The sequence below is a fragment of the Streptomyces sp. NPDC048172 genome, assembly GCF_043202595.1.
Classification (GTDB): domain Bacteria; phylum Actinomycetota; class Actinomycetes; order Streptomycetales; family Streptomycetaceae; genus Streptomyces.
Genome location: NZ_JBIDAT010000006.1, coordinates 541,707 through 596,868, shown reverse-complemented (window position 1 = coordinate 596,868; position 55,162 = coordinate 541,707). Strand labels below are relative to the sequence as shown.

Sequence of the window (55,162 nt, the reverse complement as noted above, 5' to 3'; positions counted from 1 at the left end):
GGCCAGGGACAGGCGGGTGGGCAGCAGGGCCTGTGTTCCCGCGAGAGCGAGGACGCTCCAGCGCGGTCGTTCGCCTCGCAGCACGGCATAGGCGATGGCGGCGAGAACCGCCGCCGCGAGCGCGAGTGCGGGCAAGGAGATCGCCGAGTCCGTCAGCGCGTCATGCAGCCCGGCGGCCAGGGCGCTGCCCGCGAGGGCATGACCGGCCGCGCGGGCGGCGGTGCCGTTCGCGGCGCGGGCACGGGCGAGGAAGACGGACATGTCCGGCCCAGTGTGGCTTACAACCAAACAGTGGGGGATGGTTCTCGGCCTGATGAGACGAGGCGGAGAGGCTGTCGCGCGCCGGGCCGGTCGGTCACGGGCGAGTTCGGGCAGGTTCGCCCCTCAGTCGCGGGTCAGCGGGACGACGTCCCGCGGCGGGGGAGCGCGGACGCGAGGGTGCGGAGAGGGCGCGCGTGGCGCTCCCGGGGCGCGCGGGGTCGAGGGCGCCGCCGTCGTTGACGGAAACTCAGCGCCCGTACGTACCGTCCGTACGCACGGGGCGCCGTGGTGGCGTGGCGTGGCGTGGCGGTGGCGTGGCGGTGGCGCAGCTTGCGCCGAGTCGGTCAGCGGTGCTCCGCGCCGTCGTGTCCGTGGTCCTCCGGCCTGCCGGGGCGTACGGGCGCCGGGGGCGGGGGCGGGGAGTCCCCGCTGTCCTTGCCCTCCCTCTTGAGGGCCTTGGCCTCGCTCTTGAGGATGCGCATCGACTGTCCCGCCGACCGTGCCAGGTCGGGGATCTTCCTGGCGCCGAGCAGAAGGATGACGACGATGACGAGGATCGCGCCCTCACCGATGCCGAACATGCGTGATCCCTTCTCCCGGAACTTCTCCCGGAACGGCTAGAGGTGTTCGGCGATGGTGGGCATCAGGTCCTGGAAGGTGCGTCCGGCCGAGGGTGCCCCGATCGCGGACATCTGCCAGCCGCCGCCGGGGGCGCGCTGGACCTTGGCCATGATCTGGGCGGTGTACGGGCCTCCGCCGGTCAGCGTGTAGCGGGCCAGCTCCTGGCCGTTGGTCTCGTCCAGGAGGCGGCAGAAGGCGTTCTCGACCTGCTCGAAGGTCTGGCCGGTGAACGAGTTCACGGTGAAGACGATCTGGTCGATGTGCGGCGGGACCCGTTCCAGGTCCACGAGGATCGACTCGTCGTCGCCGCCCTGTCCGGCGCCGCCGACGAGGTTGTCGCCGGTGTGCCGTACGGAGCCGTCGTCGCTGACGAGGTGCTGGAAGAAGACCACGTCCGAGGGCTGCCCCTCGGCGAAGAGGACGGCGGAGGCGTCCAGGTCGATCTCGCGCGCGGTGAGCTTGGCCAGGAACCCCTTGCGCGGCGCGGCCTTCCAGCCGAGCCCCATCCGTACGACGGTGAGGGACCCGCCGTCGGCTTTGGCGAGGCTGATCCGCTGTCCCTTGGACAGATTGACGCTCATGGGGGCCTTTCACGTGAGGGGACGTGGGGCAGGGCGACCACGGGGAAAGTAAAACTACAGCAATGTAGAAGTTAGCAGGCTCCGTGGATTCCCGCCGCGCCTTCCGCGGAGAGAGGACGCCCGGCCCTGTGGTCCCGTCGCGTACCGCAGCGAAGACCTAACCGGCGGTCGAGGCCGTATCCGTGCCCGGGACGGATGCTTGCGGGCTCTTGGGCAGGGGGGTCTCGTTCTCCTCAGGGCCCTGAGCCTCGAAAGGGTTCGTCGCCGGAGGCGGCGAGGCTGCGGTGGCGCGGCGGGGCGCCCCTTCCGGGGCGGAGAACATCAAGGTCGGGTCGATGGTGCGTCTCCCATTGGTGACATGGTTGCGAGAGGGCGGGCGTGCCCTGACGGGCACGGAAGTCCTACAGCTTGCTCATCTTGGTGTACGGACTCATGACCCGCCTCTGTTCCGAGGTGAAATCCACAAGCACCGCGAGACCGTTCTCGACGCCGATCACGCGACCGAGCCCGTAGATGTCGTGGGAGACCCGGTCGCCCACGGCGAACTGCTCGGGAGGCAGCGTGACCGGGGCCTTGAAGGGGCTGGTGGGCAAGTACCGCTTCGGTGCGGCTGGTTTTGTCATCTCCACCAGTATGCGTCCGCGCGCATCCGTCCGCCATGGCCTACGCGTCCGCGAAGCCTCCGGGCAGACGGGACTTTGAAGACACGGCCTAGCTTCCGGCGGGCGTCGCTCCCGTGGCCGCGTCGAGGGCCACCACGCCGTCAGCGGTGGCGACGTACACGAAGCCGTACGCCATGACCAGGTCCTCGCCCAGCTTGGCCTTGCGCCTGCCGGTCCCGGTCGAGGCGGACCAGCGCTCGGAGCCGTCCTCGGTGCCGAGGGCGTAGACGCTGCCTCGCCCGGGCTCGGTGTCGCCGATGCAGACCAGGCCGCCCGCCGCCGCGAGCCGGGTGGGAAATGACGGCGCGGTGTCCACCTCGTGGCTCCACTTCGAGGCCCCCGTCCGCGGGGCGTACGCGTGGACGAGTTCGAGTTCGCCCGTGGCGCCGCCGACATGGAGCGTGCCGCCCGCGAGGTGGACCTCCCTCCCGTGGGACGGGACCGACCACTTCTTGGTGCCCCGGTCGGTGCGGATCGCATAGAGCTTGTCGTGTCCGACGGCGTACACGAGCCCGCCGGAGGCGACGGGTGTCTGGGGGATGCTGTAGCCGGCGGGAAAGGTCCACTTCTTGGCGCCGCTGGCCGCGTCCAGCGCGTAGAGGGTGCCGCCCTTGCCGGAGGTGGCGAGGTACACGGTGCCGTCGGCCACCGTCGGAGAGGCGTACGTCTCGCCCTTGAAGGGAGCGCTCCACACCTTCCGCCCGCTGTTCGCGTGCACGGCGTACAGGCGTTTGTCGTTGCCCGCGAAGTAGACGATTCCGTCCCTCACGACCGGTCTGGTGTCGACCAGGTTCCCGGTGGGGAAGATCCACTTCTTCTTGCCGTCCTTGCCCAGCGCCCACAGGCCCTCGTGGCCGCCCAGGCCGCCCACGTACACCGTCCCGTGGGCGAACGCGGGCCGCTGCGGGGAGAAGTCGGAGGGACCGTCCCAGCGCTTGCGCCCGGTGCGCGCGTCCAGGGCGGTGACCGTGGACTCGCCGGAGAGGTACAGGACGCCGTCGGCCACCGTGAACTTGGCCGGGATCCCGATGCTGTCCGCGACGTCGTGGCGCCACGGGTGCACCTTGGGCCGAGGCGGGGTGTCGTCGCCGCCGCGCAGGGCGAGGGTGACCCCGGTGCCGCCGGCCGCCAGCGCCGCCGCCCCGCCCAGGCCGAGCAGCAGGGTACGGCGACGGCTGAGGGCCGGGGGCGTCGTCGCGGGCCCGTCCGCCGTGCCCGGTGGGTTTCCGGGTACGGACGGAGCGGGAGCGGCCGTCTGCGTTGGCAGCTGATGCACCCCGGGCGGAGGCGTGGGGGGAGCGGCGGGAGCGGCGGGAGCCGTGGGGGGAGCCGTGGCGGGCGCCGTCGAGGGCCTGGCGGCGGCGGGCGTCGTGACCTGGAGCGAAGCCAGGTCCAGAGCCCGCAGTTCGTCATGGACCAAGGACGCGGACTGCGGCCGGTCGGCCGGTTGTTTCGCGAGCAGCCGCCGGACCAGGTCGTCGAGAGCGGCGGGAGATCCGGGGCGCAGCGAACTCGGCGCGGCGGGGGCCCTGTTCAGATGGGCGCTCATCACGGACGCCGGGTCGCCCGCCTTGAACGGGGTCTCCCCGGTGAGCAGTTCGTGCAGAACGCAGCCGAAGGCGTACAGGTCGCTGCGGGCGTCGCCGGGGTGCTCCGCGAACCGCTCCGGCGCCATGTAGGCGAGCGTGCCCATGACCTGGCTCGCCTTGTCGGTGGCGGCCATGAAGCGGGCGATGCCGAAGTCGAGGACCTTCACCTCGCCGCCGGTGGTGAGCATGAGGTTGGCGGGCTTCAGGTCCCGGTGCACGACGCCCGCGTCATGCGCGGCGGCCAGCGCGGCCGCGGTCTGGGCGGCCCACTCGACACCCTGCGCGGGCGGCGGCGGGCCGTCCTCGTGCAGGGTGTCGGCCAGATCGCGCCCGGCCACGTACTCCATGACCAGGTAGAGCGTGCCGTCGCGCGGGTCGCGGCCCAGGTCATGGACGGTGACGACACCCCGGTGGTTCAGACCGCCCGCGGTACGGGCCTCGCGGAAGAACAGGTCGGCGGCCGGGCCGTGCTGGTGGTCCGGCAGCAGTTTGACCGCGACGCGGCGCCCGATGAGCCGGTCCCGGCCCTCCCAGACCTCCCCCATGCCGCCCCGGCCCACGAACTCGACCAGTTCGTACCTGTCCGCGATGACTCGCACAGCCGCACTCCTCCGTACCCCCTGGCACGACGCCCCGCATCACGCACGCACCGTGACGCCCTCGGTGACGCCGTCGCATTCCGCCGCGAGCCACGTTTCTACCCGAAGCGGCCGGGACCTTCGCCGACGGGGTCGCTGAGGGGCCCACGAGAGGGCGCGGCCCCCGCACTCCGACCGCACGAGGACCGTACACGGCGGGGCGGGGCGGGGATGGGCTCCGGGCGTCAGTGGTCCGGCAGTACGCCGCTGACCTCGCCCGGCTTGCGGTCGAAGGTGCCCGTCGCCGTCTTCTTCCCCGACGCGAGATCGACCGCGTGGATCTTCTTCTTCTCGGGGTCGGTGACATAGGCCGTGTCCCCACGGACCCACAGCTGCGGGCGGGCCTGCTGCCAGTCCATGGGCTCGCGCCACTTGCCCACGGCGGGGAGGGACTTGGTGACCTTGCCGTTGTCCGGGTCCAGGACGTGGATCCTGCCGTCCGTGCCCAGCACCAGGGCCTCGCCCTCCGGACCGCGTGCGAGCGACTGGAAGCTGTAGCTCGTGCCCAGGTCGACGAGCTTCATCGTGCGCTTCTCCGTGTCGATCAGGGAGACCTGCTCGGGGCGTTCGAGTTCGGCGTCCGGGTCCTTCTTGTAATCGCCCAGGACGATGGACGACTTCTCCGAGCCGCGCTGATTGCCGATCCGCCCGTACGCGGTCGGGCTGTCCACCTTGCTGATCCTGCCGTCCTTGTAGACCAGCGCCCCGTCCTCGCACCCGATGACGACGGCCTCGTCCTTCGCCGCCGCCTCGCCGTGGACCTCGGGGCACTTCTCGTTGCGCGTGATCTCCTTGCGCTCCTCGTCGAGGACGGCGATTCCCTTGCGCTTCTTGGCGGTTCCGAGGGTCGTCACCAGCTCGCCGTTCTCCAGCTCCACGGCGACCCCGTGGTGCGGTGAGGGAGACTTGTACGTATCGACCTCGGGCTTTCCCTTTCCGAGACCGGCGGGGTCGAAGATACGGACTTCGCCGGTGCCGTCCGTGAACAGCACCGTCTTTCCGGCGTGCTGCACCACGTGCCCGGGTTCCGCACCCTTGAACTCGATGTCCGTCATCTTCTGCTGAGCGGCGTCGAGCACCCGGAAGCCCTCGGACGTGGAGACCATGACGTGGTCGTCGTCACCGGCCGGATTGACCCGGTTGTATCCCTTGAGAGGCACCTTCTTGGCCACCTTCAGGGATTCGCCGTCCAGTACGTAGATCCCGCCGTCGTAGGTGACCGCGAGAGGCTTCTCCACGTGCGCGGCGCCCTTTCCGGCGCCGCTCCTCTCGGAGTTCGCCTTGGCGGAGTCCGCTTCCTTGTCCTCTCCGCCGCACGCGGCGATCAGCACGGAGGAGAGGAGAACGGCGGACGCCACCGACGCCTTTCGTATGCGGGGTCGATCGATCATGGGGTGCATTCCTTTCAGGAGGGGGCATCAGGGCATCAAGGCGTCAGGAACGGGTCAGTCCGCGTTCGAGGGTCGCCGTGTTGGACCGCATCATCTGGAGATAGGTGGCGGCGCCCTTGCCCTTTTCGGTGAGGGACTCGGAGAAGAGCGGGAGGACCGCGACATCCACGTCGCTCTCGCGTTTGAGCACGCGCGCCAGCCGGTCCGGCTGGGAGGAGTCCACGAAGACGGCCTTGACGCGGGATTTCTCGATGGCCCGCGTCAGCGACTTCAGATCGGCGGCGCTGGGGGAGGCGAGGGTGGTGCCGCTCGGAATCACCGCGCCCACGACGCGGAGGTCGAAGCGCTCGGCCAGATAGCCGAAGACATGGTGGTTGGTCACCAGGTTGCGCCGGTTCCGCGGAATCGCGTCGAAGGTCTCGCGCATCCGGTCACCGAGCCGTTCGATCTTCTTCCCGTAGGCCGTGGCCTGACCGTCGACCGCTTTCCTGTCGACTCCGTCGACTTCCTTCCTCACCTTGTCGCCGATGAGGCCGACCGCCTTCTTCACGCGGTAGGGGTCGGTCCAGAAGTGCGGGTCCTTCTGCCCCGCCGACTCGTCGGACGCGTAGGTGAGGGGATCGACGGCCGAGCCGACGCCGAGCGTCGGTACGCCCGCTTCTCTGGCGGCCTCCACATGCCGCAGCACGTTCTCCTCCAGGCCCAGGCCGTTGTAGACCACGAGGTCGGCGTCCTCGATCTCGGCGGCTTCGGCTGCCGAGACGCCGAACGAGTGCGGATCGGCGTTCGGCTTCATCAGCACCCGCACCTCGGCCTCGTCGCCGACGACATTGCGGGTGAGGTCCCCGAGGATGTTCGTGGTGACGACGACGGTGGGCCGTCCGTCCTCCTCGGAGGAGCAGCCGACCAGTCCGGCCAGGAGCGCGCAGCAGAGGGCGGCGACGGCGAGCGCGGCCGCCTTTCCCGTTCGTCTCATGTCCGCCGTCACCGGCCCGTCTCGACCATGCGGGCGGGGGAGAAGCCGAGCGGGAACGAACGGGCCTCACGCAGGTTGTCGTTGTAGTCGATCTCGTGGATCTTCTTGGCCGCCGCGTCATTGACGTAGGCCCGGCTCGCGTCCACCTCGATGACGGGCGCGGCGCCCTTTCCGTCGTGCGGTTCCGCCAGGACCTTCCGGGACGCGAGCCGCTTTCCGCCGGGCATCTCGTAGGAGGTGAGATTCCCGGACCGGTCGAGCGCGAGCAGCGGAGCCCCGTCGCCCGGGGCGTTCACGGCCGTCACGGGCCCCGTCTTCACGAGCTGCCAGCGGCGCTCGGCCACATCCAGGAGCCAGACACCCGAGTCACCGGCCCTGGCCGCGAGCGTGGTCCCCTGGGAACGGTGCTGGAAGGACTCCGGCCTCTCCTTGGCGGAGACCTTCCGGCCGAAGGGTATTTTCTCGGCCACGAGCTCGCCGGACTTCTCCTTCACGAACAGCGCGCCGTCCGCGCAGCCGAACACCGCACCGCGGCGCGTGACGGCGGATCCCCGCAGATCGGGGCAGGGTTCCTTGAGGGTGGTCACGGACTCGCCCTTCGCGTCGCGGACCTCGACCGCCGTCTTCCCTCCCGGTCCGGGGACGGGTATGAGCGCGTGCTCCTCGTACGGCACGACGGGGCCCCGCCGGGCATCGTCCAGCGTCGCCGTCGTACGCAGTTTCCCCTTCTCCAGACGCGCGTGGTCCAGGAGTTTCGCGGTGCCGTCGGCGAAGGTGACGGCCGTCAGCGAAGGGCTGCTGTAGACGTGTTCCGGCTTGCCGCCCGGAATCCGGCCGAGCGAGCGGGGCTTGGCGCGGTAGTAGTGCACGTGGTCGCCGTGGTCGACCATCCACGCCCCGCTGTCGAACACCTGCGTCCCGCCGCCGGAGTTCACGTAGGCGAACCGCCCGTCCGTGACCAGGCCGGACACTCCGTCGGCCCTGCCGAGGGTGCGGGTCTTTCCCTCGACGAGGTCCAGCAGCCGGACCTTTCCGCTCCCCCTCTCCGTGAGGACGAGGCGTGACTGCTGCTCCGCCGCCTCCTCCGCCCCCTTCACGTAGCCGTGCGGGGCGGGCGACGAAGCGGCCCGTGGCGACTTGTCGTCCTCGCCGCCGCCCCCGCACCCGGCGAGAACGGTGCCCAGGACGAGAGCGGCGGCGAGCACCGGCGTGGTCCTGTGTCGATTGCGCGTCATGCTGAGGTCTCGCGTTCCTTCCGGAGATCGGCGGGCAGATGCGGCGTGGTCTCCTCGCGAACGCGCACGCGAACGCGACCGCGCGCACGTATGCGTAGGCGGTCGCGTAGTCCGGCGGCGCCGAGGGAGACGAAGAAGAAGAGGACGGCGACGGCGGCGATCGTCGCCCCGGCCGCCGTGCCGAGGTGCCAGGACAGCAGCAGTCCGGTGAACGTCGCGCCCGTACCGCACACCGCCGCGCCCGCCATCACCGCAGGTACGCGCCGGGCCCAGGGCAGCGCGGCGGCGGGCGGCGCGATGAGCAGCCCGAAGACGAGCAGCGTGCCCACCACATGGAACGAGGTGACGATCGCCAGCGTGACCAGCCCCAGCAGGGCCCCGTGCGCCAGCCGCGGTCGCAGTCCCAGGGTGTGCGCCTTGCGCTCGTCGAAGGCCAGCGCCAGGAAGGAGCGGTGGCCGAGCGCCGAGACCGCCACCGTGATCACCAGCGCCACCGCGAGGTGGGCCACGTCCCGCTCCCGTACGGCCAGTACGTCGCCGAAGAGGAACCCGGTGAGATCGACCGCGAAGGACTGGGAGCGCGAGACGACGATCACGCCGAGCGACAGCATCCCCACGAACAGCAGCCCGATGCCGGTGTCCTGGGAGAGCCGGGGGACGCGGCCGAGCAGCGTCACCCCGCAGGCCATGACCCCCGCGCTCACCGCCGCGCCGACCAGCAGGTTCCCGCCGTGGAGGGAAGCGAGCGCGACGCCCGGCAGCATGCCGTGCGACATCGCGTCGCCGAGGAAGGTCATGCCGCGCAGCACGACCCACGTTCCGGTGAGCGCGCAGATCAGGGACACCAGGACCCCGCTCCACAGGGCCCGCTGGACGAAGGCCGCTTCGAACGGGCCGGTCAACCACGCCATGGCCGGGAGCTTATAGTGAAAACGATTTCCATTACAAGGAGAGCTGAGGAGAGGTGGATCATGTGGGCACACGACGCGCCGGCCGAGGTCGCGCTGCGGGACATCGACGCGGGCTACCGGCGACGCCCGGTGCTGCGCCAACTCACCGCCGCGATACCGCAGTCGGCGAACACCGTGGTCGTCGGCCCGAACGGATCGGGCAAGTCGACGCTCCTGGGGCTGCTGGCGGGAGTGCTGTCGCCCACAGCGGGCACCCTGGAGCGGGCCCGGCACTCGCGGCCCTCCCGGCCCGGCTTCGTCCCGCAGCGCAGCGCCGTCTCCGACGCGCTGCCCCTCACCGTCCGGGACACGGTCGCCATGGGCCGGTGGGCGCATCGGGCGCCCTGGCGGCGGTCCCGTGCCCATGACCGGTCCGTGGTGGAGGAGTGCATGCGCGCGCTCGGCATCCTCGACCTGGCCGGACGCCAGCTCGGCGAGCTGTCCGGCGGACAGCGCCAGCGGGCCCTGGTCGCGCAGGGGCTGGCCCAGGAGCCGGACCTCTTCCTCCTCGACGAACCGACCACGGGCCTCGACCAGCGGGCCAGGGCGGGCATCGGCACCGCGCTGGACGCGGCGGTGGCGGGCGGGGCCACGGTCGTACAGGCCACACACGACATGACGGCCGCCCGCGAGGCCCACCACTGCCTCCTGCTCCAGGACGGCCGCCTCATGGCCGAGGGCCCGCCGGAAGAGGTGCTCACGGGCGAGGTGCTGCGCCGGGTCTGGGGCCTGCCGGAGGCGGCCTGAGCGGCCCTGGTCGTGCGCCGCGGAGTCCGGGGGAGCCACCCGCCGGTGGCTCCCCCGGGGTGGCCCGTACTACTCGGTGACCCGTACCGCGCCCGACGGGCACAGCGCGGCGGCTTCCAGGGCCGCGGCCCCCGTCTCGCCGTCGGGCTCGGTGAGCAGCACCGTCACCACGCCGTCGTCGTCCTGGTCGAACACCTCGGGTGCCGTCAGCGCGCACAGGCCCGCGCCCACGCAGACGTCACGGTCCGCCGTCACCCGTACCGCCCTCACCATGTGACGGGGAGGGCGTCGACGCCCTGGATCGTCGTGCCCGGGCGCAGCGTCAGGTTCTCGACGGGGACCGCCAGGCGCAGGGTCGGCAGGCGGTCGAAGAGGGTGGTGAGGATGATCTCCAGTTCGAGCCGGGCGAGGTTCTGGCCGAGGCACTGGTGCACTCCGTAGCCGAAGGCCAGGTGATGGCGCGCCGCGCGCCGTACGTCCAGGGTGTCCGGGTCCTCGAAGGCCGAACTGTCCCGGTTGGCCATGGAGTTGGAGATGAGGACGCCCTCACCGGCCCGGATGAGGCGGCCGTCGATCTCGATGTCGCTCTTCGCGACGCGGCCCCCGGCGACGTCGGCTATCGCGAGATAGCGCAGCAACTCCTCCACGGCGCCGGGAACGAGTGAGGGATCGGCCATGAGCGCGGCGTGCTGCTCGGGATTTCCGAGCAGGGTGATGACGCTGAGCGAGGTCATGGAGGCCGTCGTCTCGTGTCCGGCGACGAGCAGCAGGATCGCGTTCGACACCAGCTCCGCCCGGCGGACCGTGCCCTGTGCGGCCTGCTCGGCGGCCATGGAGGCCAGCAGGCCCTCGCGTGGCTCGCGGCCCTCGTGCTGGACATCGGCGACCAGGTCGTCCAGATAGTCCGCCAGTTCGCTCCGCGCCGCGCGGGTCTCCGCCGCGTCCACCGACTGGACGAGCCGTCTGCTGGCGTCCTGGAAGAAGTCGTGGTCGGCGTACGGCACGCCGAGCAGCTGGCAGATCACCATGGAGGGCACCGGCAGCGCGAACCGGCTGACGAGGTCGGCGGGCGGCCCCGAGGCGATCATCTCGTCCAGGAAGCCGTGCACGATCTGCTCGATGCCGGGCCGCATGGCCTTGACCCGCCGCACCGTGAAGTCCTTGATGACCATGCGCCGCCGGGGCCCGTGCTCGGGCGGGTCCAGGCCGATGAAGGCCGGTTCGGCGTCCCGGAGGCCGTCCTGCCGGGGCGAGGTGGCGGGGAAGCCCTCGTGGTTCCGGTCAGAGGAGAGGCGGGGGTCGGCGAGCAGCGCTCGTGCTGTCTCGTAGCCGGTCACCACCCATGCTCTCCGGCCGTCGTAGAGAGTGACCTGGTGCAGCGAACCCGCCTTGTCGCGGAGGCGGTTGTACTGCTCGGGCAGGTGGTAGGGGCAGGTGCGGTCGCTGGGGAAGCCGGGGGGTTCCGGCTGGGGCGTCGTCATGGTCTCGGTCATGGACACCTCGAAGTCCTCGACGCTTAAAGAACGGTTAGTTCTCTAAATTCAGGCTAGAGTCGGCGCCCGAGCGGGACAACGGGTACTCGACGAATGGCTGGGAGTCATGCCTCCGACCCACACGGATCAGCCGGGCGGGCCGAGCGAGTCGGCTGCGCCGGTGGGACCGGTCGGACCGGTCGAGCCGGTCGAGCCGGTCGGTGACCATCGAAGGGGGCCGCGCCGCCGTGGCGCGACGCTGGAGAGCGCCATTCTGAACGCGGCCCTGGAGGAGCTCGCCGAGGTCGGCTACGCCGGGCTGACGATGGAGCGGGTGGCCTCCAGGGCGCGTACCGGCAAGGCCGCCCTGTACCGCCGGTGGTCCAGCCGCGCCGAACTCGCCGTCGACGCCTGGGCGGCGCTCCGCAGCCGCGAGGCCGACCCGCCCGACACGGGAGACCTGCGCGGCGACGTCGTCGCCGTGCTGCGCCACCTGTCCGAGAGCATGGCGGGGACGCACGGTGACATTCTCCGTGGGCTGCTCACCGAGATCGTGCGGGACCCGGAGTTCGCCCGGACCGTCAGGGAACGGACGTCCACCCTCGGCCCCGGAGCGATCCAGTGCGCCCTGGGGCGCGCGGCCGAGCGGGGCGAGATCCAGTCGTGGGTGCTCACCTCCCGGCGCGCCACCGTGGCCGTCGAACTGCTGCGCAGCCACTACCTGCTGCACGGGACCCCGGTCCCGGACGACGTCATCGCCGAGATCGTCGACGAGGTCTACCTGCCCCTCCTCCTCGCCCCGAAGGGGAACGCGGAACCGAAGGCCGAGTAGGACTCCCTTGCCACGGGCCACGGGCCCCGCGCTACGGCCGTACGGCGAACCGGTACCGGTAGACCCGCGAGTCCCGGAGCTCGAAGCCCAGGCGCTCGTAGAGCCGGTTCGCCGCCTGCCGGGACGGGCGGGAGGTGAGGTCGACGGTGCGGGCCCCGGCGGCTTCGGCGAGGCGCAGGGCCTCCTGGGTGAGGGCCGCGCCCACGCCGTGGCCCCGGGCCGCGTCGTCGACCACGACGTCCTCGATGCGGCTCCGCACCCCGGACAGCAGCGGGACCACGAGCAGCGTCAGCATGCCGACCGCCCGGCCGTCCCCGGTCCGGGCCAGCAGCAGCGTGCCGGCGTCGCCGCGCAGCAGCCGGTCCACCGACGCGCGGTCCGGTGTCCCAGCCGTGCCCGAGAGTTGCGGCAGCAGGCGCGCCACTGCTTCGACCACCTCGTCGGTCGCCTCGCGGACGACCTCCACCTCGACGCTCATGCCCGTGGACCCTACCGGCCCCGGGCGTTCGGGCCCTTCCGCCGCTGCCCGTACGGCGGCAGCATGGCGTGCCTGCGGGGGATGCCGAGAGCGGAGAGCCGACTGCCGGGCCGATCGGGGTGGGGCGGGGATGATGGAGAGTGGATCCGGGGGCGGAACCGGAGTGCCGCGGCTGCGGCTGGACGAGCTGCTGGAGGAGCTGGAGCGGCGGATCGGGGACGTGCGCGGGACGCAGGACCGGCTGCACGGGCTGCTGGAGGCGGTGCTGTCGATCGGGCGCGGGCTCGACGTCTCGCAGGTGCTCAAGCAGATCGTCGAGGCGGCCGTCGTCCTCGTGGACGCGCAGTACGGCGCGCTGGGCGTGGTCGACAAGGCGGGGGAGGACGACCGGGGGCTCTCGCAGTTCCTGACGGTGGGGCTGGGGCCCGGGCAGGTCGCGGAGATCGGCGAACTGCCGCGCGGCCACGGCATCCTGGGCGAGCTGATCCGGCACCCCGAGCCGCTGCGCCTGGAGGAGCTGTCGCAGCACCCGGCGTCGTACGGATTCCCGCCGGGGCATCCGCCGATGCACTCCTTCCTGGGCGTGCCGGTGCGGGTGCGGGACGAGGTGTTCGGGAACTTCTACCTGACCGAGAAGCGCTCGGCCAAGGAGTTCGACGCCGAGGACGAGGCCGTGCTCTCCACCCTCGCCGTCGCCGCCGGGGTCGCGATCGAGAACGCGCAGCTGTACGAGGAGGCCAGGCGGCGCGAGCAGTGGTCGGCGGCCGGGGCCGAGGTCATCGGCGCGCTGCTGTCGGGCGCGCCGCGCGGCGAGGTGCTGGATCTGATCGTGGAGCGCGCGAAGTCCGTGGTCTCCGCCGACCTGGCCGCCGTCGTGCTGCCGGTGGAGGGGGGCGAGGGACTCCGTACGGGGGTGGCCGAAGGGCTGGGCGCCGAGGCGTTCCGGGGACCGGCGCGGGGGTGGCACGACGGCTTCGTGGAGGAGGCGTTCACCGCCGGGGGACCGGTGGCGAGCACGGACGTACGGCGCGATCCGCGCGTGGGGGAAACGGGGGCGGCCTGGGAGGGGCTGGGGCCCGCCGTCGCCGTGCCGATGGGTACGGACACGGGTGCGGGCGTGGGGGAGGGCGCGCGCGGCGTGCTGGTGCTGGCGCGGGCGGCGCGCGGAGTGCCGTTCGCGGAGGCCGAGATCGCGCCCGCGCTGGGCTTCGCGGGCCAGGTCGCGCTGGCGATGGAGGTGGCCGAGCGGCGCCGGGACGCGGAGGCGATGGCGCTGCTGGAGGAGCGTGACCGGATCGCCAAGGACCTCCACGACCTGGCGATCCAGCGGCTGTTCGCCACCGGCATGACGCTGCAGAGCGCGCAGCGGCTCGCCGACCGCCCGGAGATGCGGGAGCGGCTGACGCGGGCGGTACGGGACCTGGACAGCACCATCAAGATCATCCGCTCGACGATCTTCGGCCTCCAGACGCTCGACCCGGAGGGCGAGCAGGCCGGGCTGCGGGCCCGTACGGCCGAGACGGTCGAGGAGGCGGCGCGGATGCTGGGCTTCACCCCGGCGCTGCGGATGGAGGGGCTGGTGGACACCTCCGTGCCGGTGCCGCTCGCGGACCAGGTGGTGGCGGTGCTGAAGGAAGGGCTGAGCAACGTCGCCCGGCACGCGGAGGCGAGCGCGGTGGACGTCCATCTGGCGGTCGGTGACGGCCAGTTGACGCTGTCCGTGACCGACAACGGGCGGGGCCTGCCGGAGCATCCCCGCCAGCCGCGCCGCAGCGGCCTGCGCAACCTCGCCGAGCGCGCCCAACGGCTCGGCGGCGCCCTGGAGCTGGAGCCCCCGGACGGCGGCGGGGCCCGGCTGCGCTGGCGGGTGCCGCTGCCGCGGGGAGCGGGAGCGGAGTCAGGGGCGGAGGCGGGGGCTTCGGACCAGGACGAGGGGGACGGCTCGTGAGGAGCCAGGTCACCTTCCTGGCCGGCCGGGCGTACCACCCCCGTCGTCCGGCGGGTCGTCCAGGCCGCTCGCGAGGACGGCTGCCTGGACGCGGCGCTGGACGCCGAGCTTGCTCAGGAGCCGCGAGATGTTGTTCTTGACGGTCTTCTCCGAGAGGTAGAGACGTTGGCCGATCTCCCGGTTGGTGAGGCCCTCGCCGATCAGCCGGAGGATGTCCTGCTCGCGGGGGGACAGTTCGGCGACCTTCGCGTCCCGCCCGGACCGCTCCGGCGGCCCGGACCCCGCACCCCCGCCCGCGCCCGTTCCCGCCGCACCCGTGCCCGCACCCGTCCCCGTACGCAGGGAGCGCATCAGCAGGCCCGTGGCGGTGGGGTCGAGCAGGGATCCGCCGGAGGCGACCGTACGGACGGCCTGGACGAGGTCGGCGCCCTCGATCTGCTTGAGCACGTAGCCCGAGGCCCCGGCCATGATCGAGTCGAGGAGCGCCTCCTCCTCGTCGAAGGAGGTGAGCATCAGGCAGGCGAGCTCGGGAAGCTGGGCGCGCAGCTCGCGGCAGACGGTGATGCCGTCGCTCTCGGGCAGCCGGACGTCGAGCACCGCGACGTGCGGGCGCAGCGCGGGGACCCGTACGAGGGCCTGCCCCGCCGTGGCCGCCTCGCCGACCACCTCGATGTCGTCCTCGACCCCGAGCAGGTCGGCCAGCCCGCGCCGGACCACCTCGTGGTCGTCGAGCAGGAAGACCCGTATCGGCTCGCTCCGCGAGAATTCTCGTGCGCCGCTCATGTGCCCCCTCCGGACGGCGGGTTCGCTCGGCCCCCACCAGCCTCCGCCGTGCGGCCCCGCGCCGCAACGAGCTGAACGGACCCCGTCGACGGGCGGAGGTCAGGCGTCGTCCGGGCCGACGAGGCGGCAGTCGGCCCGCACCACGCCCTCGACGCTCCGCACCAGATACGCCGCGAGCGGTACGAGCGCGGCGTCGCGCACCGTACCGGTGACCGTGACGACGCCGTCGGACGCGTCGACGCGCAGCGGCTCGACGGGTGCGGGGAAGAGGTCCGCGAGCTTCCCGCGTACCTCGTCCGCCAGCTCCTCGTCCGCGCGCAGGAAGACCTTCAGCAGGTCGCTGCGGCTGACGACGCCCTCCAGCATCCCGTCGGCGTGGGTGACCGGCAGCCGCTTGACCTGACGCCGCGCCATGATGCGGGCGGCCTCGGCGAGGGACGCGTCGGGGCGTACCGTCACCGCGGGCGTGCTCATCAGCTCCTCGGCGGTCGTGGCCCCGGCCTTCGCCAGCTCCGAGACGCGGCGCACCCGGCCCTCGGGGGAGGGCATGGTGTCGCGGAACTCCTCCTTGGGCAGCAGGTCCGCCTCGGAGACCACGCCCACGACGCGGCCTTCGCCCTCCAGGACGGGCAGGGCGCTGACCTTCCACTGCTCCATGATCTTGACGATCTCCTTGAAGCCTGCGTGGCGGCCGACGGCGACGACCGTATGGGTCATCACATCGCTGACGGTGCGCGGGACGTCGGACATCGGGTTCTCCAGTGTGTGTGCGCGTTCGTGTGTGCGCGTTCGTGTGTGCGCGTTCGTGTGTGCGCTGCGGTACGGGGCGATGCGGGGGCCGGGGTCTCACAACTTGCGCATCCACGCCTCGTCCACCCCGTCCGGCGACCGGGTGGTGACGGGCGGGAGGCGGGAGTCGTCGAGGCGATAGGTCAACTTGTCGACCACCGACACGACGCCGTCGATACGTTCCGTCATGTGCACGGCGATGCCGATCTCGCTGCGGCGCTCCACCTGGCCCTCCAGCGTCACGACGCCGTTCCGTACGTCGACGCCGAGTGCGTTCGGGGCCAGCCACAGGGTCCTGCCCAGCACCTCCTCGACGACCTCCGCGCGGATCTCCGGGTCCTCGCGGAGCAGGACCCGCAGCAGATCGTGCCGGGTGACGATGCCGGTCAGCAGGCCGTCCCCGTCGACGACGGGCAGCCGCTTCACCCCGTGCCGCGCCATCGTCCGCGCGGCGTCGGTGACGGTGTCCTCGGGGCGTACGGTCACGGCGGGTGCCGTCATGAGCCGTTCGGCCGTCGCGGCACGGGACTTGGCGGCATCGCGCCGTCCGGCGCGGCCCCGCGCCAGCCGCCGCAGCCAGGCCGGGGCGCTGTGCCGCTCCAGGTCGGCGCGGCGCAGGTCCTCCTGTTCGGACTGCCGGGTGAGCAGGTCGGCCTCGGAGACCACTCCGAGGACCCGCCCCGCCGCGTCCGTCACCGGCAGGCCGCTGACGCGGTGCTCGGCCAGCAGCTCCGCCACCCGCTTGAACGGCGCCCGGGCCTCCACCTGGACGACCTCGCGCGTCATCACGTTCTCGATCCTGCGGTGCTTCACGGGATCCACCTCACCGGGGTCGGAAACCGGTCTCTCCCCTCAGCCTCCGCCGCCGCAGTGCCCCGCCCCAGGGCCGGTCGGTGCCACCCGGGGGTCCACCCGGCCCCGCCCCGGAGGGCCGTTGCGACCGGGGGCGCCGAGCGGGTGCCGATCGGGCGTGTCGATCTTTCGTGACGTTTTCGGGACATTCTCCGTGAGAGTGACGGGGCAGGTCTCCTGTTGACCATGGTTCCGGCGGTGAACACCCGGCGGGGCCATCGAGCAAGGCAAGGAGTGTTCATGATGCGTATCCACCGGAAGATCGCCGCCGTGCTGGCCGTCACCGCGCTGGCGGGTGCCGCGGGTGGGGGAGTCGCGCAGGCTTCCTCGGGGACACCCGGCGACAGCGCGCCCTCCGCGTGCCGTCCCGCCAACCACCTGGCGAAGATCACCGACGGGGGCAACAGCGCGGGGCACCACCACTACCGCGTCACGCTCACCGCGCCGAAGGGGTACGCGCCGTGCGAGCTGGCCGGTGCGCCCACGGACGTACGGTTCTCGCACGACGGCAAGGACGTCGGCGTCACCCCCGAGCGGCGGGGCGGCAAGGGCGAGACGGTGACGTTCGGTCCCGGCCACCCGGTGCACTTCGACATCCAGGTACGGAACGGCGGACGCGGCGTTCCCGCTGACGAGGCGTCCTTCACGCTCCGCGCCCCGGACGGGGAGATCCCCGGCACCTCCGTGGCCGACGGCAAGTTCAAGGTGACCAGCGGCACCCAGGTCGGCCCGGTGCGGCCCGGAGCCTGACCCTCACGGGCGTGGCGGCGCTTCTCGGGAGCGGGAGGAGCGAGAGGAGCGGGAGGAGCGGGAGGAGCGGGAGGAGCGGGAGCGGGTGGCGGCAGCGGAGCCACCCGCTCCCTCGCGTCGTCGGGCAGCGCTCTCTGCGCATGACTTCACCGACCGGCCGACGTTCGCGAAGATTGCCATGGAGGCCCCGCTCGACCGCGCCTTGACCGTGCCTCGACCGCGACAGATTGGTGGAACAGTGAATCCGGAATCCACGGGAGCGATCGAACGGCCCGGACGCCTGGGCGACCCCGCCCTGAGCCTGGGCACCGACCCCCGGACCGATCCCCGGCTCGTCGACGCGCTGATCCCCGTGGGTCTCGGCGACAACACCGCGCCCGCCCCCCTCGGCCCCGGCGCTCCCCGGGAGCAGCTGCTCGAATTCGTCGCGGCGGCGGAGGCGGGCATCGAGGGACTCCTCGCCTCACTCGTCGACGGCCTGGAGCCGACAGCCGGGCTCGACCACACCACCGAGACCATCCGCGGCCCGGTCGGCAACGACATCCAGTTGTACGTGACGCGGCCCGCGGGCTCCTCCGCCCCCTTGCCCGGGATCCTGTACCTGCACGGCGGCGGCATGGTGATGCTGAAGGGCTCGGGCCCCGTCTACGCACGGTTCCATGACGGACTGGCCGCCAAGGGACTCGTCGTCATCGGCGTCGAGTTCCGCAACGGTGGCGGCGCGCTCGGTCCGCACCCGTTCCCGGCCGGTCTCGACGACTGCGCGGCGGCGCTCGACTGGGTGCACGGGCACCGCGCGACGCTGGGCGTCTCCACCCTCACCGTCGCGGGCGAGTCGGGAGGGGGCAACCTCGCGCTGGCCACAGCGCTCCGCGCCGGACGCGAGGGCAGGCTCGCGGCCGTCGACGGTGTCTACGCGCTGGCCCCGTACATCTCCGGTCTCTACGGTGCGAGCGTCGCGGAGCGCGAAGCGGCGCTGCCCTCGCTCGTCGAGAACGACGGGTACTTCATAGAGTGCGACGCCTCCGCGATCCAGGTCGAGGTCTACGACCCCGGCGCCAAGCACGCCACGGATCCGCTCTGCTGGCCCTACCACGCGACCGCCGAGGATCTGTCCGGACTGCCGCCCCACGCCCTCTCCGTCAACGAGCTCGACCTGCTGCGCGACGAAGGACTCGCCTACCACCGCAGTCTCGTCGAGGCGGGCGTCGAGGCCACCGTACGGACGGTGGACGGCACATGCCATGCGGGCGAGCTGATGTTCCAGACGGCCCTTCCGGAGCTGTACGAGGCGACCGTCGAAAGCGTGTACCAGTTCGCCGCCGGTCTGCCGCACCCCTGACCGAAGTGCATCCGGAGGGCGGCCGACGGCCGAAGGACAGGGCAGCACACGGTTCCAGGCAGCCCGGGAGCGCTCATGTCCACCGTCGTCGTCCTGTTCACCTCCGACCTGCGGGTGCACGACCATCCGCCGTTGTCCGCCGCGCTGCGCGCCGGACACCGGGTGGTGCCCCTGTTCGTGCACGACACGGGGGTGGCCGCCGCGGGCTTCGCGGTGCCCAACCGGCGCGCGTTCCTCGCGGACTGCCTCCACTCCCTCGACGCGGAACTCCGCGCCCGCGGCGGCCGCCTCGTCGTCCGCGCCGGGGACGTGGTCGCCCAGGTCCTCGCCGTCGCCAGGGAGGCCGAGGCCGTCGCCGTGCATGTGTCGGCGGGCGTCAGCCGTTACGCGCAGACCCGCGAGCGGAGGCTGCACGACGCGCTGCTCCGGGACGGCCGCTCCCTGCGGGTGTACGACGTCGTGACCGTGGTCCCGCCCGGGGCGATCGCCCCCTCCGGCTCCGACCACTTCGCCGTCTTCACCGCCTACCACCGCAACTGGGCACGCGTCGCCCCCCGGCTGGCCCTCCCCGCCCCGCCCCATGTGCCCGTACCGAGGGGGACGCGCTCCGATCCGCTGCCGTCCAGGGACCGTTCGGGCGCGGTCTCCCCGGGGCTGGCGGCGGGCGGCGAGGCGGAGGGCCGGGAGCGGCTCGACGCCTGGCTGAAGGACGGGATCGAGCGTTACGAGGAGCGGCACGACGACCTCGCGGGCGACGCGACCTCACGGCTCTCCCCGCACCTCCACTTCGGCACGCTCTCGCCGGTCGAATGCGTGCACCGGGCGCGCGCGACGGGCGGGGTCGGCGCCGAGGCGTTCGTACGGCAGCTGTGCTGGCGCGACTTCCACCACCAGGTGCTGGCCGCCCGCCCGGCAGCGGCCGTACGCGACTACCGGGGGCGGCACGACCCCTGGCGCACCGAGGTGAACGCCGCCGAGGACATCGCGGCGTGGCGCGCGGGCCGCACCGGCTACCCGCTGGTCGACGCCGCGATGCGCCAGCTCCGTCACGAGGGCTGGATGCACAACCGCGCCCGGCTGCTGACCGCGAGCTTCCTCACCAAGACCCTCTTCGTGGACTGGCGGATCGGCGCCCGGCACTTCCTGGACCTGCTCGTGGACGGGGACGTGGCCAACAACCAGCTCAACTGGCAGTGGATGGCGGGCACCGGGACCGACACGAGACCCCACCGGGTGCTCAACCCGGTACGGCAGGCCAGGCGCCACGACCCGGACGGCGCCTACGTACGCCGCTGGGTCCCCGAACTCGCCGAGCTGGCCGGGCCCGCCGTGCACGAGCCCTGGAGGCTCGCGGGCCTGGACCGTGCCCGTATCGACTACCCCGCACCGGTCGTCGAACTGGCCGACGGACTGAGCCGCTTCAGGGCGAGCCGGGGCCGATGACGGCCGGTCGGGAGAGCGGGGGTCGGGAGAGCGGAGGGTCGGAGAGCGCCCGGTCGGGAGAGCGGAGGGGCGGGCTGGCGGGCCGCCCGGCGCGTCAGGGTGCGCGCCGGGCCTCGCCCGCCGCGTCCTGCAGCACCGTGAGCGCCTCGCCGAGGCTCTTGGGGGAGGCCGTGCCGCTCACCCGCCGTCCGGCCCAGCCGGGACCGGCCGTCACCACCAGCGCGCGGCCGCGTGCGCCGCGCACGCCCCACACGAGGGAGCTCACCTGCCGGGCGAGCGGCTGGTTGACCGTGGCGCGGGACTGCGACCACAGCAGCACGGCCGCCGGGCCCGCGCGCCGTACCGCGTCCATCAGCGCCTCCACGGGCACCGCGCCGCCGAACATCAGCACCGGCACCGCGCGCTGCCCCAGCCCGGCGGCGAGCGCTTCGAGGGGCAGGGTGTGCAGCTCGCCCGGCACCCCGGCGAGCACGACCGGCGGCGCGTGCCGCTCGGCCCGGCGCAGGGGCACGCGGCGGAGGGCGGAGGAGATGTGCCAGGAGAGGAGGTGCTCGACCTCCACGTAACGCTCCCCGTACGTCTGCCACTTGCGGCCCACGGCCCGTAGCGCGGGCATCATCACGGCGTCCCACGCGGAGTGCAGACCGCGCGTGGCCAGGGTGGAGGCCAGCAGCTCGTCGAGGGTCGGCGCGTCCAGCCGCTTGGAGGCGCGCGCCAGACCACGGCACTCCTGCCGCCCGGGGGAGCCGGGAACGTCCGTACGGCCGGGAAGGGCGGGACGCGCATCGAGCCGGATGTCGGGGCGGGCGCCCGAGTGGGCGCCCGAGCGGGCGGCGCGGGCGGCCTCGGCGGGCGGGACGCCCCCGGAGGTGAGGCGGCACATCTCCTCGAGCACGGCGATGTCGGCGGGTCCCCAGCGGCGGTGCCGGTGGCCCTCCCGGTGGGCGGGGCCGATGCCGTAACGCTGGTCCCAGGAGCGGAGGGTGGTGGGCGCGACGCCCATGAGGCGCGCGACGGCGCCCGTGGCGAGACCCACGCCCGTGTCGGTGTACGGGGCTTCGGCGCCCCGTCCGTCGTCGGTCACGGGCTCACGATACGACGCACCAACGACGCGTGTTGGCCGCGTAGTCGGGCCGCGAGCAGATTCGGCTGACTCCCCCTCTGCACTAGGAGTCGCCATGACGGACGAGCCGTCGCCACCCTGTCCGACCCGCCCCGTCCGCACCCGTGCGGGGCTCCGTACGGAGGAGGAGCTGGGCGCGGCGCTGGCCGCCGGAGCGCCGGAGGCCATGGAGGCGCTGGAGGCCGTGCATCGCCGCTGGCGGAGCACGGTGCACGCGCGGGCGCTCCGCGCGCTGGGTGACACCGGCGAGGCCGAGGACGTCGCCCAGCAGGTCTTCCTCGCGCTCTGGCGGGGGCGGGCGGGCTACCGCCCCGAGCGCGGGCCGCTCGGGGCGTGGATCGCCGGGATCACCCGGAAGAAGACCGCCGACGCGTTGGAGGCCAGGGCGCGACGCGCCCGGGTGGCGCACGCCGTGGCGCGCTGTGCGGGCCCGGCGTGCGCACCCCGCCAGGAGGCGGAGGAACTCACCGACCGGGTCGTGCTGCGGCAGGCGCTGGCCGAACTGCCCGACCCCCAGCGCACCGTGCTCTCCCTCGCCTTCTACGCGGACCTGACGCAGGCGCAGATCGCCACGTCGACGGGGGTCCCGCTGGGCACCGTCAAGAGCCACGCCCGCAGGGGCCTGGCCCGGCTGCGCCGCGCGCTGGAACGGGGGCCTGCGAGGCCTGCGGGCGGGCGGCAGGGGCCGTGAGGACCGCGTCCGTGACGACGCCGAAGAGACGGTCCACGCGGGGTGCGAGCGCGGGCTGGTCGCCGAGCCACGCGAGGGCCCCGGCCAGCGCGAACAGGTCGGTGGCGTCGATGTCCCCGCGCGCCACGCCCTCGTCCTGCGCGCGGGTGAGGAGCCGCTTGCCGGAGGCGCGCGCCGCGCACGAGCGGGCCGCCCGGGGGCACATCCAGGGCAAGATCGTGCTCACGGTCGGCCCACGAGAGTGATCCACCGCCGATGAGTCCGGCCGGGCCCGGCGGTCCGTACCACCGAGAGGGAACCGACCGCACTCAACGACGAGGACGGCATCATGACCGCGACCTATACGTTCGACGTCTTCTCCAGCCTCGACGGCTACGGCACCGCAGGCGGGGACTGGACGGGCTACTGGGGCAAGCAGGGCCCCGAGCTCCTCGACCACCGCCTCTCCCTGTACGAGGCGGAGCAGCGGATGATCTTCGGGGCCACCACGTACCGGGACTTCGCACAGATGCTCGCCGAGAGCACCGAGGACTCCGACGTGCGCGACCCCTGGGTCACCCGGATGAGGAACCTCCCCGCGACGGTCGTGTCGAGCACCCTGGAGGAGCCGCTCGACTGGCCGGACGCGACCGTGGCGAGCGGCGACGCCGTCGACGTCGTCGCCCTGCTCAAGGAGAAGTCCGACGTGCCGCTGCGCTCGCACGGCAGCCTGTCGATGAACCGGGCACTGATGGCCGCCGGTCTCGTCGACTTCGTCCAGGTGACGCTCTTCCCGGTGATCACCGGCCGCACCGGCGCCGACCCGCTCTTCGCAGGCGGGGCCGACTTCGACCTCGAACTGATCGAGACCCGAACGCTCGACGGCCGCACCCAGGAACTGATCTACCGCCCCACCCTGCATCCCTGAACGACCCGTTCCAGGCCCTCCGCCTGTGCCGTACGGGCCGTCACCCCGCCCGGCACAGGCCACGCGCGAGCAGGGCCTTGTGAGGCAGCACCAGCACGCCGTCGGGGTCGTTGTCGCCGTCGGCGAACTCCTCAGCGAGGGAAGCGAAACGCTCCTTGATCTCCGCGACGACCGCGGGGGACTGCCCCGTCACCACCTGCCCGACCGTCGCGACTCCGGCGGCCGGACCGCTCCACCACTCCTCGCGGGTCGTCCGGTGGTCCCAGGCCAGGGTCTCGCCGACGACGTCCGTCAGCCCCGCCTCGGCCAGCAGCGCCACGAGGCCCTGCTCGGTGCGCGGAAAGTCCTCCTCGGGGGCGAGGGCCGGGAGATGGGCGGGGCGGCTCACGCCCGCCGCCTGGACGGCCCTGCCGAGCAGTGCCTGTCCGGCGGCCGGGGGCGCCGCCCACACCGTGACCGCGGCGCGCCCGCCGGGACGCAGCACCCGGCGCAGCTCCCGCACGGCCTCCCGGGGCCGCCCCACATGGTTGAGCACGAAATTGCCGATCACGGCGTCGAACGCCGCGTCGGGGAACGGGAGGTGGGGCAGCGCGGCGACATGAGCCTCGACTCCCGGCACCTCACGTGCTGTTCGCGCGACCATGTCCGGTGCCGCGTCCACCGCCGTCACCCTCGCTCCGCGCCCGTACGCGGCAGCGGCGGCGGTCCCGGTGCCCGTGCCCACGTCCAGGACCCGCGCCGGGTCCCGTACTCCGGCCCGTACACCTGCCGCGTCCAGGAGCAGCGGGACCGGGTACGCGCAGAGCTTGGCGAAGCTGTTCGCGTAGGCGTCGGCGCGTCCTGCCCACGTCCGGCGCTCGGACTCGTCGAAGGCCGTCCGCGTCATCCGGCCCTCCTCCCCTCGTCCAGGTCCTCTCGCCCCGACGCTAACGCCTCCACCGTCACCGGCAGTGTCGGGTCCAGGAGACGCACAGCGTGGCTCGGGTGTTCGTGTCGCGGAGTTCGCCGGTGAGGTGGGGGTGGGCGTCGGTGGTGCGGAGGCGCTTGTGGAGGGTCCGGCCGTGGGTTGTCGTCTCCGGGCCGCCGCGCAGGGCGAGGTCGGTGACGTCGCGGCTTCCGGCGGCCAGGACGTAGCGGTGGCCGGATCCGCTCTTCCATACGGTGCCCGCGACGAGGTGCTGGCCGAATCGGCCGCAGGCGGCCGTCGACCGGTCGCCGGCCACGAGCCGTGTGTTCCCGACCGGCTGCCGGAGCCGGACCTGGATCTCGCCGGGCCCCCGCCAGGTGGTGGCGCGGGTGCAGGACCACACCGCGTCGCCGCCGTTCTCGGGGAGGCGCTGCTCGGCGAAGTCCCAGACGTTGACCGCCCGTACGTCCTGCGCGTGCAACTCCGGCAGGCCGCAGGCCGTACGGGCCCAGGCGCGCAGCGCCTCGGGGCCCGTGGCCTCGCGCGGCTGGCGGGGCGGGGCGCCCTCGCCGGGCAGCGGGGTGTAGGAGAGGTGCGCGGGCGCGGCGCCGCCCAGGTCGGTCACGAGGAAGGCGTGCTTCTCCACGATGCGGGCGGAGGAGCGCAGTTGGAGCGCGGGCCAGGTGTCGCACGCCCCGCCGGAACGGGCGGCGGGGGTGGGGACGGGGGACGTGAGGCCTTCGCGCGTCCTCGTCAGGGGGCGGGCGGGCGTGTCCGGGCGCAGCAGGTCGCGGGTCCGCGCCTCCGCGATCCACGGCGCCGTCAGATACCACACCCGGCCGTCCTCGCGCCCCATGGCCACGGCGGCGGCGGTCGTCACGTCCGCGTCGTCGACGCGCGTGAAGCCGAGCGTCCGGGCACCGCCCGGGGAGCGCGGCTCGCTGTAGCGGATCAGCCGCTCGGGGGCGTGCAGCAGCACCACCGCCCGCTGCCCCACGTCCCCGGCGTACAGCAGGCGTACGCCCGCGCGCACCGGGTCCGTCCCGGTGCCGTCGGCGGCGGTGACGCGTACGTCGCGCGGCGGGTCCTCCCACGCCGCGAGCGCGCGCGTCAGCAGGTCCTTGTCGCCGGTACGCGCGCCCCGCGCGGGCCACGCGGTGAAGTCCACCCGGGCGGTGTCGGCCCACGCGTCGCGCGGCGTGCGCGCCAGCTCGTCCGGCGCCGCCACCACCCCCCGGAGGGTCGGGGACGGGTCGGAGCCCCCGGGGCCGGTCACGCCCAGGACCACCGCCCCCGCCGTGGCCGCCGCGCCGAGGAGCAGCGCGAGGCGGAAGCGACGGCGGCGGCGCCGCAGGTCGGTGGGGCGCGTGCGGAGGGAGCAGGCGTCGAACGCGCCGGCGGCCCAGGGGTGTTCGTGCCCGTCGGAGGAGGCGGTGGCCTCGGTGGGCGCCGCCTCTTCCAGGGCGTACGAGGCGGACAGTGCGGTGGCCGGGTCCGTCGCTCCGGCGGCGGCCAGCAGCGCCAGGGTCTCCTTGTCGTCCATCCCTTCGAGACGGCGCAGTACGAACGCCGCCCGCGCGGGCGCGGGGACCCCGGTGAGCGCCCGGTCGAGCGCTGCCTCGTCCGGCCCGCCCGGGTGGGGGAAGAGCCGCAGCCCCCAGACGCGGGGCAGCAGGGGCCGGAACGCCCCCGGGGACAGCAGGCGTTCGGGCCAGCCGCGCGGCTCCTCGTGGGCCAGCACGGCGCGCACCACGCGTTCGCGCAGCACGGCGGTCCCGGCCGCCGCCGCGGCCGGACTCCGCTGGGCGGGGACGCGCGCCGCGGGCTTCGGGGAGCGCACGCGGGGCAGCGCGCGCTGCACGAGGCCGTGCGCGATCAGTACGCGGCGGTGCTTGCCGAGGTCGGCGGGGAGGACGAGATAGGCCAGCCGGACCCAGCGGGCGTAGTGCCCGACGAGCGCCGATTCGGCCTGGTCGGGGGCGAGACGCCTGCTGGTGGTCCGGGGCTGGCGCGGGGGAGCGGGCATGGGCAACTGGCCTTCCCGAGGCGGATCCCGGCTGTCGACCGCCGACGGCCGTCGCCTTCGTCGCTCGGCCAAACGAGTGAATTTCCCCGGGGTCACCGCCTCGTACGCCCGTACACGGGTCCGTACACGGATCCGCGCACGGACCCGTGTACGGGTCGGCTCCGGCCTCGTCACCGATGAGGCCGGAGCCGGGAGCCGCCGGGTCACTTCCCTCCCGTCACTCCACCCCCGTCACTCCTCCCGTCACTCCACTCCCTTGTAGACGAGGTCCCAGTCGGCGGGCTGTTCGTCGCCCCCGTCGCCCAGGTAGATCTCGGCCTGCGGAATGAGGATCGGCTTGTTGGGCTGCATGTGGACCTCGAACTTGACCGTGCTGTGGAAGCACACGGGCGACTGGTCCGTGGCGAGGCAGGACTTGAAGTCCGCCGTCTGGCGCAGCGCGAAGAAGTGCGGCTGCGCCATGTCGTAGACGAGCTTGCCCTCCTTGCCCTCGACGCCCCACAGGAAGTCGCCCGCGGTGGTGTCCCTGAAGTCCATCTCCGTCTTGGAGCGCAGAGTCAGCCCCTTCGCGTCCCAGCACTCCGTGACGCCGAGCCGGAGCTTGCTGGCCGTGATGTTGCTGACCTTGTTCTCGATGTCGTACTTGTACGTCCACGTGCGGCACTGCTCGGCCGGGGCCGCCCGTCCCGGGGTCCACGGGATGCCGCCGGTGGGGGACATTGTGGGACGTCACCCCCGTTGAGCTGCGGGTACGTCCTCGGGCGTGGCACCTGGTGGGACGCCGTCGGCGTGGCCGTACGCCTCCGGGGCCCACAGGCGGGAGCGGTGCAGGGACTGGGCGCAGTGGCGGTAGATCTCCTCGATGTCGAGGAGGAGGGCGAGTTGCGGGCGGCGTCCCTTCTCGGCCATGGCGTCGAAGAAGGGGGCGTCGGTGAGGATCCGGGCCCGGCCGTTGATCCGCAGGACGTCGCGGCTGCCGGGGACGAGGTGGAGGAGCCCGGCGTGCGGGTTGTCGAGGATGTTGTGCAGGCTGTCGCCGCGCCGGTTGCCGGGGTGGTCGGGCAGGGCCAGCGTGCCCGCGTCCACGACGTGCGTGAAGCCGGGGACGCCGCCGCGCGGGGAGACGTCGCAGGCGCCCCGCGCGTCGGAGGTGGCGAGCAGGCAGAACGGCGAACGGGCGAGGAGGGCGAGGTCGTCCTCGGTGAGCCGGTCGTGCACCTTGTCGATCACGATCGGGTGCGGCTCGCCCAGCACCTCGCGCAGCTCGCTCCGGGAGCGCAGCGGGACGTAACCGTCCGGGGAGGTGCGGGACACGGGGAACTCCTTCGGGGGGAGGGGCTGTTGGGGGGTCACGTACGGACCTCGGCGTCGGCCGCCTCTTCGACTGCCGTCCCGGGCGAGGCCTCGCGCGGCAGCCGTACGTGGTGGCGGCCGATCGGCAGCATGAGCGGGCGGCCCGAGACGGGGTCCTCGATGATGCGGCTGTCGAGCCCGAAGACCGTACGGACCGTGTCCTCGGTCAGTACGTCCGCCGGGGGACCGGCGGCGTGCAGCGTGCCGTCCGCGAGGGCGAGGATGTGGTCCGCGTACCGCGCTGCGAGGTTGAGGTCGTGCAGGACCATGACGATGGTCGTGCCCCGCGCCTGGTTGAGGTCGGTCAGGAGGTCGAGGACCTCGACCTGGTGGCTGGCGTCCAGGAAGGTGGTGGGCTCGTCCAGCAGCAGGATGTCCGTGTGCTGGGCGAGGGCCATCGCGATCCAGACCCGCTGCCGCTGGCCCCCGGAGAGCTCGTCCACGCAGCGGTCGGCGAGCGCGCTCGTGGCCGTCGCGTCCAGGGCCGCCGCGACGGCCGCGTCGTCCTCCGCGCTCCAGCGGGAGAACATCCCCTGGTGCGGGTGGCGGCCCCTGCCGACCAGGTCGCCGACGACGATTCCCTCGGGGGCCACGGGCGACTGCGGCAGCAGCCCGAGCGTACGGGCGAGCTGGCGCGCGGGCATCCGGTGCACCTCCTTGCCGTCCAGGACGACGCGGCCCGTACGGGGGGCCAGGAGGCGGGACATCGAGCGCAGCAGCGTCGACTTGCCGCAGGCGTTGGCGCCGACGATCGCGGTGACCCGGCCGGGCGGGACCTCCAGGTCGAGCGCGTCGATGACGGTGCGGTCGCCGTACCCGAGGCTGAGCCCCTCGGCGGCGAGAGTGTGGTGCGTGGTCACAGGGACCCTCCCGTCCTGTTGCTGCGGACGATCAGATGGACGAGGTAGGGGGCGCCGAGCACGCCCGTGACGACGCCGACGGGCAGGCGGGTGCCGAAGGCGTTCTGGCCGGTGAGGTCGGCGACGAGGACGAGCAGGGCGCCGACCAGCCCCGCGGGCATCAGCACCGAGCCGCCGGGTCCGACGAGCCGGGCCGCGATGGGCCCGGAGAGGAACGCGACGAACGCGATCGGCCCGGCCGCCGCCGTGGCGAAGGCGATCAGCCCGACGGCGGCGACGATGACCGTGATCCGGGTGCGTTCGGTACGTACGCCGAGGGCGGCGGCCGTGTCGTCGCCCAGCTGCATCGCGGACAGGTGGCGCGCCCGGCTCAGCAGCACCGGGCCGAGCACGGCCAGCGCGACGAGCACGGGCACCGTCTCGGTCCAGGCGGCGTTGTTGAGGCTGCCGGTGAGCCAGCGCGAGGCCTCCTGGAGGTCCCACTCGGCGGCCTGCGAGAGGACGTAGGAGATGACGCTGTCGAGCATCGCGGAGATCCCGATGCCGATCAGGATGAGGCGGGTGCCGACCACGCCGTCCCGGAACGCGAGGACGTACACGAGCAGGGCCACCGCGAGCGCGGCGACGACCGCGAGGACGGACACCTGCGTCTCGTCCAGCGAGAGCGTGACGATCGCGAGGGCCGCGGCGGCGCTCGCGCCCGAACTGATGCCGATGACGTCCGGGCTGGCGAGCGGGTTGCGCAGCATCGTCTGGAAGGTCGCCCCGGCCAGGCCGAAGCTGAAGCCCGCCACGACGGCGAGCACCGCGCGCGGCAGCCGCAGCCGTCCGACGGTGAACGAGGCCCCCGGGACCTGCTCGCCGAAGACCACGCGGATCACGTCGCCGAACGGATAGTAGGTGTCGCCGACCATCAGGTACGCGACGAACGTGACGGCCACCAGCAGGGCCAGCACGGTCGCGACCGTACGCCGCCGCAGCGCCCGCCGGACACGGCCGCGGGCCACGTCCCGGACGGAGGACGGCGGATGAGTGGCAGTCACAGGGCACGAACTTTCTGCTTGCGGACGATCCAGATGAAGAAGGGGGCGCCGAGCAGCGCGGTGACGATGCCCACGTCGACCTCCGCCGGGCGGGCCACCACCCGGCCGACCACGTCGGCGGCCGTGAGCAGCGAGGCGCCCAGCAGCGCGGCGAACGGCAGCAGCCACCGGTGGTCCACGCCGATCAGCAGGCGGCAGGTGTGCGGGACGACGAGGCCGACGAAGCCGATCGGACCGGCCACCGCCGTCGCCGCGCCGCACAGCACCACCGCGCCCAGCGCGGCGACGCCCCGCACCACGGCGACGCGTTCGCCGATCCCGGCGGCGACCTCGTCGCCGAGGGCGAGCGAGTTCAGCCCCCGCGCCGAGAGCAGGCAGAGCACGAAGCCCACGGCGAGGAACGGCGCGACCTGCCCCGTACGTTCGAAGGAGGCCCCGCCCACCCCGCCGATCTGCCAGAGCCGGAAGCCGCCCGCGATGTCGTTGCGGGGCAGCACCACGGCGGTCACGAGCGAGGCGAACGCGGCGGAGATGGCGGCGCCCGCGAGCGCGAGCTTCAGCGGGGTGGCGCCGCCGCGGCCGAGGCTGCCGACCGCGTAGACGAACCCCGCCGCGAGCGCGGCGCCCGTCATCGCCGTCCAGATGTAGCCGGCGGGGGAGGTGAGCCCGAAGTACGCGACGGCCGTGACGACCGCGAGCGAGGCCCCCATGTTGACCCCGAGGATGCCCGGGTCGGCGAGCGGATTGCGGGTGACCCCCTGCATCACGGCCCCCGCCAGGCCGAGCGCCGCGCCGATGAGCACCGCGAGGACCGTACGCGGGATCCGCTTGCTCGCCGCCGCCTCCCCGAGGGAGGAGTCGGCCCCGCCGAGCGCGGCCCACACGTCCCCCCAGGGCACGTCCCGGGCCCCGAACGCGAGCGAGGCCAGCGCGAGGACGCCGAGCACCACGAGCGCGGCGGCCAGCCACAGCACCCTGGCCCGCGCCCGTTCCCGCACCGGACGCCGCGACGGTGCGGCGGCGTCCGGGGGCGGGGCGGCGTCCGGTGCGGCGTCCGGTGTCCGTTCGCGGGTGCGGGACGGCGTCACTTGACCTTGTCCGCGGCCTTCGCGAGGCCCTTGACGTAGTCGTCGAGGACCCACGAGAGGGAGAGCGGGGTGGGGTTGGCGGCGGTGGCCAGGGGGGTGGTGTTGCCGGGGAGGAGGAACGCCGAGTCGCGCTCGATGGCGGGCATCTTCGAGAGCAGCGGGTCCTTGCGGAGCGTCTTGAGGAGCTTGCCCTTCTTGTCCCCGTAGCCGGTGACGATGTCCACGTCGTCGAACGCGTCGATCTTCTCGGCGCTCTGCGTCAGCGCGAACTTCTTCGTGCCCTTGGACGCCTTCGCGATGCTGCCCGGCGTCTTCAGCCCGAGGTCGTTGAGGAACTGGACCCGGGTGTCGTGGGCCGTGTAGTAGCCGACCTTGCTGACGTCTCCGGCGTCGACGTGCGTCATGAACATCGCCGACTTGCCCTTGAGCTGGGGGTACTTGGCGACCGTCCGCTTGATCTCGCCGTCGAGCTTGTCGACCAGCTTGTCGCCCTTCTCCTCCAGGCCGATGGCCTTGCTGTTCATCCGGATCACGTCGCGCCAGGGGGTCGACCAGGGGGCGTCCGGATAGGCGACCACGGGGGCTATCTCGCTGAGCGTGTCGTAGTCCTTCTTCGTCAGCCCGGAGTAGGCGGCCAGGATGACGTCGGGCTTGGTGTCGGCGACGGCCTCGAAGTCGATGCCGTCGGTCTCGTCGAAGAGCTTGGGGGTCTTCGCGTCGAGCTGGCCGAGCCGCTTCTCGACCCAGGGCAGGACGCCGTCGCCGTCATCGTCTCCGAAGTCGGCGGACGCCATGCCGACGGGGACGACGCCGAGGGCGAGCGGCACCTCCTGGTTGGCCCAGTTCACCGTGGCGACGCGCTGCGGCTTCTTCTCGATGGTCGTCTTGCCGAGCGCGTGCTCGATCGTGATCGGGAAGCCCCCCGAAGAACTTCCCGATCCCTTGCCGCCGTCCTCGTCCTTGTCGTCGGCGGACGTACTGCCGCACGCCGCGAGCGTGAGGAGAGCGGCGGTCGCCGCGCACAGCCGGAGACGGCGCGACCTGAGGCGATGTGAACGCATGAAACTCGTAACTCCACTTGTCCGGGGGCGGGAGGTGCCGGTCCTCGCACGTCTGGGTCCCGGGAATGCCGCCGTGGAGTGCGCACCACACTGCACAAGCACTTAGGTAAGGCTTGCCTTGCCATCCTAAGGAGAGGGGTGGCCGTGTCGCAATCGGCCTTATGAGACAGCGGATGTAGCGAATGGGACACCGACCCCGCCGTACGGGGGCTGCCGGGCGGTCCCAGGGCTCTTTCAGGAGGTGCGGAACGTGCCCGGCGTCAGCCCGGTCGTCCGGCGGAATGCCGCGCCGAAGGCGCTCGCGGACCGGTACCCCACCTGCTCCGCGACGGCCTCCACGTCCCAGCCGCGCGTGAGCAGCGCCACGGCGTGCTGGGCCCGGACGGACGCGACCCAGCGCGCGAAGCTGGTGCCGGTCTCCGCGTTGAAGGCCCGGGTGACCGTACGGGTGCTCACGCCCAGCTCCGCCGCCCAGTCCGCGAGGGTGCGCTGATCGCCCGGGTGCTCGCGGAGCGCCTCGGCTATCGGCCGGAGGAACGCCGAGGTGGGCGCCTGGACGAGCAGTTCGCGGGGCGACGGTTCGAGCGCGTCCAGGACCATCGCCTCGGTCGTCGTCCGGGAGGCGGGCGACAGCTCCGGCTCACCGAGCCGTTCGAGCAGCAGCCGCAGCAGCGGGGTGATCTCGACGGTCACCGGCACGTCCGAGAGGAACGGCGTCGTGTGGAACCCGAAGAACCCCGCCCGCAGCCACGTCCCCGCCACCGCCGAGGCGGAGTGCAGCGTGCCCGCGGGCATCCACAGCCCCAGCGACGGCGTGATCGTCCACACCCGCGCCCCGACCACGGCGGTCGAGGCCCCGCGCTCGTTCCAGAGCAGCTCATGGAACGCGTGCGAGTGCTCGCCCCAGGTCGTGTCGCACGCGACGACCTCCTCGTACCCCACGATCCCGAACGGCGTGTCCACCGCACCGGCGGCGACGACGGGCAGATCACGGACCTCTTTCGCCATGCCGCACCCGCCTCCGCTCCTCCCACTCCGACGCCGCCCACGGTACGGGGCTGGATCACCAGGTCAGCGTCCGGACCCGGGTGGGACCCCGCGAGCACGAGAGGGGAAGAGTGCAAGGGCCGGTCTGGGGTGGGACATCGCGCGGTCGAGGTCGCGGCGCGCGCCTTCCGTATAGGGGTGGCCCGGCCCCAGGACGCGCTCGTAGTCGGCGAGGAGCGGACGCAGACAGGTGACCGCGCGCGAAGGCCTGCCCGTGGCGAGGTGGGCGAGCCCCAGATTGCGGCGTGCGTTGAGGGTGCGCCTGTTGTCCGGCCCGAGGACGCGTTCCCGGTCGGTCACGCACTGCCGGAAGAGGGCGAGGGCGGCGGAGGGCCTTCCGGCTGCGAGCTGGGCGCGCGCCAGGAAGAGGCGCACGCATATCGTCTCCGGGTGATGTGCGCCGAGGCTTCGCACGCCGCCCTCCAGTAGCGATTCCAGTTGTTCCACGGCTTCGCGGGTACGACCCGCGCCCTGCACGGCGAGTGCCTGATACCGCCCCCACCAGAGGAGTTCGTGCCCTTGGGGACTGCCGTGCCGGTGGTGCAGATCCCGTAGGACGACTTCATACAGGGCGAGGGATTCGGCGTGACGGCCTACTCGTTCGTACATGCGGGCCAGTTCGCCCCGTGCGTTGAGCGTCGAATCGTGATCGGGGCCCAAGGTGCGCTCGTTGTCGGCCAGGTTCTTCTCGAACAGGGGGAGCGCTTGTCGGTCATTGCCCATGGACCTCAATGTGCTGGCGATATTGATCTGCGCCATCAGGGCAATCTTGTCGAAATCACCGTTCACTCGCAGGCAATCGGCCAGATTCTGCGCATGGAGCGACAGCGCCTCGTCGAGTCGGCCCACTTTTTCGAGCGAATATCCCAGTGCGTTGACGGCGGCGAGGGTGTGAAGGCTGTCCGGGCCGTTCACGCTCCGAAGTCGCTCGACTTTCAGACCGCTCAGTTCGACCGCCTGTTGGTCCTGATCAGCTATGAGACATGCGTCTCGAAGAGCCGACAACGCTTGGAGCGCATCGTCTGACAGGGGCGAGAGGAGGCGTTCGTGATCTGCCAGGATCTCCCTGCCCACACCGCAAGCGCGGTTCAGCTCTCCGTGCCTGACGAGCAGCCCCACCACGGCGCGGCGTGGACTCAGCAGTCCGCGCCGGGCGTCGTCATCGAGTGGCTCCGCTGCTCCCCACAGGGCGAGGACGTGGTCGACGATGCGCTGGTCCGTCTCGTCGCGCAGTGGGTCGCCGCCGCGCGGGTCGGGCATCAGACGGCCAAGGGCAGTGGCGGCCTCGTCCACCCGGACTCCGAGTCGGCCCTCATGGAGCAGCCGGTCGCGGACGATGCGCTGCACCAGCCGGTGCATGACGATGGCGTCCCCGTTCAGAGTGAGGGTGACCACCGACGATTCCGTGAGGCGGCCGATCGAAGCGTCGATCTCGGAGGATTCGCGGTCCGTGATCATGGCGTGGAGATGGGCACGGTGCACGCCGGAGGGGGACAGGAGCGAGACGAGTTCGACCACGCGGCGGGTGGTCGGCGCGCCCTCACCTGTCTCGGCGTGAGCGGCGGCGAGAAGCAGTGCCTCGGCCGCCCCGGCCGGATACGGTTCGCCGGGCACCCGCGGCATGACCTGACTCGCCCGGAACCGGTGGAAGCGTTCCCGGTACGCCGCCACGCTCAGCCCCTGGATTCGGATCAGCCATGCGGCCTGGCCGAGGGCCAGCGGCAAGTGCCCCAGTTCGGCGGCCAGTTCCTCGGACTCCGCGCCGCCGTCCACGCCCCCGCGCGAGCGCAGGAAGGCGTCCGCCTCACCAGGTGAGAACACCCCGACGTCCACCGTGGCCGCGAGGTGACCCACGGAGCGCGATGTGCTCGTCATCAGTGTGTGGGCCGACCCGGTGCGCGGCAGCCAGTTCCCCACCTCGTCGGGGCTGGTGACGTTGTCGAGGACCAGGAGAGCCGGTTCCCGTAGCCGCTCCAGCCATCGACGGGCCGCGAGAGCGGAGAGGTGGGCGTCCTGGATGCCGTCCTTGACTCCGACTGCCTCGGCCAGCGCGTCGAGGCCCGCGACGATCTGGCCGTGATCCTCCGCGACGATCCAGACGACGACCTGCCACCCGGCGGCGAGCCGCGCACGCGCGTACGCTCCGGCGAGCTGAGTCTTACCGACGCCGCGACCTCCGACCAGGGCGCAGACAGGCGTGGGGCCGCGGAGCCGCATTGTGCTCTCGATGCCTTTGAGGAGATGCTCGCGCTTCTGGAAGGCGAGTGGTTCCCGGGGCAGGGTGCCCTGAATCAGTGGGCGGTCCGGTAACGGAGTCGGTGCGGGGCCCGGTCGTTGGGGATCGCGTGCCGCGTACCAGCCTCCTGCGCTGAGGATGGCTGCGCTCGCCGTCGAAGCCAGCGCGAGGGCGGCCTCGTCGCCTGCGGCGGCGAGCTCGGTGATCCCGATCCACAGCGCGCCGAAGGTGGCCAAGGTGGCCAGCACTGTCAGCGCCCAGCGGGAGCCGTGCCCCATGGCGAGCCTCCGGTGCGGAGGGGATCGGGGAATCTCATGGTGCCCCGCGCGTGCGCGCCCCGCCATGTCGCGGATGACCCCGCAACCGGCCACTCCGGCCGCTGACGTATTAGTCCGTATTAGCCCGTGAAGACCCTTGACCAGCACTGTCGCACGGCGGCACAGTGCTGGCTAATTCGCATTAGCACCCCACCCCTTCCTCGATGTCGGGGACTAATGCGTATTAGTGGAGGAGTCGATCATGGCCGAGAATCGTCCGCAGCGCGTCGTCACGAGCACGGGGCGGCGGGGGCGGCCGCGGCAGGCCGAGGTCGCGCGGCTCGCCGGGGTCTCGCAGACGACGGTCTCGCTCGTGCTCGGCGGCAACAAGCAGGGGATCGCGCTGCACGCCGAGACCCGTGAACGGGTCCTGGAGGCGGCGCGGGAGCTGGGGTACGTGCCCGACCCCGCGGCACGGCGGCTGGCCGCCGCCCGGAACAACCTGCTGGGCGTCTTCAGCTTCACCGGCACCTTCCCGACGGCGGTGGAGCACTCGTACTACCCGTTCCTCGTCGGCGTGGAGCAGGAGGCCGCGGCGCGCGGCTTCGACCTGGTGCTCTTCACCGGGTCCAGCCCCGGCGGCGCGCTGGAGCGGGTGCGGCTCGCCGACGGCTGTCTCTTCCTCGGGCGCCACGTCCCCGCCGACGCGCTGCGCCGCCTCGTCGACGACGGCTACCCGGCCGTGCACATCGGCCGCCGCGACGAACTCTCGGGCCTGGCCTGGGTCGGCGCGGACTACGTGGACGCCAGCGCGGAGGTCGTACGGCGCCTCGCCGCGTTCGGCCACCGCCGGGTCGTCCTCGTCCGCGAGGACGACGACGCGCCCGCCTCCACCGACCGCGAGCGCGGCTTCCGTACCGCGCTCGCGGAGGCGGGTCTCGCCGGTCCGCCGGGCGGTGCCGAGCCCGTCGTGCGGGTGGCGGAACCGGCGTCCGGGATCACCCCGGAGTGGGTGCGCGCGCGGCGCGACGAGGGCGTCACCGCCTTCGTCGCGGAGGAGACGGACACCGGCGCCGCCTGGCGGGCCCTGCTCACCGCCGTGGAAGGGGCCGGGCTCTCGGCGCCCGCCGACGTCTCGCTCGCGCTCCTCGGCTCGCCGCCCGCCGACCTCGCCGGACGGCCCGAACCCACCGGCTTCGAGATCCCCCGTGCCGAACTGGGCGCCGCCGCCGTACGCACGCTCACCGCCCTGCTGACGGAGGGCGAGCCGGACGCGCGGCCGTTGGTCGCCTGCGCTTTCCGCGCCGGGCGCACGGCGGGACCTCCGCCCGGCATGTGAGCACGCCTGATCGACCCACCCCATCCGCCCGTACGACACCCAGCAAGGAGCACGCACCCTCATGTCCCACCCCTCTGTCCTCCCCGCCGAGTGCGACGTCCTCATCGTGGGCGGCGGCCTCGGCGGCGTGGCCGCGGCGCTCAGCGTCTGCCGCGCCGGACGTACGGCCGTCCTCACCGAGGAGACCGACTGGATCGGCGGTCAGCTCACCGCCCAGGCCGTGCCGCCCGACGAGCACCCCTGGGTCGAGGAGTTCGGCGTGACCGCCTCGTACCGGGCGTTGCGCGAGGAGATCCGCGACCACTACCGCCGCTGGTATCCGCTGCGTTCCGAGGCCGCCGGGCTGTCGCGGCTCAACCCGGGCGCCGGGCGCGTCAGCAAGCTGTGCCACGAGCCGCGCGTCGCGCTCGCCGTGCTGGAGGCGATGCTCGCCCCGCACCGCGCCGCCGGACGGCTCACCGTGCTCACCGAGCACCGGCCCGTCGGCGCCGAGACCGACGGGGACGCCGTACGCGCCGTCACCGTCGAGGACGTACGCGACGGCGCCCGGCGCACCCTCACCGCGCCGTACGTCATCGACGCCACCGAGACCGGCGAGCTGCTCGAACTCGCCGGTGTCGAGTACGGGCTGGGCGCCGAGGCCCGCGCCGAGTACGACGAGCCGCACGCACCCGAGGCCGCCGACCCGCTCAACCAGCAGGGCATCACCGTCTGCTTCGCGCTCTCCCACCACGAGGGCGAGGACCACACCGCCGACCGGCCGGACGACTACGCCTTCTGGCGCTCGTACCGCCCCGCCTTCTGGCCCGGCCCGCTGCTCGGATTCCTCGCCCCCGACCCGCGCTCCCTCGCGCCCGTCGAGCGCACCTTCGCGCCCAACCCGGACGTGGACCCGCTCGATGTGACCGCCGACCAGAGCGCCGACGCGGGCGACAAGGAGCTGTGGGGGTTCCGCCGCATCCTCGCCCGCAGGCTCTTCAGGCCCGGCGCCTTCGACTCCGACGTCACGCTCGTCAACTGGCCGCTCAACGACTACTGGCTCAAGCCCCTCGTCGGCGCGGGCGAGGAGACAGGGCGTGCCGCGCTCGCCGGGGCCCGGGAGCTGTCGCGGTCCGTCCTGTACTGGCTGCAGACCGAGGCCCCGCGCCCCGACGGCGGCACCGGCTTCCCCGGGCTGCGGCTCCGCCCCGAGGTCACGGGCACCGCCGACGGCCTCGCCAAGTCCGCGTACGTACGCGAGGCCCGCCGCGTCAAGGCCGTCACCACCGTCACCGAGCACGACGTCGCCATCGACCTCGTCGGGCCGTACGGCGGGACCCGGCACCGCGACTCGGTGGGCGTCGGCGGCTACCGCATCGACCTGCACCCGTCGACCGGCGGGGACAACTACGTCGACATCGGCTCGGTGCCGTTCGAGATCCCCCTCGGCGCGCTCGTGCCGCGCCGGGTGCGCAATCTGCTGCCCGGCGGCAAGAACCTCGGCACCACCCACATCACCAACGGCTGCTACCGCCTCCACCCCGTGGAGTGGAACGTCGGCGAGGCCGCCGGCGCCCTCGCCGCGCACTGCCTGGACGAGGGCGTCCAGCCGCACCAGGTGCAGGCGGAGGAGAAGCGGTTCGAGGAGTTCGCCCGCGTGCTCGACCGGGCGGGCGTGCAGCGTCACTGGCCCGACGTACGCGGCTACTAGCGCCACCGGCGCCACCGGCGCCACCGGCGCCATTCCGCAGAACACAAGGAGGTGTTCCCCTATGGCACCGCACCGCATCCGCGTCGGCATCGACGTGGGCGGGACCTTCACCGACGCCGTGGCGGTCGACTCGGCCACGCTGGAGCTCGTCGCCCAGGTGAAGGTCCCCACCAGCCACCACCACGCCGACGGCGTCGCGCACGGCATCGTCGAGGCGCTGGACCGGCTGCTGCAGCACGTCGGGTGCGACCCCGACGACGTCGCGTTCCTCGCGCACGGCACCACCCAGGCGACCAACGCGCTGCTGGAGGGCGACGTGGCGCCCGTCGGCCTCCTCGGCATCGGCACGGGCCCCGGCGCCCTGCCGACCAGGCGCCTCGCGGGGCTCGCCCGCCTCGAACTCGTCCCCGGCAAACGGTTCCCGCTGCACTACGCGCACATCGAGGACCCCGGCGACTCCGCCGCCGTCCGCGCCGCCGTCGAACAGGTCGCCGCCGCCGGGGCCGAAGTGCTCGTCGCCAGCGAGCCGTTCAGCGTCGACCTGCCGGACGGCGAGGAGGCGGTGATCGAGACGGCACGCCCGTACGGGCTGCCGATGACCGCCGCGCACGAGATCACCTCGCTCTACGGACTGCGCAAGCGCACCCGTACCGCCGTCGTCAACGCCGCGATCCTGCCGAAGATGCTGGCCACCGCCGACCTGGTGGACTCCAGCATCGCCGCCGCCGGGGTGACCGCGCCGCTGATGGTGATGCGCTGCGACGGCGGCGTGATGTCGCTGGCCGAGATGCGGCGGCGCCCGCTGCTGACCGTGCTGTCGGGACCGGCCGCCGGAGTGGCCGGGGCGCTGATGCGCGAACGGGTCAGCGAGGGCGTGTTCCTGGAGACCGGCGGCACCTCGACCGACATCAGCGTCATCCGGCGCGGCAAGGTCGCCGTCCGGCACGCCACGATCCTCGGCAAGCCCTCCTACCTCTCCGCGCTCGACGTCCGTACGGTCGGCGTCGGCGGCGGCTCGATGGTGCGGCTGGGCGGTGCGGGCGGTGCGGGCGGCGCGGGCGGTGGTCCGCGCCGCACGGTGCACGCCGTCGGACCGCGCAGCGCGCACATCGCCGGACTGCCGTACGCCTGCTACGCCAAGCCCGAGGATCTGGAGGGCGCGCGGCTCGCCACCGCGAGCCCGCTCGACGGCGACCCCGGGGACTACGCGGTCCTGGACGCCGACGGCGGGCGCTTCGCGCTCACCATGACCTGCGCGGCCAACGCGCTGGGCCGGGTCCCCGAGGGCGACTTCGCCGCCTGCGACCCGGCCGTGGCCCGTACGGCGCTGGCGCCGCTGGCGGAGGCGCTGGGCACGGACGTCGAGGGGGCGGCGACGCGGATCCTGGACGCGGGCGTGCGGCAGGTGCGCGAGGTCGTCGACGCGATGGTCCGCGACTACCGGCTCGACCGCGACGCGGCCGTCCTCGTCGGCGGCGGAGGCGGCGCCGCGTCCGTCACCCCGCACCTGGCCGCCGCCATGGGGCTCACCGGCCGGATCGCCGAACACAGCGAGGTCATCAGCCCCATCGGCGTCGCGATGGCGCTCGTACGGGAGCAGATCGAACGGATCATCCCCGGCGCCACGCAGGAGCAGATCCTCGGCGTACGGGGTGACGCGGAGGCCGCCGTCGTCGCCCAGGGCGCGGCGCCCGCGGCGGTCGAGGTCGAGGTCACCGTCGACCCGCAGACCAACACCGTACGGGCCATCGCCACCGGCGCCACCGAGCTGCGCACCCAGGACCGCGCCCACCGCGCCGACGACGCCGAGCGCCTCTCGGCCGCCGCGGCCAGCCTCAAGACCGACCCCGCCGCCGTCGATGTCCTGGCCGCGACCCCCGCGCACACCGTCTACGGCACCGAACTGCGCCGCCGCTTCCGCCGCTCCCGCCACCCGGTCCGGGTCCTCGACGCCGACGGCGTCGTACGGCTGCACGCCGCCGACGCCCGCATCGCGACCACCACGGCGGCCCAGGCCCCGGAGGTGCTGGCGGAGCTGATCCGCGAGTCCACCACGTACGGCGACGGCGGCGTCCGCGCCCCCGCGCTGCGGCTGCTCCTCGGCTCGCGCATCGCCGACCTCTCCGGGGTGCTCGACGCCGAGCCGCTGCTGGCCCTCGCCCGCAGCGAACTGCGCTCCCGCGCCGGGGACGAACCGGTGGTCGCGGTCCTGGAGGCCCGCGCATGAGCCCGGCGACCGGGGAGTTGGCGCTTTCCCCCGCCCGCCGCACCGCGTTCCGCGCGGCGTGTGCGGAGCTGGCGGCCCTGGACGACGCCGAGTTCGGCGCCCGCCTGCTGGCCCGCACCCCCACCCACGAGAACCGCGACCCGGCGCGGCTGCTGCGCTGGGCGGAGGCGGCGACCGCGTTCGGGACCGAACTGGCCGCCGCCGAGGGGCCGTACGAGGGGCCCGCGGGCCCGTACGCGGAGCCGCGCGCGGGGCACGGCACGCCTCGGGTCGTCGAACGCGAGGGCGGGGTCGAGCGGTTGCTGCTCGCCCGCTACGTGTCGCGGCCCGCGCCCGCCGTCGAGCTGTACGCCGACACCCTCGCGCTCGGCGAGGAGGTCGTCGGACTGCTGGGGTGGCGGGAGTGGTTCCCTGTGGGCGCGGTGCGCCGCGCGGCGCTCGCGCACGAGGAGGCGCACTGCCTGCTGCACGGCGACCGGACGCTGCGCCGCGCGCTGCGCGAGCGCCTCGGGCACACGGCGCTCCGCCTCGGGCGGCACCGGATGACCGGCCACGTCGCGGGCGCCGACGAACTCGCCGCGCACGGCTACGCCGCGGCCCGCTGCGGCCTGGGCCGCACCCCCCTCCTGCTCACCGCCGCGCTCGCGCGCGCGGTCCGTGCCCTCGAAGAGGACTGAGGCCCGCCATGGGAATCGTCATCATCCTGATCATGCTGGCGGGCGTCGGGCTGATGCTCGCCCGCAAGCTGCCCACCGCCTTCGCGCTCGTACTGCTGGGCGTGGCCGTCGCGCTCGTCGCCGGGGCGCCGCTCACCGGCAAGAACAGCCTCCTCGACACGGTGCTCGAAGAGGGCTCGGTGGCGCTGGCCTCGACCATGCTCGCCGTGCTGATCGGCTCCTGGCTCGGGAAGCTGATGGAGGAGACCGGCATCGCCAGCACCCTCGTACGGAAGATCGTGGAGTTCGGCGGCGACCGGCCCACCGTCGTCGCGCTCGGCGTGCTCGCCGTCTCCGCGCTCGTCGGCACCGTCACGGGCTCCGCGCCCGCCGCCATGATGGCGGGCATCATCGGCATCCCCGCGATGATCGCCGTCGGCGTGCCGAAGACGACGGCGGCCGGGACCATCCTGATGGGCATCGCGGCGGGCATGCCGTTCGAGCTGCCGGTGTGGCAGTTCTTCTCCACCGCGCTCGAACTGCCGCTGGACACGGTGAAGTCGTTCATGCTGCGGCTCTTCCCGTTCGCCGCCGTCTTCGCCGTCCTCTACGTCCTCGTCGAGACCCGCCGCCGGGGCGTCGAGCACACCTGGTCGCTGGCCGACCTCGACAAGCGGCCCGCCGACGACGGCGACGGCGACCGGCGGCGCGGGCGCTCCCGGCGGCTGGGCGACGCACCCTGGTACGCGCTGCTCGCGCCCGCCGTCCCGCTCGTCCTCGCGCTCGGCTTCGAACTGGCGATCATCCCCTCGATGCTGGCCGGTGTCCTCTACGCGCTGGTGGCCACCACCCGCCCGCGCGAGATGAACAAGCGGCTGCTGCGCACCCTGTACTCCGGGTTCGAGGTCGCGGCCCCGCCCATCACGCTCTTCGTGGCGATCGGCATCCTGCTGGCCGCCGTCAAGCTGCCCGGCGCGGTCGAGGCGCTCGACCCGCTGGTCAAGGCCGTCAGCCCGGGGCACCCCGCCGCGTTCGTCGTCGTCTTCACGCTGCTGGCGCCGCTGTGCCTGTACCGCGGGCCGCTCAACGTCTACGGACTGGGCGCGGGCATCGCGGGCGTCCTCATCTCCGCCGGTGTCTACCCGGCCGCCGCCGTGCTGGGGCTGACCGCCTCGTACAACCAGATCTTCGGCGTCGCCGACCCGACCAGCACCCAGACCGTATGGGCGGCGCAGTACGCCGGGGTCAGCCCGCAGCAGGTCATGCTGCGCACCCTGCCGTACGTGTGGTGCGTCGCGCTCGGCGGACTGGTCGTCACCGCGGCCACCCGGCTCTGAACCCATCCGGTCCCGATCCCACGGCTCCACCGATCCGGAACACCCCCTGGAAGGGAGCACGTTCATGACACTCGACCGCCGCCGCTTCCTGCGCAACGCCACGGCCACGGCCACCGCCGCCGCCGGGGGCACCCTCCTCGGCCTCGGCACGCCGGGCACGGCATCGGCTTCGACTTCGGCCTCGGCCCCCGGAGGCTTCCCCGACTACCGGCACGTGCGCACCCTGCTGAAGCCGGGCGACCTCAAGTACAACCCCACCGGAGAGATCATCTTCCCCTGCGTACGCGGGGTCTACGACAGACTCCCGGAGCCGCTGGGCCGCTACTACCTCTACTACGCCCCGCACGACAAGCCCGGCGGCATCTGCCTCGCCTACGGCGACTCGCTGGAGGGGCCGTTCACCGAGTATCCGCGCAACCCGGTCGTCGGCAACGTCTGGAAGCCGCACTACTCCGTCAGCCACGTCTCGTCCCCGCACGTGATGTGGCACGCCGAACGGCGCGAGATGTGGCTGTACTTCCACGGCGAGAACACCACGACCCGCCTCGCCCGCTCCAAGGACGGCGTCCACTTCACGTACGACCGCGCCGTGCTCACCACCGCGATGCTGCCCAAGGGGACCACCGAGGCCTCGTACGCCCGCGTCTTCCCGTACGCGCTGCCCGGCCGGGACGCCCGCTACGTCATGCTCTTCATGCGCAACGACGCCTCCAACCACCGTGACATCGGCTGGGGCTGGTCGGCGGACGGCCGCACGTGGAAGTTCGACCCCGAGCCGCTGATCGACCACGCCGAGGTCGGCGCCTCCGACGTCTCCGGGGCGCATCTGCTGACGCGTGACGGCCGTACGTACGTCGTCTACCACACCGACAAGGGCAGCGGCGGCAACGTCCTGATCACCGAGGTCGGCACCGACTTCGCGCGCCGCGAGCACCTCGGCGTCTTCTACGACTCGCGGAGCCCGGCACCGGAGAACGGCCGCTCCGCCGCGCCGTCCTTCGGCACCGACAGGGGAGTGCCGTACATGATCTACGAGGCGGGGGAGCGGCTGGAGGGCGTGATCGCCATGGCACGCGGCTGAGTTCGCCTGCTGAGGAGCTTCGAGGGACTCAGGGGACGAGGACCAGGCGCCCGCGCACGCCGGGAGCGGCCAGGTGGGCGTGGGCCGCTGCGGCTTCCCCGAGCGGGTACGTGCGCGCGACGCGGGGCAGCAGCACGCCCTGGTCGGCCAGCCGGGCCAGCTCGTTGAGCTGCGCGCCGTCCGCGCGTACGTCCAGTGCCGCGACCCGGATCCCGCGCTCGGCCCCGGGCTCCTGGCCGGGCCATACGCCGACGTAGGCGCCGTCGTCCGCGACCGCGGCGAGCGCGTCGTCGCCGAGGACGGCGGCGTCGAGCACCCCGTCGAACGCGGCAGGCTCCGGAGCCGAGGTGCGGGGGAGGAAGCGGTCGGCGCCCCGGGAGGCGAGGAACTCCTCGTCCCCCGGGGAGGCGAGCGCCGTGACCCGCAGCCCGTGCAGCCGCGCCAGCTCCACCGTGTGGGTGCCGACGCCGCCCGCCGCGCCGGTGACCAGGAGGCTCTGCCCGGCGCGCAGGCCCAGGAGGCCCAGCGCCTGGAGGGCCGAGAGTGTGTTGAGGGGGAGCGTCGCGGCCTGCACGTCGTCCAGCTCGGTGGGCGCGGGGGCGAGGGCTTCCGCGTCGAGCACCGCGTACTCGGCGTGGGTGCCCAGGGGCCTGTGGTGGCCGGTGGCCAGCCCGATGACGCGGTCGCCGGCCGACCAGAGCGCTTCGGCCCCGTCCCCGACGGCGTCCACGGTCCCCGCGACGTCCCAGCCGAGGCCGATCCATTCCCCGTCGCCGCCGAAGGCGCCCGCCCGCATCGCGGCGTCCACCGGGTTGAGCGCGGCGGCGGCCACCTTGACCCTCGCCTGCCCCGGACCCGGCTCGGGCACCGGGAGCTCGACGACGTCGACGGCCTCGGGACCACCGAAGCTGGATACCGTTGCGGCGCGCATGGCGGTCTCTCTTCCTGGGGAGGGCCGTGGGAGCTGTGACGTGGCTTCCTACCGTTGGTTCGTGAGGCCATGGTGGGTCAGCGTGGGGGCGCGTGCAAGAGGCACACGCGCGTGCGTGACGTCGAGCGCGCCGGGGACACAGCCGGGGACACAGGGGCGGTGCTCATCATCACGGGCGAGGAAGATGACCGCGACGCTGTCGAGGTGGGGCCCGTAGCGCGGGGGCGGGGTGAACTCGACACGCTGGGCGACGGGGGCGGCGTGCCCACCGTTTCGCGGCACGGGGCTCAGGTCCGCGGAGGACCAGCCGAAGCCGTGCCGGTCGAGGGCCGTCAGCACGGCTTCCTGCGCGGGCAGCGGCCGGACGCTCACGAGCACCCGCGCGCTCGTCCTGTCGGCCCCCGCCGTCCGCACCCGTGCCCGTACCCCCACGGTCACGCCCACCGGCTGCCCGTACCACTCGGTGAACGGCGTCCCGTGCGGCACGGTGAACGCGAAGGGCACCACGTGGGGCTCTCCGGCGCCCAGCTCGAAGGGACCGCCGACGGCGAGGTGGTGGAGGACCGCCGTGCTGTTCCGGGCCGGGGCGTCGGCGGTGAGTTCGAGAGCCACGAGGTCGACGGTGCGGTGGGTGCCCTCGCTGACGAGGGTCACCTCTCCGGTCAGGGCTCCGCCCGGCACGGTCGAGCCCGGGGTCATGACTGTGTGCACGGAGAGGCGGTCGGTTTCCACGTCGGTGTCGTTCCTTGTCCTGTCGCTGTTCGGCCGCTGCTGTGGCGCTGTTCTGCCGCTGTTCCGTCGCTCGGGTGAGGCGGTGACGGCGGTCGCTCAGGCCGTGGCCATGGCCTGGCGGGTGATCTGGTCGATCTGGGCACGGGCCCGTTCGGCCTCGGCGCGGGCGGCTTCGAGCTCGGTGGTGAGCGCGGCCAGCGCCGCCTGCCTCTCGCTGATCGTCCGCTGGAGCTCCTGACCGTGCGTCCGCTCCTCCTGGAGGAGCTGCCGTGCCTCGGTCCCGGCGGTGGCGGCGTCCTCGGCGGCCACCAGGGCCTGGTTCAGCTCGCCGCGCACCTGTGCGTGGGCCTGGCGGAGCTGGGCCGCGTCCGATTCGAGCTGCTTACGGGCGCTCTCGGTCCCGCGTGCGGTGTCCCTCGCCTCCTGCGCGGCGGCCTCGTGGAGCCGGGACTCCTCCTGGGCCGCCGCCAACTGCTCCCGGGTGTGGGCGAGTTCACCCTGCGCGGCCGTGGCCTCGCCCTGGCTCACCTGTACGGCGGTCTGCAGCTCGCCGACCCGTGAGCGGGCGGCGGCCGCCTCGACGCGTGCCTCTTCGAGCGCGGTGCCCAGGCTCTGCACCTGCTGGACGAGATGGTCACGCTCGGAGAGCGCCTGTGCCGCGCGTGCCGACGCCTCCTGGGCGGTCCGGGCGGCCTCCTCCTGCCGCTCCGTCAGATGCGTGTGGTCCGCGCGCAGTTGCTCGTTGCTCTCGGTCAGCAGGTCGTTGGCCTGCTCCTGGTCGTGCGCGTGCCGGGTGGCCTCCGCCGCCTGCTCCCATGCCCGCGCGGTCTCCTCGCGCGCCGCCTCGCGGTCCGCGTGGGCCGAGGCGACCTCGGCGGCGGACTCCGCGCGCTGTCGTGCGAGAGCCTGCTCGACCCCGGCCGCGCTGAGCCCCGAGGTGAGGGAGACCGCGAGGTTCTCGCCCGCGTGCTGCAACTGCTCGACGATGTCCCAGACGAGCGCGACCTGGCCCGTCAGGCCGGGGGCGTGGCGGTTCCGGTCGCGCTGCGCGGCGGACGCGCGTTCGCAGGCGCCCCCGTTGTCGGTGCAGAACGCCTGCCAGCCCCAGCCCGTCGGCTGGGAGATCTGCCGCCCGCAGTATCCGCACGCGCTCACCTCCGAGACGCCGCCGCCCGGGGGAATGCGCATCACCTCGGCCCCGCCGTCGGCGTCCACTTCTGCTTGGCGCATCGCGCTGTTCACTTTTCTCTCCTGTGCCGCGTGGTTCTGTCCGGTGCTCGAAATCCTAATGCGCGCAACCTGGTTGGCCCCTGAAACAAGATGCTGACCAGGAATCTTTAAGGGATGACTGAGCCTCCCTTAAGAATCCCGCTGACTAAACTCCCGACGGTAGGCACAATTTCTCTCCCGGAAGGAAGAACATGACAGCAATGCGCCGAAGGTGGCAGCGGTCGACGGCGATCGTGGCGACGGGGGCGGCGGCTTTCCTCGGCACGGCGATAGCCGCGACTCCCGCCCAGGCCCACAGCAAGGACTGGTCGGTGGACTGCTCCGCGGTCTCGGTCGATCTGACGGGCTACAGCGCCGAGCACGACAACTCGCTGAGCGTCACGGCGGGTGACGAGTCCTTGGTGGACACGTCCTTCAAGGGCGAGTTCCACAAGAAGATCGACCTGCCGGAGCACAGCAAGGAGCTTCCGGTCAGCGTCAAGGTGACGGCCGGGGACGACGACAAGTTCTCGTGGGAGGACGCGAAGAGCTCGCCGGTGTGCGAGGGCGAGTCGCCCTCGCCGTCGCCGAGCGAGTCGGAGACTTCCGAACCCTCCGAGCCCGCTGAGCCCTCTGAGCCCTCCGAGACCCCGCCGAGTGCGCCCACCAGCGCCGCGCCGAGCTCGCCGGAGACCTCCAGCAGCGCCCCGGCCGCCGAGCCGCGGCCGGGCGGCGGTGCGGACCTGGCCGAGACCGGTTCCTCCAGCAACACCCCGACGCTCGTCGGGATCGCGGCCGCCGTGGTCGTCCTGGGCGGTGGCCTCGTGGCCTTCGCCCGCAAGCGCCGCTCCGCGTAGAGCGACGAGGCCGGTCGCCTCCCGGGGCGACCGGCCGTGCGACGCCAGCTGTGCGCTGCCCCCTGTGTGCTTACTCGCTGTAGGTCTCGATGCGGGGCGCGGAGTCGTCCCAGCGGCAGAAGACCGTCGCGGAGGAGCCGCCCTTGGTGAAGGTCACCCGGATCCACGTGGCGGAATCCCAGACGCGCATTTTCCAGCCCGCCTCTGGCGTCGCCGAGACGAGGGTCGCGGAATTCCTCCCCATGTCGAAGACGGCCCGTCCGCCCGGCACCGTCGCGCCCTTCACCGCGCCGTCCGCGGGTTTCGGATTCCGGGTGGGGCGCCGCGTGGGCGAGGGTGCGGAATGCGCGTCCGGGGCAGGGGAATTGAGGCGTCGCTCGGGATTCCCGGCCCGCTCCGACTTCTTCGGGGAAGGAGAGGGCGACGACGGGACGGGGGAGGGGGAGGCGGGGGATCCGGGGCGGTGCGTGGAAGACGTGCGCGGGCCGTGAGGCGGTGCGGCATTCGGCGTCGGCTCTTCCACGGGAAGGGCGACCGGGGGGTCGTATCCCGTGTTCAGGAGTACGCCGTAGACGCCGAAACAGGAGAGGGCCACGGCCGCGCCGGTGGCCAGAATCCAGGCTCCGACGGACACCAGTCGCGGACGTGGTTCTCGTGGCATTCGAGCATCCTAGAGGATCATTCGGGCGCCCTTTCGCGAGGGCGGGAGAGAGAATTGACGGCAGGGGAGAGGGCTCCTGAGGAACTCTTTCCTCTTTCTTAAGCGGTCCATGAGCAGTTCATGAGCGGCGCGGAGGGAGAGGGGCGCGGTCAGTCGGACTCCCTTTCCAGCACGGCTCGCGTGGTCGGACCGTAGGTGCCCGTCGCGCTGATGCTCCGCGCACTCTGGAATCTCCGGACGGCCACCTCGACGGCCGCGGAATAGGTGCCGTCGATCCGCCCCGGGTAGAACCGCACCTGCCGCAACCGCCGTTGCAGCTCCGCCACCGCGTGGCCCCGGTCACCGGGCGACAGCGCCTTCTCGTCGACGGGGGACGAGCGAGGCGGCGGGGCCTTCGCGGGGGCGGACGGCGCCGGGCGCGCGGGCGCCGTGGTCGACGGCAACGGCTCGGCGGGGGTGGGCGACGGGCCGTCGACGTGCGAGGACGCGTGCGTGGCCGCGTACACCACCGCCGAGGCGGCGACGCCCACGACCATGATTGTCACGAACAGCCCCAGCGGATGCGGGACACGGAAGCGGGTGCGGGGACGGGTGCGGGCCGCGGGATCCGCGTGGGTCGCCGTTGGGGTCGGCGTCGGGGTCGGCGTCGGCGTCGGTGACGGCGGCGCCGACGATCCGGTGCGTGTCCCGTCGAAGAGGGTCACGTCCTCCTGGCGGACGCCCGCGCCGGTCTCATCGGCGCCCCATGTCACCTTTCCGAACACCGGATTCGGCGGCTGGGCGACCATCTCCCCCGCCCCCCTTCTTCTTCTGGAATTGCTTTCTGGAGAGTCGATCACGTGGAAGCTCAGGGAAGCCTGATGAACTCCTTAAGGAATCCCTAAGAAGCCCGCTCACACGCTCTGGATGGCGTCACCACTCACCTCTCCTGGATAGGCTCCTGGTCGTCGCCGAGTTGTGAAAGGAAGTGTCGCGGTGAACGGGGGAACTCTCCGAGAAGCGGGCCCTCTTCCCGCCTTGTGGGACGCGCTGGTGGAGGGCGTCCTGCTCGTCGACGCCAACGGCACGATCGTCAGCGCCAATGCGCCGGCGTTGGCCATGTTCGAGGGGTCGGACGCGCCGCTTCCCGGGCGTGAACTCCTCGACGTGCTCCCCGGGTTCGACGCGGGGCGGGTTCCGCGTCCGCCCCGGGGAGGCGGGGGACACCGGCGGGCGACGCCGGTGCGCATGGCGGCGCGGCGGACGGACGGCGCCGAGTTCACCGCCGAGGTGGCGAGCACGTACCTCGAAGACGGTCAGCTCCCGGGCGCGGGCGACGGGACCCTGGTCCTCGCCGTGCACGAGAGCACCGCGGCCCGGGCGGCCGAGGCGGAGCTGGCACGCTGGAGGCGGCAGACCGAGACGATCCTCCGCGCCACCACCGAGGGCGTCATCGGCACGGACACCGCCGGACGGTGCGTCATGGTCAACCCGGCCGCCGCGCGGCTTCTCGGCCACCGCGCCCCCGACCTCGACCGGCAGGACCTGCACGAACTGATCCTGCACTCACGCCAGGACGGGCATCCGCTGCCCCGCCAGGAGTCCGCGCTCGCCGACACGCTTGCCTCCGGCCGCAAGCACCGGGTGCGCGGGCAGACCCTGTGGACGCGGAACGGCACGCGTCTCCCCGTCGACCTGACCACCGCGCCCGTACGCGAAGGGCAGCACATCATCGGGGCGGTGATGACCTTCAGCGCCCTCCGCCCGACCGCACGGCGCACCGAGGAGGCCGACCGGCCCGACCGGGCGAACGACCGCCTGGCCGCGCGGCACGCGCAACTCCTGGCCGCCCTCGACCACCTCGTCCTGCACGGCCCGCTGGCGCGGACGCTCGCCGAACTGGACGCCACCGGGCAGGCGGCGCCGTCCGCCGGGAGCGGCTCCTCGCCGCTGCGCAGGATCGCCGACGGGCACGCGGCGATGACCCGCGCCGTGCGGGACGTGCTCGACTGCCAGCGCCTCGGCGACCCCGGCGCGGCGGACCTGCGCAAGGACGTCGCCCCGCTCGACCGTGTCCTGCGCACGGCGCTGGACCGCGCGGTCGCCCTCTCCGGCGCCGACCGGTTCCGTTTCACCCTCGGCGTGCCCCCGATCGAGGCCGAGGTGGACGCCGGGCGGCTCACCGTGGCCCTCGCCCATCTGCTGACGGACCTGGCCACGAGGCCGGGGCCGGACGGCCGTTCCGAGCAGCCCGTCACCGTTCTCGCCTCCCGCCACGGCGATGTCGTGCGGATCGAGGCCCACGGCCCGTACGGGGACGACCATCCCCTGCACACCTCCCTCCTGCGCGGAATCGTCGAAGCGCACGGAGGCGAGGTCCGCACCCGGCGGACGTCCAAGGCGGCGGGCGGCAGCGCGTACATCGTCGAACTGCCGCTCGGCGCACGGCGCGGGACGGTTACGCCGAGCCGCCCCGCGCCCCGCGCCGACCTCGTTCCGGCCACCCGGACCGACCCGCCACCGAAGATCCCCGCACCGTCAGTTGTGCCGCGCCCCGTGCCGTCCTCCGTCCCGCGGCACCCCGCCCCGCAACTCGCGCTCGCGCCCCGCGCGTACGTGCGGCCCGTGCTGCTCTGGCCCGATCCGGGCCCGGACACGCTGCGGACCCTGGAGCGCGGCGGCTGCCGTACGGAGGTGATGCGGTCCGGCGACGACATCGGCGCGCGGGCCGACGCGCGGGCCGGTGAGCGGCCCGCCGTCCTGCTCGTCGATCCGCCGGGCGGCACGGTGCCCCGGGCGGCGCTGGAGTCCCTGCGGGGGGCCGCCGCCTCCGCGGACGTCCCCATGCTGCTCACCGTGGGACTCGCCTGCCCCGGCCCGGCCGACGGGCTCCGCTCCCACTCCCCTCACCCGCCCGGCACGGATCCGGCCGCGTTCCTCAGCGCGCTCACCCCGCGCCTCAGCGCCCGCCACCCGTCGCGCGTCCTGGTCGTCGAGCAGGACGAGGCGCTCGGGCGCGCGCTCGTCCAGGTGCTGGAGCGTGCCGGGATGCGTGCGGTGCGCGCCCGGACCGACGCGGAGGCGGCGCCGCTGGTCACGCGGTCGCGGCTCCGGGTCACGCTCGTACTGAGGAACCTGACGCAGGCGCGACGCCACCTCCCCGGCACCGTCGGCCCGCCCTCTCCGACGGGGGAGTCGAGGCGTACGCCGCTGGTCGCCTACACCCCGCCGTCCGGTTCCGCGGTACGCGGTCACCGGGACGGAGCGGCGCTCGTCCTCACCCCTCGGTCCACGGGCGAGGAGGCCGACTCCCGGCTCCTCGGTCTGCTCGCGACGTTCGGTGCCTGCGCGGAACGGCAGGCCGTCGGGCAAGGGTGATCAGTCTCGTTCCCGGAACGGGCAGGCGCGTAAGCCTGGCGATCAACTGTCATGCAGACCTGGCATGTTCCAGGGGAAAGTGCGGGAAGTTCACCCGGTCGATTCCTCGATGCGTAGCCTCAACGTCACTTTCGGTGGTCCCCGTCATGCGCGGGAGACACGTACCGGACGTCGCCGTATGCCGTGCCCGGGGAGGGGAGTCCAGCGTGCCCGGAATCGACGAATGCCTGGGGGAGGCCATGCGATTGCCCGGCGCCCGCAGCGCCGCGGTGATCGACTGGATCAGCGGGCTGGCGTTGGGCGTCGCGGGGGACGCCCCGGGCGGGGACCACGAGGCGTCGGCGTGCGAGGCGGCCGAGGTGGCCCGGATGGTCGCCGAGCACGGCACGTTCGCACCGCCCGAGGAAGTGGCCGGGCCCGGAGCCGGGGGGCCGCCGTCCCCGGGGATCGAGGACGTGATCGTCACCAACGCGGACAGCTACCACCTGCTCCGCTTCGTCGGCGCCGCCTTCGACAGCAGCGTCTTCCTGCACCTGTGCGTGGGGCGTGACGAGGGCAACCTGGCGATGGCCAGGATCCGGCTGGAGGACATCGCCACGCGGATGGTGCTGTGATGCCCGCCGCCGTCGCCCCCTCCCGCCGACCCCGCCCGCCGGGGGAGCCCGCGGCCGTCTCGCCGCTGCTGCGCCGCCTCGCCGCCGAGCGCGCCACCGGCGCCTTCACCCGCGCCTGGGGCACGCTCTTCCTCCTCGACGGGCAGATCGCGCACGCCGAGAGCCCGGCCGCGCCCGGCCTGGACGTCCTGCTGACCACCGGCGGATCCCTGCCGGACGAGGTGTGGCACGCCGCCGTCGCCGAGGCGGGGCCGTACGGATCCGTCGCCCGCCACCTGGTGGAGACCGGGCGGGTGCCCGGCGGGGTGCTGGAGCTGTGCCAGCTCGGGGCGCTGTACGACGCGGCGTTCTTCGTCCTGGCGCCCGGCGGCGGCCCGGGGCGGTTCCGGCACGGGGTGCGCCACTGGCTGGGCGCCTTCCGGGCCGTCCCCGCCGAAGCGGTGGAGCGCGAGACGGTCCGCAGGCGTTCGCTCCTCGACCGCGTCTGGCCGGACGCGGGCACGGACACCCTGCCGGTGACCCGTACGGCGTGCCCGCCCGGGGTGCGGGTCCCCGCCCGGCGGCGGCCCGTCCTGGAGCTGGCCGACGGCGGGCGTACGGCGTGCGAGATCGCCCGCGCGCTGGGCCGCCCCGCCTTCCACACGCTCATCGACCTGCGCAAACTGGCGGCTTCCGGGCTGGTCGCCCCCGCCGCTGCCCCTGCCCTCGCCCCTGCCCCCGTCCCCATCCCCGTCCCCGAGCAGGCGCAGCCGCTGCCGTCTCCGGAGGTTCCGCGCGCGCCGTTGGAAGACGGCCCGCCGCCGGTGTTCGACGACCCGGACGTCGCCCTGCTGCGCAGGCTCAGAGACGCCTTGGAGGCTCTGTGATCCGCGGCTTCAGACAACGCGCCGAGAGGAGAGCACTGATGTCGGCCGAGGCCGAAGTCCGCCAAGTCCGGCAGGAGCTGGGCAGGTTGCGGGCGCACGTACCGCAGCTCGCCGGGGCCCTGGTCGCCACCGTCGACGGCCTGGTCCTCGCCGAGGACACCGCCGCGCCGCCGGGCGACGCGCCCCCGCCCGAACCCGAGTCCCTGGCCGCGCTCACCGCCGCCGCGCTGAGCGTGGCGTACCAGATGAACGAGGCGGCCGGGCGCGGCACCTTCCGCGAACTGCTCATCCACGGCGAGCGGGGCTACGTCGCGACGTACGCGGCCGGAGCCTCGGCCGTGCTCACCCTCCTCGCGGACGACCGGCTGAACGTCGGGCGTCTCCACCTCGAAGGCCGCCGCTGCGCCGCCCGCGTCGGCGAACTCGCCACGCAGGCCCTCGCGTCCGGCGAGTCCGCGCGGGGAGCCGATGCCCGTACGGCGGCCGATTCCCGCACGGCAGCGGCGGCGGCGTCCTCCCGCACCGGCGCCCGGCCGCCGCTGGAGCGCCGCCGCCGGAACCTCCCGAGCTCCTGACATCCACCACGAACCGAAAAGGAAGACACACGTCATGGCCAACACCGACGCCTCTCTCAAAGACGCGATGAACTCCATCGACGGCACGCTCGCCGCCGCGCTCGTCGACTACACCAGCGGCATGGCGCTGGGCACGGCGGGCGGCGGCAAGGACTTCAACCTGGAGGTCGCGGCGGCGGGCAACACCGACGTCGTCCGCGCCAAGCTCCGCACGATGGAGCACCTGGGCATCCAGGAGAGGATCGAGGACATCCTCATCACCCTCGACAGCCAGTACCACCTGATCCGCCTCCTGAAGGCGCAGAGCGGCAACGGCCTCTTCCTCTATCTCGTGCTGGACGCCGAGCGGGCCAATCTCGCGATGGCGCGGCACCAGTTGCGCAGAATCGAAGCGCAGCTGGAGGTCTGAGGGGCCGCAAGCGAAGGCGCCGGGGCCGCACGCGGAGTGCGGCCCCCGGCGCTCAGACGACGATGACCCGGCGCCCGCGCGTATGCCCGGCCTGGCTGTCGATGTGCGCGGCGGCGGCCTCGGCGAGCGTGTACGACCTCGTGACCGGGATGTGGAGCTTCCCCCGCGTGATCAGGGCGGCGGCCTCGGCGAGCGCGTCCGGCATGCTCCCGGCGGTGTCGGAGAAGCGGACGCCGAGCTTCGGTGCGTCGAGGTCGGCGGTCGAGACGACCTTCGCCGGGTCCCCGGTCAGCTCGACCAGCTCGCGGATCACGCCCGAGCCCGCGATGTCGAGGGCCGCGTCGACCCGGCCGAGCCGCCGTACCCGTTCGACCCAGCCCTCGCCGTACGTCGTGGCGAGGGCGCCCAGGCCGCGCAGGTACTCCTGGTTCGCCGCCCCGGCAGTGCCGATCACCGTGATGCCGCGCTCGCGGGCGATCTGCAGCACCGCCGAGCCGACGCCCCCGGAGGCGCCGCTGACCAGCAGCGTCTCTCCGGCGCTCACGCCGACCTGGCGGAGGACGCGCAGGGCGGTCTCGACCACGGACGGGTACCCGGCCGCCTCCTCGAACGAGAGGCCCTCCGGCATCCGGGCCCAGTGCGAGAGCACGGCGAACTCGGCGTAGGTGCTGGAGCCCTCGCCGAACACGGGGTCCCCGGGCTCGACCCCCGCCACGCCCTCGCCGACCTCGTCCACCACCCCGGCGGCGTCCAGCCCGACCCCGGCGGGCAGTTGGAGTGGATGCGCGGCGAGGATCTGGCCTTCGCGGACCCGCCAGTCGACGGGGTTCACGCCCGCCGCCCGTACGGCGATACGTATCCGACCGGGGCCCGCGTGGGGCTCCTCGGCGTCGATGAGGTGCAGGACGTCAGGACCGCCGAACTCGGCGAAGCTCACTTTCTTCATGCCGTCGAATCTAGCACTAACGGATATTGTTTCGGAACGGTTTTTGTTTCGGACTCGTGAGGGCTAGTGCGCCGAGTCGACCCTGAAGCCGCGCGGGACCAGGCCGACGACCAGGAGGGTGACGGCGGCGACGATGCCGACGGAGACGTACGCGGTGGTGGTGAGCGCGTCGTCGAAGGCGGTGCGGGCCGCCGCCATCAGCTGCTCGCCCCGCACGCCGCCCAGCGCCTCGGCCTTCTCGTGGGCGCCGCCGATCGAGTCGCGGGCCATGGCGGGCCGCCCGGCCATGTGGCGGGCGTACACCGCGCCGTGGATGGAGCCGAGCAGGGCGACACCGAGGCCGACCCCCAGCTCGTAGTTGGTCTCGGACACGGCGCCGGCCTGCCCCGCGCGCTCGGCGGGGACGGCGGAGACCAGGGTCGCCGCGGAGGCGGTGATGGCGAGCCCGTCGCCGAGGCCGATGGCGACGAGGACGATGGCGACGACGGGGTACGTGGTCGGCGTCGGGGCCAGCGCGAGGACGAGGAAGCCCGCGAGGAGCCCGGTGAGGCCGAGGGCCATCACCCCGCGCACCCCCACGCGTTCCATCAGGCGCGGCGCGAGCAGCGAGCCGCCCAGCGTGGCGAGCGCGGCGGGGAGGGTGCGCAGGCCCGCGGCGAACGGCGAGTAGCCGTGGACGTACTGGAGCCACAGCGAGACGAGGAAGAGCGCGGCGCCGATCGCGAGCATGGCCAGC

Annotated in this window: 54 protein-coding genes (2 of these 54 only partly in view); 20 read left to right on the top strand and 34 right to left on the bottom strand. The window is 73.3% G+C overall.

Annotated elements, in window-relative coordinates:
* The 9 genes from ACGF3A_RS28455 to aztB all read right to left on the bottom strand — a co-directional run.
* Positions 1-261 carry the 5' portion of a hypothetical protein gene (locus ACGF3A_RS28455; protein ID WP_393733195.1) on the bottom strand. Its footprint begins 180 nt before the window's first position, so the window shows 261 of its 441 coding nt (coding positions 1-261); its start codon is at positions 259-261; its stop codon lies off the left edge, out of view.
* A 344-nt stretch (positions 262-605) separates the two neighbouring features.
* Positions 606-842, bottom strand: a complete 237-nt coding sequence (locus ACGF3A_RS28450) for a twin-arginine translocase TatA/TatE family subunit (RefSeq protein ID WP_393733194.1) — start codon at positions 840-842, stop codon at positions 606-608.
* Between the two features lie 36 nt (positions 843-878).
* Positions 879-1,463, bottom strand: coding sequence for a TerD family protein (locus tag ACGF3A_RS28445; protein WP_393733193.1), 585 nt, complete (start codon positions 1,461-1,463; stop codon positions 879-881).
* 401 nt (positions 1,464-1,864) lie between these two features.
* On the bottom strand, positions 1,865-2,086 hold the full coding sequence (locus tag ACGF3A_RS28440) for a hypothetical protein (RefSeq protein ID WP_393733192.1): 222 nt from the start codon (positions 2,084-2,086) through the stop codon (positions 1,865-1,867).
* 88 nt (positions 2,087-2,174) lie between these two features.
* On the bottom strand, positions 2,175-4,313 hold the full coding sequence (locus ACGF3A_RS28435) for a PQQ-binding-like beta-propeller repeat protein (RefSeq protein ID WP_393733191.1): 2,139 nt from the start codon (positions 4,311-4,313) through the stop codon (positions 2,175-2,177).
* Between the two features lie 224 nt (positions 4,314-4,537).
* The gene (gene aztD / locus ACGF3A_RS28430; protein WP_393733190.1) at positions 4,538-5,743 is read right to left on the bottom strand and encodes a zinc metallochaperone AztD; all 1,206 of its coding nucleotides are present in this window, start codon (positions 5,741-5,743) and stop codon (positions 4,538-4,540) included.
* 43 nt (positions 5,744-5,786) lie between these two features.
* Complete coding sequence (aztC, locus tag ACGF3A_RS28425; protein ID WP_393733189.1) at positions 5,787-6,719, bottom strand: zinc ABC transporter substrate-binding protein AztC; 933 nt, start codon at positions 6,717-6,719, stop codon at positions 5,787-5,789.
* Positions 6,720-6,727: 8 nt separating this feature from the next.
* Positions 6,728-7,954: a hypothetical protein gene (locus ACGF3A_RS28420; protein ID WP_393733188.1), complete on the bottom strand. Its 1,227-nt coding sequence runs from the start codon at positions 7,952-7,954 to the stop codon at positions 6,728-6,730.
* Positions 7,951-8,865 (bottom strand): zinc ABC transporter permease AztB, encoded by a 915-nt coding sequence (gene aztB, locus ACGF3A_RS28415; protein ID WP_393733187.1) that lies wholly within the window; start codon positions 8,863-8,865, stop codon positions 7,951-7,953. Before aztB ends, ACGF3A_RS28420 begins: the two co-directional genes overlap by 4 nt.
* 60 nt (positions 8,866-8,925) lie before the next feature.
* Between aztB and aztA the strand changes: the two genes are divergently transcribed.
* A complete protein-coding gene (gene aztA / locus ACGF3A_RS28410; protein ID WP_393733186.1) occupies positions 8,926-9,651 on the top strand; it encodes a zinc ABC transporter ATP-binding protein AztA in 726 nt (241 codons plus the stop codon).
* 69 nt (positions 9,652-9,720) lie between these two features.
* Here aztA and ACGF3A_RS28405 read toward each other — a convergent pair whose 3' ends face one another.
* Together ACGF3A_RS28405 and ACGF3A_RS28400 are read right to left on the bottom strand one after the other, a co-directional pair.
* Complete coding sequence (locus tag ACGF3A_RS28405) at positions 9,721-9,924, bottom strand: ferredoxin (protein ID WP_393733185.1); 204 nt, start codon at positions 9,922-9,924, stop codon at positions 9,721-9,723.
* Positions 9,918-11,144 carry a cytochrome P450 gene (locus ACGF3A_RS28400; protein ID WP_393733184.1) on the bottom strand — a complete coding sequence of 409 codons (1,227 nt, stop codon included), beginning with the start codon at positions 11,142-11,144 and terminating at the stop codon, positions 9,918-9,920. Before ACGF3A_RS28400 ends, ACGF3A_RS28405 begins: the two co-directional genes overlap by 7 nt.
* Before the next feature lie 160 nt (positions 11,145-11,304).
* Here ACGF3A_RS28400 and ACGF3A_RS28395 point away from each other — a divergent pair, with 160 nt between their 5' ends.
* Positions 11,305-11,955 carry a TetR/AcrR family transcriptional regulator gene (locus ACGF3A_RS28395; RefSeq protein ID WP_393733183.1) on the top strand — a complete coding sequence of 217 codons (651 nt, stop codon included), beginning with the start codon at positions 11,305-11,307 and terminating at the stop codon, positions 11,953-11,955.
* A gap of 31 nt (positions 11,956-11,986) precedes the next feature.
* Here ACGF3A_RS28395 and ACGF3A_RS28390 read toward each other — a convergent pair whose 3' ends face one another.
* Positions 11,987-12,433 carry a GNAT family N-acetyltransferase gene (locus ACGF3A_RS28390; RefSeq protein ID WP_393733182.1) on the bottom strand — a complete coding sequence of 149 codons (447 nt, stop codon included), beginning with the start codon at positions 12,431-12,433 and terminating at the stop codon, positions 11,987-11,989.
* Positions 12,434-12,563: 130 nt separating this feature from the next.
* Here ACGF3A_RS28390 and ACGF3A_RS28385 point away from each other — a divergent pair, with 130 nt between their 5' ends.
* Positions 12,564-14,381: a GAF domain-containing protein gene (locus ACGF3A_RS28385; RefSeq protein ID WP_393733181.1), complete on the top strand. Its 1,818-nt coding sequence runs from the start codon at positions 12,564-12,566 to the stop codon at positions 14,379-14,381.
* A 9-nt stretch (positions 14,382-14,390) separates the two neighbouring features.
* Here ACGF3A_RS28385 and ACGF3A_RS28380 read toward each other — a convergent pair whose 3' ends face one another.
* From ACGF3A_RS28380 to ACGF3A_RS28370, 3 genes are all read right to left on the bottom strand, one after another.
* Positions 14,391-15,164, bottom strand: a complete 774-nt coding sequence (locus ACGF3A_RS28380) for a response regulator (protein ID WP_393733180.1) — start codon at positions 15,162-15,164, stop codon at positions 14,391-14,393.
* A gap of 99 nt (positions 15,165-15,263) precedes the next feature.
* Entirely contained in the window at positions 15,264-15,914 is a 651-nt protein-coding gene (locus ACGF3A_RS28375) for a CBS domain-containing protein (RefSeq protein ID WP_393733179.1), read from the bottom strand.
* Between the two features lie 96 nt (positions 15,915-16,010).
* Positions 16,011-16,766 (bottom strand): CBS domain-containing protein, encoded by a 756-nt coding sequence (locus ACGF3A_RS28370; RefSeq protein WP_393733178.1) that lies wholly within the window; start codon positions 16,764-16,766, stop codon positions 16,011-16,013.
* 279 nt (positions 16,767-17,045) lie between these two features.
* Between ACGF3A_RS28370 and ACGF3A_RS28365 the strand changes: the two genes are divergently transcribed.
* From ACGF3A_RS28365 to ACGF3A_RS28355, 3 genes are all read left to right on the top strand, one after another.
* Complete coding sequence (locus tag ACGF3A_RS28365; RefSeq protein WP_393733177.1) at positions 17,046-17,555, top strand: DUF4232 domain-containing protein; 510 nt, start codon at positions 17,046-17,048, stop codon at positions 17,553-17,555.
* A gap of 238 nt (positions 17,556-17,793) precedes the next feature.
* Positions 17,794-18,897 carry an alpha/beta hydrolase fold domain-containing protein gene (locus ACGF3A_RS28360; RefSeq protein WP_393733176.1) on the top strand — a complete coding sequence of 368 codons (1,104 nt, stop codon included), beginning with the start codon at positions 17,794-17,796 and terminating at the stop codon, positions 18,895-18,897.
* Between the two features lie 75 nt (positions 18,898-18,972).
* Entirely contained in the window at positions 18,973-20,340 is a 1,368-nt protein-coding gene (locus tag ACGF3A_RS28355) for a cryptochrome/photolyase family protein (protein WP_393733175.1), read from the top strand.
* A gap of 94 nt (positions 20,341-20,434) precedes the next feature.
* Here the strand turns inward: ACGF3A_RS28355 and ACGF3A_RS28350 are convergent, their stop codons facing one another.
* The gene (locus ACGF3A_RS28350; RefSeq protein ID WP_393733174.1) at positions 20,435-21,424 is read right to left on the bottom strand and encodes a MerR family transcriptional regulator; all 990 of its coding nucleotides are present in this window, start codon (positions 21,422-21,424) and stop codon (positions 20,435-20,437) included.
* 94 nt (positions 21,425-21,518) lie between these two features.
* Between ACGF3A_RS28350 and ACGF3A_RS28345 the strand changes: the two genes are divergently transcribed.
* Positions 21,519-22,154, top strand: coding sequence for an RNA polymerase sigma factor (locus ACGF3A_RS28345; RefSeq protein ID WP_393733173.1), 636 nt, complete (start codon positions 21,519-21,521; stop codon positions 22,152-22,154).
* Here the strand turns inward: ACGF3A_RS28345 and ACGF3A_RS28340 are convergent.
* Positions 22,063-22,359: a hypothetical protein gene (locus ACGF3A_RS28340; RefSeq protein WP_393733398.1), complete on the bottom strand. Its 297-nt coding sequence runs from the start codon at positions 22,357-22,359 to the stop codon at positions 22,063-22,065. The two genes, ACGF3A_RS28345 and ACGF3A_RS28340, sit on opposite strands and share 92 nt — an antisense overlap.
* A 123-nt stretch (positions 22,360-22,482) precedes the next feature.
* On the opposite strand from ACGF3A_RS28340, the gene ACGF3A_RS28335 reads away from it, so the two are divergent.
* Positions 22,483-23,061, top strand: a complete 579-nt coding sequence (locus ACGF3A_RS28335) for a dihydrofolate reductase family protein (RefSeq protein ID WP_393733172.1) — start codon at positions 22,483-22,485, stop codon at positions 23,059-23,061.
* A gap of 40 nt (positions 23,062-23,101) precedes the next feature.
* Here the strand turns inward: ACGF3A_RS28335 and ACGF3A_RS28330 are convergent, their stop codons facing one another.
* The 10 genes from ACGF3A_RS28330 to fxsT form a co-directional block, all read right to left on the bottom strand.
* A complete protein-coding gene (locus ACGF3A_RS28330; RefSeq protein WP_393733171.1) occupies positions 23,102-23,947 on the bottom strand; it encodes a class I SAM-dependent methyltransferase in 846 nt (281 codons plus the stop codon).
* Positions 23,948-24,002: 55 nt separating this feature from the next.
* Entirely contained in the window at positions 24,003-25,994 is a 1,992-nt protein-coding gene (locus ACGF3A_RS28325) for a hypothetical protein (protein ID WP_393733170.1), read from the bottom strand.
* A 243-nt stretch (positions 25,995-26,237) separates the two neighbouring features.
* Entirely contained in the window at positions 26,238-26,714 is a 477-nt protein-coding gene (locus ACGF3A_RS28320; protein WP_393733169.1) for a hypothetical protein, read from the bottom strand.
* Between the two features lie 9 nt (positions 26,715-26,723).
* Positions 26,724-27,347 (bottom strand): MSMEG_1061 family FMN-dependent PPOX-type flavoprotein, encoded by a 624-nt coding sequence (locus ACGF3A_RS28315; RefSeq protein ID WP_393733168.1) that lies wholly within the window; start codon positions 27,345-27,347, stop codon positions 26,724-26,726.
* Positions 27,344-28,207, bottom strand: a complete 864-nt coding sequence (locus ACGF3A_RS28310; RefSeq protein WP_393733167.1) for an ABC transporter ATP-binding protein — start codon at positions 28,205-28,207, stop codon at positions 27,344-27,346. The genes ACGF3A_RS28315 and ACGF3A_RS28310 overlap by 4 nt, the downstream gene beginning before the upstream one ends.
* Positions 28,204-29,250, bottom strand: coding sequence for a FecCD family ABC transporter permease (locus ACGF3A_RS28305; RefSeq protein WP_393733166.1), 1,047 nt, complete (start codon positions 29,248-29,250; stop codon positions 28,204-28,206). The genes ACGF3A_RS28310 and ACGF3A_RS28305 overlap by 4 nt, the downstream gene beginning before the upstream one ends.
* Entirely contained in the window at positions 29,247-30,338 is a 1,092-nt protein-coding gene (locus tag ACGF3A_RS28300) for a FecCD family ABC transporter permease (RefSeq protein WP_393733165.1), read from the bottom strand. The genes ACGF3A_RS28305 and ACGF3A_RS28300 overlap by 4 nt, the downstream gene beginning before the upstream one ends.
* A complete protein-coding gene (locus ACGF3A_RS28295; protein ID WP_393733164.1) occupies positions 30,335-31,399 on the bottom strand; it encodes an iron-siderophore ABC transporter substrate-binding protein in 1,065 nt (354 codons plus the stop codon). Before ACGF3A_RS28295 ends, ACGF3A_RS28300 begins: the two co-directional genes overlap by 4 nt.
* A 234-nt stretch (positions 31,400-31,633) precedes the next feature.
* Complete coding sequence (locus ACGF3A_RS28290; protein ID WP_393733163.1) at positions 31,634-32,407, bottom strand: helix-turn-helix domain-containing protein; 774 nt, start codon at positions 32,405-32,407, stop codon at positions 31,634-31,636.
* A 63-nt stretch (positions 32,408-32,470) separates the two neighbouring features.
* On the bottom strand, positions 32,471-34,960 hold the full coding sequence (gene fxsT, locus ACGF3A_RS28285; protein ID WP_393733162.1) for an FxSxx-COOH system tetratricopeptide repeat protein: 2,490 nt from the start codon (positions 34,958-34,960) through the stop codon (positions 32,471-32,473).
* A 241-nt stretch (positions 34,961-35,201) separates the two neighbouring features.
* Here fxsT and ACGF3A_RS28280 point away from each other — a divergent pair, with 241 nt between their 5' ends.
* The 6 genes from ACGF3A_RS28280 to ACGF3A_RS28255 all read left to right on the top strand — a co-directional run bounded on the left by ACGF3A_RS28280 (position 35,202) and on the right by ACGF3A_RS28255 (position 43,269).
* Positions 35,202-36,278: a LacI family DNA-binding transcriptional regulator gene (locus tag ACGF3A_RS28280; RefSeq protein WP_393733161.1), complete on the top strand. Its 1,077-nt coding sequence runs from the start codon at positions 35,202-35,204 to the stop codon at positions 36,276-36,278.
* A gap of 61 nt (positions 36,279-36,339) precedes the next feature.
* Positions 36,340-37,968 (top strand): FAD-dependent oxidoreductase, encoded by a 1,629-nt coding sequence (locus tag ACGF3A_RS28275; RefSeq protein ID WP_393733160.1) that lies wholly within the window; start codon positions 36,340-36,342, stop codon positions 37,966-37,968.
* A 61-nt stretch (positions 37,969-38,029) separates the two neighbouring features.
* A complete protein-coding gene (locus ACGF3A_RS28270) occupies positions 38,030-40,195 on the top strand; it encodes a hydantoinase/oxoprolinase family protein (RefSeq protein WP_393733159.1) in 2,166 nt (721 codons plus the stop codon).
* Positions 40,192-40,872 carry a hypothetical protein gene (locus ACGF3A_RS28265; protein WP_393733158.1) on the top strand — a complete coding sequence of 227 codons (681 nt, stop codon included), beginning with the start codon at positions 40,192-40,194 and terminating at the stop codon, positions 40,870-40,872. The genes ACGF3A_RS28270 and ACGF3A_RS28265 overlap by 4 nt, the downstream gene beginning before the upstream one ends.
* An 8-nt stretch (positions 40,873-40,880) precedes the next feature.
* Positions 40,881-42,188 (top strand): TRAP transporter large permease subunit, encoded by a 1,308-nt coding sequence (locus ACGF3A_RS28260; protein WP_393733157.1) that lies wholly within the window; start codon positions 40,881-40,883, stop codon positions 42,186-42,188.
* A gap of 64 nt (positions 42,189-42,252) precedes the next feature.
* The gene (locus ACGF3A_RS28255; RefSeq protein ID WP_393733156.1) at positions 42,253-43,269 is read left to right on the top strand and encodes a hypothetical protein; all 1,017 of its coding nucleotides are present in this window, start codon (positions 42,253-42,255) and stop codon (positions 43,267-43,269) included.
* 28 nt (positions 43,270-43,297) lie between these two features.
* Here ACGF3A_RS28255 and ACGF3A_RS28250 read toward each other — a convergent pair whose 3' ends face one another.
* The 3 genes from ACGF3A_RS28250 to ACGF3A_RS28240 all read right to left on the bottom strand — a co-directional run bounded on the left by ACGF3A_RS28250 (position 43,298) and on the right by ACGF3A_RS28240 (position 46,174).
* Positions 43,298-44,200, bottom strand: coding sequence for an NADP-dependent oxidoreductase (locus tag ACGF3A_RS28250; protein ID WP_393733155.1), 903 nt, complete (start codon positions 44,198-44,200; stop codon positions 43,298-43,300).
* A 48-nt stretch (positions 44,201-44,248) separates the two neighbouring features.
* Positions 44,249-44,932, bottom strand: coding sequence for a sporulation protein (locus ACGF3A_RS28245; protein ID WP_393733154.1), 684 nt, complete (start codon positions 44,930-44,932; stop codon positions 44,249-44,251).
* Positions 44,933-45,028: 96 nt separating this feature from the next.
* The gene (locus ACGF3A_RS28240) at positions 45,029-46,174 is read right to left on the bottom strand and encodes a hypothetical protein (RefSeq protein WP_393733153.1); all 1,146 of its coding nucleotides are present in this window, start codon (positions 46,172-46,174) and stop codon (positions 45,029-45,031) included.
* Between the two features lie 179 nt (positions 46,175-46,353).
* Between ACGF3A_RS28240 and ACGF3A_RS28235 the strand changes: the two genes are divergently transcribed.
* Positions 46,354-46,998, top strand: coding sequence for an LAETG motif-containing sortase-dependent surface protein (locus ACGF3A_RS28235; RefSeq protein ID WP_393733152.1), 645 nt, complete (start codon positions 46,354-46,356; stop codon positions 46,996-46,998).
* A 70-nt stretch (positions 46,999-47,068) separates the two neighbouring features.
* Here ACGF3A_RS28235 and ACGF3A_RS28230 read toward each other — a convergent pair whose 3' ends face one another.
* Together ACGF3A_RS28230 and ACGF3A_RS28225 are read right to left on the bottom strand one after the other, a co-directional pair.
* Positions 47,069-47,284 carry a hypothetical protein gene (locus tag ACGF3A_RS28230; protein ID WP_393733151.1) on the bottom strand — a complete coding sequence of 72 codons (216 nt, stop codon included), beginning with the start codon at positions 47,282-47,284 and terminating at the stop codon, positions 47,069-47,071.
* 524 nt (positions 47,285-47,808) lie between these two features.
* Positions 47,809-48,447, bottom strand: coding sequence for a peptidoglycan-binding protein (locus ACGF3A_RS28225; RefSeq protein ID WP_393733150.1), 639 nt, complete (start codon positions 48,445-48,447; stop codon positions 47,809-47,811).
* A 187-nt stretch (positions 48,448-48,634) separates the two neighbouring features.
* On the opposite strand from ACGF3A_RS28225, the gene ACGF3A_RS28220 reads away from it, so the two are divergent.
* The 5 genes from ACGF3A_RS28220 (at position 48,635) to ACGF3A_RS28200 (ending at position 53,480) form a co-directional block, all read left to right on the top strand.
* A complete protein-coding gene (locus tag ACGF3A_RS28220) occupies positions 48,635-51,016 on the top strand; it encodes a PAS domain-containing protein (RefSeq protein ID WP_393733149.1) in 2,382 nt (793 codons plus the stop codon).
* A gap of 206 nt (positions 51,017-51,222) precedes the next feature.
* The gene (locus tag ACGF3A_RS28215) at positions 51,223-51,630 is read left to right on the top strand and encodes a hypothetical protein (protein WP_393733148.1); all 408 of its coding nucleotides are present in this window, start codon (positions 51,223-51,225) and stop codon (positions 51,628-51,630) included.
* Positions 51,630-52,496: a transcriptional regulator gene (locus ACGF3A_RS28210; RefSeq protein WP_393733147.1), complete on the top strand. Its 867-nt coding sequence runs from the start codon at positions 51,630-51,632 to the stop codon at positions 52,494-52,496. Before ACGF3A_RS28215 ends, ACGF3A_RS28210 begins: the two co-directional genes overlap by 1 nt.
* 38 nt (positions 52,497-52,534) lie before the next feature.
* A complete protein-coding gene (locus ACGF3A_RS28205) occupies positions 52,535-53,071 on the top strand; it encodes a roadblock/LC7 domain-containing protein (RefSeq protein ID WP_393733146.1) in 537 nt (178 codons plus the stop codon).
* Between the two features lie 34 nt (positions 53,072-53,105).
* A complete protein-coding gene (locus tag ACGF3A_RS28200) occupies positions 53,106-53,480 on the top strand; it encodes a hypothetical protein (RefSeq protein ID WP_393733145.1) in 375 nt (124 codons plus the stop codon).
* Positions 53,481-53,532: 52 nt separating this feature from the next.
* On the opposite strand, the gene ACGF3A_RS28195 is transcribed toward ACGF3A_RS28200, so the two are convergent.
* A complete protein-coding gene (locus tag ACGF3A_RS28195) occupies positions 53,533-54,426 on the bottom strand; it encodes an NADP-dependent oxidoreductase (protein WP_393733144.1) in 894 nt (297 codons plus the stop codon).
* Between the two features lie 63 nt (positions 54,427-54,489).
* Positions 54,490-55,162 carry the end of an MFS transporter gene (locus tag ACGF3A_RS28190; protein WP_393733143.1) on the bottom strand. It continues 860 nt past the right edge of the window, so the window shows 673 of its 1,533 coding nt (coding positions 861-1,533); the start codon falls outside the window, past its right edge; the stop codon is at positions 54,490-54,492.

Excerpts from the sequence above, each read along its gene's own strand:
- ACGF3A_RS28380 (WP_393733180.1), bottom strand. The coding sequence starts at position 15,164 with ATGAGCGGCGCACGAGAATTCTCGCGGAGCGAGCCGATACGGGTCTTC.
- ACGF3A_RS28340 (WP_393733398.1), bottom strand. The coding sequence starts at position 22,359 with ATGTGCCCCCGGGCGGCCCGCTCGTGCGCGGCGCGCGCCTCCGGCAAG.
- ACGF3A_RS28280 (WP_393733161.1), top strand. The coding sequence starts at position 35,202 with ATGGCCGAGAATCGTCCGCAGCGCGTCGTCACGAGCACGGGGCGGCGG.
- ACGF3A_RS28250 (WP_393733155.1), bottom strand. The coding sequence starts at position 44,200 with ATGCGCGCCGCAACGGTATCCAGCTTCGGTGGTCCCGAGGCCGTCGAC.
- ACGF3A_RS28375 (WP_393733179.1), bottom strand. The coding sequence starts at position 15,914 with ATGTCCGACGTCCCGCGCACCGTCAGCGATGTGATGACCCATACGGTC.
- ACGF3A_RS28450 (WP_393733194.1), bottom strand. The coding sequence starts at position 842 with ATGTTCGGCATCGGTGAGGGCGCGATCCTCGTCATCGTCGTCATCCTT.
- ACGF3A_RS28330 (WP_393733171.1), bottom strand. The coding sequence starts at position 23,947 with ATGACGCGGACGGCCTTCGACGAGTCCGAGCGCCGGACGTGGGCAGGA.
- ACGF3A_RS28420 (WP_393733188.1), bottom strand. The coding sequence starts at position 7,954 with ATGACGCGCAATCGACACAGGACCACGCCGGTGCTCGCCGCCGCTCTC.
- ACGF3A_RS28260 (WP_393733157.1), top strand. The coding sequence starts at position 40,881 with ATGGGAATCGTCATCATCCTGATCATGCTGGCGGGCGTCGGGCTGATG.
- fxsT (WP_393733162.1), bottom strand. The coding sequence starts at position 34,960 with ATGGGGCACGGCTCCCGCTGGGCGCTGACAGTGCTGGCCACCTTGGCC.
- ACGF3A_RS28345 (WP_393733173.1), top strand. The coding sequence starts at position 21,519 with ATGACGGACGAGCCGTCGCCACCCTGTCCGACCCGCCCCGTCCGCACC.
- ACGF3A_RS28205 (WP_393733146.1), top strand. The coding sequence starts at position 52,535 with ATGTCGGCCGAGGCCGAAGTCCGCCAAGTCCGGCAGGAGCTGGGCAGG.
- ACGF3A_RS28325 (WP_393733170.1), bottom strand. The coding sequence starts at position 25,994 with ATGCCCGCTCCCCCGCGCCAGCCCCGGACCACCAGCAGGCGTCTCGCC.
- aztD (WP_393733190.1), bottom strand. The coding sequence starts at position 5,743 with ATGATCGATCGACCCCGCATACGAAAGGCGTCGGTGGCGTCCGCCGTT.
- ACGF3A_RS28195 (WP_393733144.1), bottom strand. The coding sequence starts at position 54,426 with ATGAAGAAAGTGAGCTTCGCCGAGTTCGGCGGTCCTGACGTCCTGCAC.
- ACGF3A_RS28390 (WP_393733182.1), bottom strand. The coding sequence starts at position 12,433 with ATGAGCGTCGAGGTGGAGGTCGTCCGCGAGGCGACCGACGAGGTGGTC.
- ACGF3A_RS28320 (WP_393733169.1), bottom strand. The coding sequence starts at position 26,714 with ATGTCCCCCACCGGCGGCATCCCGTGGACCCCGGGACGGGCGGCCCCG.
- ACGF3A_RS28355 (WP_393733175.1), top strand. The coding sequence starts at position 18,973 with ATGTCCACCGTCGTCGTCCTGTTCACCTCCGACCTGCGGGTGCACGAC.
- ACGF3A_RS28225 (WP_393733150.1), bottom strand. The coding sequence starts at position 48,447 with ATGGTCGCCCAGCCGCCGAATCCGGTGTTCGGAAAGGTGACATGGGGC.
- aztB (WP_393733187.1), bottom strand. The coding sequence starts at position 8,865 with ATGGCGTGGTTGACCGGCCCGTTCGAAGCGGCCTTCGTCCAGCGGGCC.
- ACGF3A_RS28200 (WP_393733145.1), top strand. The coding sequence starts at position 53,106 with ATGGCCAACACCGACGCCTCTCTCAAAGACGCGATGAACTCCATCGAC.
- ACGF3A_RS28290 (WP_393733163.1), bottom strand. The coding sequence starts at position 32,407 with ATGGCGAAAGAGGTCCGTGATCTGCCCGTCGTCGCCGCCGGTGCGGTG.
- ACGF3A_RS28440 (WP_393733192.1), bottom strand. The coding sequence starts at position 2,086 with ATGACAAAACCAGCCGCACCGAAGCGGTACTTGCCCACCAGCCCCTTC.
- ACGF3A_RS28210 (WP_393733147.1), top strand. The coding sequence starts at position 51,630 with ATGCCCGCCGCCGTCGCCCCCTCCCGCCGACCCCGCCCGCCGGGGGAG.
- ACGF3A_RS28275 (WP_393733160.1), top strand. The coding sequence starts at position 36,340 with ATGTCCCACCCCTCTGTCCTCCCCGCCGAGTGCGACGTCCTCATCGTG.
- ACGF3A_RS28235 (WP_393733152.1), top strand. The coding sequence starts at position 46,354 with ATGACAGCAATGCGCCGAAGGTGGCAGCGGTCGACGGCGATCGTGGCG.
- ACGF3A_RS28405 (WP_393733185.1), bottom strand. The coding sequence starts at position 9,924 with ATGGTGAGGGCGGTACGGGTGACGGCGGACCGTGACGTCTGCGTGGGC.
- ACGF3A_RS28445 (WP_393733193.1), bottom strand. The coding sequence starts at position 1,463 with ATGAGCGTCAATCTGTCCAAGGGACAGCGGATCAGCCTCGCCAAAGCC.
- ACGF3A_RS28270 (WP_393733159.1), top strand. The coding sequence starts at position 38,030 with ATGGCACCGCACCGCATCCGCGTCGGCATCGACGTGGGCGGGACCTTC.
- ACGF3A_RS28255 (WP_393733156.1), top strand. The coding sequence starts at position 42,253 with ATGACACTCGACCGCCGCCGCTTCCTGCGCAACGCCACGGCCACGGCC.
- aztC (WP_393733189.1), bottom strand. The coding sequence starts at position 6,719 with ATGAGACGAACGGGAAAGGCGGCCGCGCTCGCCGTCGCCGCCCTCTGC.
- ACGF3A_RS28265 (WP_393733158.1), top strand. The coding sequence starts at position 40,192 with ATGAGCCCGGCGACCGGGGAGTTGGCGCTTTCCCCCGCCCGCCGCACC.
- ACGF3A_RS28365 (WP_393733177.1), top strand. The coding sequence starts at position 17,046 with ATGATGCGTATCCACCGGAAGATCGCCGCCGTGCTGGCCGTCACCGCG.
- ACGF3A_RS28335 (WP_393733172.1), top strand. The coding sequence starts at position 22,483 with ATGACCGCGACCTATACGTTCGACGTCTTCTCCAGCCTCGACGGCTAC.
- ACGF3A_RS28400 (WP_393733184.1), bottom strand. The coding sequence starts at position 11,144 with ATGACCGAGACCATGACGACGCCCCAGCCGGAACCCCCCGGCTTCCCC.
- ACGF3A_RS28385 (WP_393733181.1), top strand. The coding sequence starts at position 12,564 with ATGATGGAGAGTGGATCCGGGGGCGGAACCGGAGTGCCGCGGCTGCGG.
- ACGF3A_RS28295 (WP_393733164.1), bottom strand. The coding sequence starts at position 31,399 with ATGCGTTCACATCGCCTCAGGTCGCGCCGTCTCCGGCTGTGCGCGGCG.
- aztA (WP_393733186.1), top strand. The coding sequence starts at position 8,926 with ATGTGGGCACACGACGCGCCGGCCGAGGTCGCGCTGCGGGACATCGAC.